Raw genomic sequence first — 57,671 nt, 5'->3', positions numbered from 1 at the left:
TTGACTCGTTGCAGGTGTTTTCTTCGCTTTTTTCTTTTCACGTTTTAAACCTACAACTGTAAAGACATCATCCATACTTACCATTCGCACAAATTTAATTTCGCTTTCCCCTACATATCCATCATCTCCAACGTTTAATGCCGGAAACATCTCATCACGGTGAATAAACGTACTGTAACGAGAATTACCTTTTTTCGGATATGCGAAGAATATATAGCCTTTTTCAATTAGTAATTCTTCATTACTAATAATAAAATTCGTTTGTTTCACCATTTCATCAAGCGTTTCTACAAAAATAAAAATGGCATCGTGTTCTTTTAAAAATGCAGTTTCTTTCCCTGTAAAAATGTCATAATCACTCGGTTCGTTAATTACGACCATATTTGTATACTTATTTAGTTTCAATTTATCAATAACTGACATTATAATCTTCCTTTACATCCAATATTCATTTTATATACTGTTCTAGTGTATTATATCTATTAAGAAAATTAAACTTGAAATCGTATCATTCTGTTTCAATAGACCATAATTTTTTACTATAAGGAGTGGTTTTATGCCGTATGTAATCCGAGATGAAGGGCTAGTTTTGCAAGGAGATAATGGAAAAGAGCCAGTTTTTCATACATATGAAGAAGCTGAGGAAACGTTAAAAACGTTAATTATACCGCAGTTTCCGAAACATATTAGACGAAAACCATTTAAACCAAAAATAATAAAAATAGCCGATTCTGAATAAGAACCGGCTATTTTTATATTCACAACTCAATAGCAAATAAAGTATATAATAATTCTCTATATTGATCCTCTGTAATTTCACGCTTAGTTTTTTCCCAATGAATAATTTCAGTTAAACTAGTATCCGTTAAAGAGACATGACCGGAGTTTGTCAACTTTACTGTAATGGGTCCTTTATTGAAAATAGATTTCTCATCTTCTATCACTCTTCTTTGAACATCGTTTACTACTGTCTCATCAATAATATGTTTATAAAAAGCATGACAAACTTTCCATTCTCCATCAATATCTATTCTTTCTAGAACATAGTTTCCTTTACTCGTATCTTTTTGTCTTACTCGATACGAACCGTTTTTAGAAGAAATAAGTTTGCCAGTAAATGGTACTGGCACAAGAGGTACTAATGAAGCAATACCTACATCAATTAAGTACTTTACGTTTTCGTAATTTAAAATAATTGTTATATGCCCATCTTCAAGTGCCCAAGCGTTTATATCATTTTTATATACGGTACCTAGTGCGAGTTGTACATCATAACCACTATCTTTTAAAAAATAGTAAAAAAGAGTATTTAATTCATAACAAAGTCCGCCGCGGGAACTTTTTAATATTTTCTTCTGTAAGTTCTCTTTTGAAATTTCTTTTGCATTCCCTGCTATTACATCTAAATTCTCAAACAGGATTGTATGGGCAAATGCAAAGAGTATTGTACTTAATTCTTCAAATTTTATTTCAGTACGTTTTTCAAGGTTCAATCTTGTAAACAGTTGATCTTGCAAACTTGTCATAATCAGCACCCCTTAATAGCTATAAGTTAAAATAGTATATGCTGATTGTAAATTTGAAGGGATATTGTAACAATGTACATTTGCAGTTACTGTACCGGTACAAAATTTAAATTTGAAAAACATTTTTATATAAAAATACAAATAAGAGGCACCATCACGGATGCCTCTTTCGAAATACATTTTATATCTTTATTTCAATGAGCTTAACTTTTCAATTGCTTGTTGCTCAGTTGCTAAGAAAAAAATATCCTTACCTTTATTACATTCATAAATGAAATCTTTTAGGCTTTTACTAGTGTACATAGAAAAATCCCCGATGATAGCAATTTTCACGCTGTAATTAATAAACTTTTGAAGAATATCACCCGCAAGACGTGTTTTTAAGTCAAAGAAACTTTCACTTATTAATGATTTTTTGATAACAATCCGCTTTGAATCCGCTTCATATTGAACTGTTGCCATGAGATCTAATGCAGATTGAACGTCGGATATTACTACTGTATCGTTTCTGACGACGGCAATATTTATTCCGCCAATTACTACTTTCTTTATTTCCATAGTCTCACTCCTCTATAATTTATAAAGTATATATTAATCATGCTGTGTAGATCTTCATTAACACACATAAATGATTTGCCCCTGGCTCAATATCCTCTATATCATCGTAAATAAATATTGTTTTAAAACTTCTTATACGGTCAATGAAATTAAGGGTAATCTATCTACTATTTTTGAAAATTTATCTCTCCACAATAACTTAATAAATTATCAAAAGAAGTAATCTCGGCATATGGTTTTATGTCGGTATTATTCTTAATCATATTAGGATTGAACCATATGCCCTTTATATTTGCATTTTGACAACCAGCAATATCTTTTTCTAAGTCATCTCCAACAAATAGTACATCTTCTGATTGTACATTTAGCTTATTTAATACTAATTCAAATATGCGTTTGTCAGGTTTACTAAATCCCGCTTCTTCAGAAATAATGATTGTATCAAAATAACGATTCAAATTCGTGTTAATTATTTTTGCTTTTTGCCTCTGAGTTGAGCCATTTGTTATAATTCCAACTTTAATATGTGACTTTATAGTATTTATGATATTAATAGTATTTTGGTTTATAGAAAAACATTTTGGGAAATTATTATTCCAAAAGTCTTGAATGTAATTGCGTGGTAATCTATATTTCGGTGGGAATTCATCAAATAATGATTCCAAAACCTTTACTTTATCACTATGACCATAGCTTTTTTTATCATATTCCTTGAATTTCTGTAACATTGCGTTTTTTACTGCATGTTGTTCAACATCCCCATAAAACTCCTCTAAAATAATGGAAAACAGTTTATCTACTGCCTTATCCCTATCAAGTAACGTATCATCTAAATCAAATAACATCGCTTTATAACCCCTCAAATAACTTCACAGCCTTTCTCGCATTATATAAATAATCCCTAATTCATACCTTTAAACTTTTGGTTTACCAAGAGAGTTGTTATTTATGTGAGAATAACGATCAAACAGAGTAAAGGATTTATTTTCACCTTCCCGGAGAATTAATTCTAGCCTTAGAATCCAGTTGTTTTTCTCCGGATCAATTAAATGCTCAACTACTTCGAATGTATTTCAAGTTCCTTCCTCTTCACTACAATGTAGCCATTCGCCGGATACACTGGATAAAAAAACTCCAAAGTTTGTGGCACACGCTCTAGTATTTCGGTAGCTTCTTTTATATTGAAATTCATTTCCTTTTCCCCTTCTGGTAAAGAAGCAAAAGTATATTTTCATACAGTTTTAAGAAATTACATGAAATTTACATTATTATACTCTTGAACGTGGAGTTAACACAATAACCGTCCTGTGAAGTATCCTAATTCATCTCCACATAAACTCCAGATAGTAAGGCTATAATGACTACCAGAGGTGATATTATGAAAAACTATCATATTCTCGTGGTAGAGGACGATCAAGAAATTCAAGAATTAATTAAACAATTTTTAATGACACAACAGTATACAGTTGTAGTTGCATCCGATGGATTAGAGGGTATGACACAATTTAATAAGCAATCATTTGATTTAATTCTTCTAGATGTAATGATGCCCAATCTTAATGGATTTGAAGTTTCCAAGATGATTCGAGGCCAGTCAAATGTACCAATTATTATGCTAACTGCGTTAGAAGAGGAAGAAGATCAAATGAAAGGGTTTGACCTTGGAATCGATGATTATATAACAAAACCCTTTTCGTTTCATGTTTTGATTAGACGAGTCGAAGCTGTACTTAGAAGAAGTTATGATAAAAATGTAAATAATCATTTGGTATTTAAAGAAGTGCGTATCGATGTTGATGCATATAGAGTATATGTAAATGACGTTGAAATTTTATTAACGACAAAAGAATTTGAAATTCTACAACTACTATTTCAAAATGAGAGAAAAGTACTCACAAGAGAAAATATCGTAGAAAAAGTTTGGGGGTACGATTATTTTGGAGAAACACGAATAATTGATACACATATTAAAAACCTACGTAAAAAGTTAGCTATCCCTTATATTAAAACAATAAAGGGTATTGGTTATAAAATTGATGAATAGTATTGTGAAAATCATGAAGATGAAGCAAATTACTTATAAACTCTTTATGACTACCTCTCTCATTTTGTTATCCTTTGCAGTATTGATTTATTTAACTTTATACTTCTTTCTCCCTACGTTTTATGAGCAATACAAAACAGATCAACTTCAAACAGGGATAAAAGAAATCATTGATAAGTCTAAAGATCTTACGTTTCAAGATGCGATACCACTTTTTGATGAATATGCAAAAAAAAATAATGCGATGCTTTATCTTCAAAATAATGAGGGAATAATTAAATACTCTCCTTCATTTTCTTTTACTCAAAATGGTTCGCAAACGACAGTAGTTACTAGAGCGACACGGTTCGAGAATGCAGGTACCCTTAGCAATTCATATAACGTTACGCAACCAATTCAATTCCAAGATGGTAGTTTAACGCTTATAGTCTTTGCTACATTTCAACCAATTGATGAAGCTTCACAGGTTTTAGTACGCTTTCTCCCCTATATTAGTATCATTGTACTCGTAATTGGTGTAGGGAGTGCTTATTTCTATTCCAGGTTTATTACAAAACCACTTATTTATATTAATGAGGGTGCACAAAAGATGGCAAATTTAGATTTTTCCGAAAAAATTGAGGTTCGCTCTACAGATGAGTTAGGAGAATTATCTAATAGTTTGAATGACATGTCTATTAACTTACAACAAGCTATGTTTGATTTAAAAAAAGCAAATCAACAATTAAAAAATGATATTGAAAAAGAACGAGAAATAGAAACAAAACGCAGAGAGTTTTTTGCGATTGTAGCACATGAATTAAAGACCCCTCTTACTGTAATGAAAGGATTCTTAGAAGGGATGATATACAATATTGGCCCTTATCAAAATCGTGATCAATATTTAAAGAAAAATCATCAAATTATTGAAAGTATGGAACAATTAGTTCGTGAAATTTTAAGCATGTCGAAATTAGAACAACACACCTTTAAACTAAAAGTAGAAGAAGTTAATCTTTCGAAGTTAATAGATACAATCACAAAAGATCTCGAATTTTTTGCTTCTCAAAAAAGCATCCGAATAATAAAAGAAATTGATTCTGACCTTTCTGTTTATACAGATTGTGCTCTTTTAGAAAAAGCATGTAAAAATATTATCCATAATGCAGTTATGTATTCACCACATAATGAAAAAGTCTATATAAAGTTAAGTGAGGATTCTAAACAAGGTCAAATCAAAATGCAAATTATGAATACAGGTGTCAATATTAAAGAAGAGGATATACAACAAATTTTCAAACCATTTTATCGAATTGAAAAATCAAGGAATCGAAATACTGGAGGAAGTGGTTTGGGGCTATATATTGTTAAACAAATTCTTGAAACGCTAGATATAAAATATTCTATAAAAAATATGGAACATAGTGTACAATTTTGCATGAACATTCCATTATCTAAACAAAAAACAAACAAACTCCCCTCTTAGTAGGACGAGTTTGTTTGTTTTTGTAGTTTTAGTATTGATATTTTTCGAGTTACTTTTTAAGCAATATTGGGATTAGCTTTTTTACCAATCCACATACCTAAGCCCACCATGCCAAACCAACAGCAAATTGCTAACATAAACATCAATCGTTGTACGGATAACCCTTCAATCTGCATTTGACCCTTCCCAACAATTGTTTGGAAAAGTTGCGACCATTCGACATCGTAAAACACCCCTACTCCCACAATCACAATCAATATAAAAAATTGTAAAAATATATTCCCCATATTTCTCCATGTTGTGTAAATGAGTAAAGAAAGCTCTCTATGTGTAGCATTCACCATATATACTTTCATATTATTTTGAGAAGAGATACTATTAATGGCATAGCTCCCAAATGTAACGCTAAGGACTATAAATATTGGAGAATAAAACCCGAATATCATGATTAAAGTACTTACTAAAAACAAATGGATTGGATTAACTTTCTTAGCAGCTTTGATATCTAAAAATATGGACATCAAAATCCCTAATAGGTATGGTCCAACTACAATGAAAATACAGGTTAACATGTTATAGAAAGTAAAACTATAAAAAATACCCATCAAAAATAAATATCCATTTCCTAATCCAAGTAAAAATGATTCTGCCTTTAAGCGAATTGGTAAAGAAGATGAAAGTTTATGAAAGAACTTTCCTTTCAACAAACTCAAAAACATGAAACAAATAAGCGCTATAGAGAGTAGAAAAAAATAGAAAATATATTGTTCATTATTTATGTTACGACTTGTTCGTATCAAAAGAATAAGCATTGAGACAAAAAGAAACTTTCCTACTACCGATACGATGGAGATAGGTAAAAGCCCTTTGGCTAACTCTGTCCTCGGCATTTTTTTTATAGCAAAAAGGATACTGATTAAACAAATCCCATATATGCATGTTATCAGCGGCGGCGATAAAAAACTAATCGCTAACAATACGATTATTAGTAAAAGAAAAACGATACCAATAATAATCGCTTGTTGATTTTTATTATAAACCTTTCCCCCGACTTCCACATGTAGAAACAATAAAGTACTCGTCATAGTAGAAATTGTACTAACTGCAAAACCAGAAAATAACGCACTTATTTCTAGCCATCTTGAACTCCATCCAAAGAAAGTAACACTAAGTAATGATACTATCAGAATAGAAACAGTCCAATATAAGGAGCGATGAATCCCAGCCTTATTCACAATAGGTATCCAGATAAACACACCCGTCATATAAGTTGTATAAAACAAGATTGATGGCCAGTATCCCTCAAAGCCTTTCGAAATCTGTAATCCATAAACAATGTAAATAAGCATGGGTGTAAAGATAGTCGTTATTAGTAGACTAAATGTAGTTATACTTTGCACCACAAGTCTTTTTTGCTTTGTCGTATGTATCGTATAACACCTCACTTAAAATGAAATCAGTAGTTGTTATTACTTATTCTGTCCGAAATGAGGTTGTTATATATGCGCAATCCAATTGAAATTCCCATTACGAGGTAAACTCAATCTAAATCCACATTAAATTAAGTGGCGTGCAAAAAAGGTGGATTTTGTGATTCTTATAAATAAAATTAATGGATATATTCAACACCTTAATCATAAATGGAACAAATGTGTTACTTAGATTGTCTATTACGTATAAAAAAGGTGCTTTTGGTAGTTCTCTCATTTTGTAATGCAAGAAACACATGAGGAGTGCTATCTGGTACATTTGCTAGTTGTATCGGTATGTAAAATACCTAAACAAAATCCATATATTCTTGAAAGAGGTTGAAAATGTATGATAGTTTCAAAGAAGTTTTTTCACATCGCACATTATAAAAAGATGCTCCCTGTAGTATTACTTTCATGTGCAACGCTTATAGGCTGTTCCAATAGTAATATTCAATCTGAATCCCCTAAACAAACCAAACAAGAACATATAAGTAATCAATCTTTTGTTAAGCTTGAAAAAGATTATGATGCTAAGCTTGGTATTTATGCATTGGACACAGGTACGAATCAAACCGTTACTTATCGTTCAGATGAACGGTTTGCATACGCATCTACCCACAAAGCCCTTGCTGTGGGAGCACTGTTACAAAAGAAATCAATAGAAGATTTAGATCAAAGAATTAAGTATACTAGCAAAGATCTTGTGAATTACAATCCAATTACTGAAAAATATGTAGATACAGGTATGACTCTGAAAGAGCTTGCGGATGCTTCCATTCGATATAGCGATAATACTGCACAAAATCTTATTCTTAAAAAATTAGGTGGGCCAAGTGAATTCAAAAAATCACTGAGAGAAATAGGAGATACTGTCACAAATCCTGAACGTTTTGAACCAGAATTAAACGAAGTGCAGCCAGGAGACACTCGTGATACTAGTACCCCAAAGGCATTAGCTACTAGTCTTCAAGCATACGCGCTAGGCGATATACTTTCAATTGAGAAACGGAACTTTTTAATAGATTTGATGAAAAGAAATACAACGGGGGACAACTTAATTCGTGCTGGAGTTCCAGGAGAATGGGAAGTAGCCGATAAGACTGGCTCTGGCTCTTATGGAACAAGGAATGATATCGCAATCATTTGGCCACCAAATAAAAAGCCGATTGTTCTTGCGATACTTTCTAATCATGCTAAAGAGGATGCGAAATACGATGATAAACTTATTGCAGACGCAACTAAAATAGTGTTAGATTCTTTAAAAGTAACGAATAAATCATAGTAATGAATTTAAGCTGCTCCTACTTTACGGCACATATAGTTTTAAAGACTTGTACTTATCTAAACGCTAAGAAATGTAAGCGTGTTTTCAGGCAACGAAGGAGGCAAAAGCCTCCTTCTGCTCCTAATCGAACTCTCAACCCGTTCCTAAAGAAGACGCCACCACATCGTAGTGGTCTTTCACGTTCGAATCTCCTATTTAGAGTTAATATTTTACGTTTCCTTTCATCTTCAACCATTCTAATGCTCAATCATATTACGCATATTTTTAGATTTTCCATTTGTAGCTATATTAATCGAGACATTTAAATCTAATTCTTTATTTTGAAGGGATATTCTCCCCTCTTTTTTATATTGTTTCCACAATTTAGAATTCTGCCGATATAAAGAATGTGATAACTGATACGTGTCAATCCCTCTTTCGATTCCTTTTCGGTACGTTTTTTTTATTTCTTTTTCAACTTGGTCCTCTGCAATTTTTTTAATATCATTTACAGGCATAGAATTTATTAATTGAAAAATATCAGCATCGAAATGGATGTTCATAAGCATACGTAACTTTCCATTTTTAATAAAATGCTTTGTATCTATCTTTGGATTTTTCAATACTATATGTCCAATAATTTTCTCGTTAAATTTTAATAGTAATGGAGCTCGCTTGGTATTTTCATCCGTCCATCGAACCCCAGCAATATCATGGTTGTTTAAATGATTTATATAGGATTTATCACTTATAAAACCATAACCACTAAATTTTAACATTGGAAATGATGTATGCCCTTTTTTCCAATATGTTTTAGTCGTAGCTAAGAAAGGAATGCGAGTTGTCATCCCGGGTTCATAATAATTTCTTTGGAATTTATATAAAGGTAAAGGATCTATTATTGTATATTGCTTGGTTATCTCTTTTGGTAAATTAATGATTGTATATAATTGAGAAATATTTAAAATATTATTGTTCGCTAATATATTTTCTAAAGGTTCCTTAGTTCCAAATATCCACATAGTATCTCGAAATTGAAAAAAACGAGAGAAAAAATCATTAAATTGATTTAAGTCACCATGTTTTAGAAATCTCTCTGTTACAACAATTGTTTTGAGATGCTCCCATGAGATTTCTTGTTGAGCACCCTTATAAAAATCAAATGCTGCCTCATCTAAAATGAGGCCTTTTCCCTTTCCGATATAGGCCTGGCTATAATTACGGGTAGTGCTCCCTTCTTGTTTAGCTATGTTAGAAAAATTAATAAATTGCGGACGGATGATATAATTATTATCTTTAAAATCGATACCTAGACTATTTATATACAAAACGTGATGCAACTCTCTTTGATCCCAACACCCTGTTAGAAACGTACACATCATAAAAAGAAATATAACTATTCTTTTATTTTTCTTCATCGGTACTCTCTCTTTTCCTTGTATTATCTTGCGTATGCAATTCTTTAGGTCTTTTTTTCATATACGTGAAAGGAAGTCTAAATGTGGCTGCTAGCATACTTTTAAACACAGGGGGTGAATATGGTGTAAAGAATGGAACTCCAAAAGAGCGTAAATTTACTACATGTATCACCATCACAAGGACACAAAAGATAAATCCTACTATGCCTAATAAAGAAGATACTAAGAATACTACATACCGCAATATACTTATTATTCCTGTTACTGATTGATTAGTTAAAGCAAATGTCGAAACAACCGAGATTGCTATTATAATGACCATAGATGCTGAAACAATTCCTGCACTAATAGCAGCTTGTCCAATAATTAATCCCCCTACAACAGATAATGTTTGACCAAATACGGCAGGAACACGTAATCCTGCTTGCCTCAAAATTTCAAATAAGGTCATCATAATTAGCCCTTCTAAAGGAGCTGGAAAAGGAATCCCTTCTCTTGATAAGCTTAATGTAGCTAGCAACGTATAGGGAATCTGATCTGGATGATATGTAATTAGTGCTATCCAAATTCCTGGAAGAAATATAGAAATTGCTATCCCCAAAAGACTTACAAGTCGTACAAAGCTACCGAATATATAGAAAAAATCTTGATCTTCCGATGTATTCACAAAAAAAGGAAATGTAACTGGTGCAATTGTCGCTGTTGGCGACCCTTCAACTAGTAAAATAAAACGCCCATATAGCAAACAATTCACAGCATAATCAGGGCGCCCTGTATATTCAACTAAAGGAAATACACTAAATTGATTGTTTGTGATTAACTCTTCAATTTGTGCACTTGAAACAACCCCGTCTATTTTAATTTGTCTTAATTTTAATCGAACTTGATTAATGATATCTTGGGATGCGATATCTTTTAAATACATGAGTGCTACTTTAGTTTGTGTTCTTTCTCCAACAATAAATTCTTCATAACTAAGAGAACTCGTTTTTAGTCTTTTTCTAATTAATCCTATGTTTGTGTTTAACTCTTCAACAAATCCATCACGTCCACCACGAATGGTCATCTCTGTATTTGTTTGTTCAACTGATCTGGTAGGTATTTGGGCAATATCAACTATATATCCATGTTTAGATTCTTCAAAAATAATAAGGAGGTTACCTTCAAATATAATCTGAGAGATAGTTTCATTCGAATTTACTATATCTAATTTCTGTACTGATAACTGGGGAATTAATGTTGAGAGGTTAAACTCTTCTATCGACTTACTTGAAAGCTCTTTGCAAACATGGGATGATGTGGCTTGTTTTAATTTTGTATTGTCAATTAAGTTTCGACAATAAATAAACAATACTGAATTCTTTTTTTCTTTCTCATCCAATTCACGCTTTATTACTTTTACATCGTTGCATCCTTCAAACCACTCTAGTGTTATCTTCTCATTTATTTCTACTCGTTTGTTCATCTACGTTGTCTCCTTCAAACTCAGCAACCTTATATAAAATACACCCTCATACTCTTTTAAGAGCTTTCTTAAATTTAGCAACCCATACAAACCCTATTAGTAAGATAGAAAACAAAAATAGTCCTAATGCTGAAACTGGTAAAATAATTTGAGATACAAACCAATAGAAACTAGAGTCACTGATGGGTAGTATACTTATTAATAAAATACATGAAAGTATTGCAAACATAATCCCATTTCTCATTTTCCGATTTGTAATTGATAACAAATCTGGTATAAGAAAAACAACAAGTGATAGACGAATAAATATCCCTACAAGCCACTGATACACGGAGAGAAAGTCTAAATTTTCAATATACCTTCCTATTGACACAAGTCTCCATTCTTCAAATGCTGGATATCGTTGGTTTGCTGCTACGAAAGGTCCAAATTCTATAATAGCTGCCATAACTGGGCCTATTGTGATACCAATAATAACCATTCCCAAAGCAATTAGTTGATATAATTTGACTTTTGAACAAATGTGATGCTGTAAAAAAAGAATAAAAATTAACTCTAGAAATCCTGCTGCAGGATAAACCATCCCCTTAAATACTGGCTTCATTCCATTTTCCATCATTGGCTGAAGTAAAGAATAATCTTTATGCGGAACATTTGCAAACATTACAAAAAAACCAAGTAGAAATACAATAGGTAACAAAACACCTGTTGTAAGTGCAATAGATTGAATTCCTCTTGTAGCATTATAGAGACAAATCATTGAAAAAAGTATTCCTAATACAAAGTGAGGTGTTTCTGGTAAATAAAAAGAGAAAAAGGTTAATGTTTCTTTTAGTGCAACGACACCAATTGTTATTAAATAAATCACAACTATGAATATGATTGGATATACACTGAGTTTCCCAAAATTATTTTTTAACCACGAAAACAAGTGTTCATTTTTTATGTTTCTATATATGATGAATATTAATGAAATCCAAATCAAGTATATAATGCTTACTAATATGATAGAGATCCACGAATCTCTACCTGAGGTATCTAATAACATAGGAATCATAATGACATGATTAATTATCCCAATACTACCAATGAGTATCATAGAAACTTGAAATAAAGTAATTGTTTGCTTAGTCATACATACCACCATATTTTGTAATGAATAAATATTACATAGTATAACTGATACATTGCATCTTTATTCCAAATGGTTAGTGCGTAGAGCCATGGACAATTAAACGCTCTTATTTATAAAATCTATCACATGAGATGTAAGCTAGTTCCTTTTTACAGATAAATAAGTAAACGGGACAGTATTTAGATCATACATCTAAATACTGTCCCGTTTTTTATATGCAATTCTTCAATGATATAGTAAACCGATCATAACAAAAAAAACCTGTAGAAAATCCTACAAGTTCTTTTTCAAATATTGTTAAAAAGGAAACAACAAACTATCTCAACATTCAATACAGGGAGACCATTTTGATTATGGCTTGGCTTTATTATATATCAAATATAAATATTTGAAGAAACTAATTTTCGAAAATTATGTGAATTAAAAAGCTAGGGTGTTTATATTAGATTTCGTTTACTACCAACTTTTTCTTATTTAAATAAACTGCACGATCTGATTTTTTAGCAACTTCCTGTGAGTGCGTCACAACAATAATACATTTATTTTCTTTGTGTGCAAGTTCTTGAAACAGATCTATTATATCCATTGCCGTTTCTTCATCGAGGTTTCCTGTCGGCTCATCCGCAATCAGTAAATCAACATTGCAAGATAGCGCTCGAGCAATTGCTACACGCTGTTGTTGCCCACCACTTAGTTGCAGGACGTTTCGTTTCGCTTCTACTTCTGTGAGTCCTACCTTCTCTAATAATTCTAATGCCCTTGCCGTTTTATTTTGCACTTTAACACCTGTAATTTCCATTGCTGTTAAGACATTTTGAAGAGCAGTCATATAGGTAATCAAATTATAAGATTGGAAAATTACCGATACATTTTGATTACGGTACCGATCCAAACCAATTTTTCGAATATCCTTTCCATTAAACAGTACATAACCATTTTTAGGTATATCTAGCCCGCAACCTAAGCTAAGAGTAGTGGTTTTACCAGATCCGGATGGTCCTAGAATTGTGTAGAAATGTCCTTTTTGAAAAGAAAAGTTAACATTGTCTAGTATCGCTACTTTTTTTCCGTTACTTTCATAATAATAATCTAAGTTTTTAAATTGTAAAATCGTCTCCATATCGATTCTCCTTATTCATCTTTTAAAAGAATTTGTTTTGGATTCAGGCGTAGAATAGATAATGCTGGAAGAAGCGTTGCTAATATAGCAATAGCTAGTCCAATCCCCCCCATTTTCCCTACATCTTCTCCTGTTACACTTACATTAATTTTATCAATTGGATCCTCTTTTTGATTTTGTACAGTTCCACCAGGTCCAGCTACCATTACAGTTCCATTTTGTGGGGTGTTTGTTTCTTCTCCTGCTGTAGCAATTTCACTCGAAAGTAAATTATCCCCTATGAATTGAGAAATTTTTGCTCCTGTTGTTATGGATAATCCAAATGCTAAAATAGCGATACATACTACTTCTACTACGAACTGCGCCATCAGTTTCCACTTTTTCTCTCCAATGGACAATAGAATCCCCATTTCCTTACGACGTCCTTTAATTGATAGCATAATGATTAACCCTAATATTATCGCACCTGCAATTGATACAATATAAATAATCATTTGAGAAGTAGATGAGATATTTTCGATAGGCCCAATCATTTGTTTGTACAACGAATCATGTGCATCTAATTTATAATAATTAAAATCAATATCAGATTTTTTTGCTTCTTTTTTAAATGCTTCGATGTTTTGTGGATCTTTCAAGAAATACACGACTTGAATGCTACTTATACCTTGATCTACTTCTAATTTTTTCATAGTTGAATGCGGCATATATAGTTTATTAGCTGGATCCATTATAGGAGGGGCCTGTTGACCCATTGCTTGCTCATTCGTTTCGTAAATACCGATAATTTCAACCTCGAGGGTTTCCTTCTTATCCCCTGATTGCACTTTAACTTTGTCTCCTACTTTCAAATTGTTTAATTCCGCTAATCGTTTTTCCATTAAAGCTACATTCTGATCTTTCATCTGTTCTGTAATTGGTTTCCCATCAATGATTTTACTTTTTCCATTCTTAAAGCTTTCTTGTAATGCAGTTTTACGAACTCCCTCAATCATAAAAGAAGCATTCATATCTATTTCTGTACCGGAGCTTGAACCGCCTCGTACAGCCGCCATTCCCGCTTTACCTTTTCCTTCTTCTTCTCCTTCTGAAGCTCCTACTAGTTTAAGTCCATCAGAAATTCCGAAAGTGTTAGTTATGTAATTATAGTCTTTTACATACTTTGACTTCGCTAATTGATCTGCTTCTTTCGTGTTGAGCTGCGGCGGCTTAGGCATCTCTCCAGTTTCCCTAGCTTGTTGACCTAATTTGTCAAAATCAAGACTTAAAGTAACATCTGCACCAAGTTTTTTTCTTGCTGCATCAGCAGCTTTTTTTGATGCATTTTGGATTGTGAATCCTGCCAACACTAAATTTGTAACAATTAGGAAAACTGCCATCAAAATTAATGATGTTCCTACTCTTTTTTTCATACTGAGAATTGCGCGTTTCATAAAATTCATTTTTTCTTACCTCCTTGATAACTTATATTCTATATAGGTTATCTAGAGTCTATATGGAGCTAATCGGTAGTTTATCTAGAGATATAAGGAGTTTATGTGTAGTTCAAAAACGCAATCGTTTTTGAATATTTGCAAGAAGTCAGTCCATTTAAGACACTTATAGAGTTAAGCTTTATTTAATGTATATAACATACAAATTTATGTTTATTATGTAACTTCTATACAACAAATAAAAAGCACCCTATTTGAATGGTTATATGTGTGTTTGTTAAATATGAAAATTCATTAAAGAATACGGAGTTTTATTGAAGTTGGTCGGATTTTCTAATAATAATATTGTGTTAAAAAGCCTAACTTATAATTTTACAAGTTAGACTTTTTTATGCTATCTATAAGAAAAAGTTATAGAGACTCATAATATTTTATAATTTAACCTATTGTATTTAAACAAGTAAAATACAAGTAACAAGTGCATACATTAAGGAGGTTTTTTGATAGTGACAGAAACTATAACATTTAGGATTGCAACGGTAGATGATTTAGATGAAATTGTAAAAATGCTTGCTGATGATGTTTTAGGAAATAAAAGAGAACGCTATGAAACACCACTTCCTGATAGTTATATAAGAGCATTTCATGCTATTGATTGTGATCCAAATAACGAGTTAATTGTAGCATGTGATGGGACAGAGATTATTGGTCTTCAACAAATTACATTTACGCCTTACATTGCACGTCAAGGGGGTTGGAGAGCTACAATTGAGGGTGTACGGACAGCCTCATCAAAACGTGGTAAAGGTATAGGAAGTAAACTTATTAAATGGGCTATTCAACGTGCTAAATTACGGGGGTGTCATTTAGTACAGTTAACAACAGATAAAGAACGACAAGAAGCTTTGCAATTTTATAAGAAATTAGGGTTTAAAGATTCTCATGAAGGATTAAAACTCTTTCTCTAATGAATATAGCTATTTATATACCAGAAAGACGCATATTGTAAGGTTAATTGACTATCGGCTTCGAAAATTATGGTAACTATCACTGTATAAGATATACAAATTGACACATTGTCTTTCATAGAAATCACGTCACTTCAAAAGGTGTACCTTTTGATACGAAAATAAGCAAGTTAATGTTCTCTTATATGAATGAGAATATTAACTTGCTTTTTAGATTTTAGTATAAATTATTTATGGTTTTATTTTATTACTAGCTTTATAATATAATATACAAATTTGTCACCTGTTTTTATAATTTAAGCACCTAATATTAGGCAAAGAGAATATTTTATAATTAATTTACAGCATAAATAAAACATAAATTTTGTCCATGTTTTAAACAATATGTATTTTGGAGGAGGTTAATTTGATTTTTTCAAAACTCATTGATCGATACGCCTTGTATGATTTGCACAAAAAAAGAAGTGTAGAGTTTCAGTATACTTCTCTTTCTAACACCTCACTAGATATAAAGGACATAGAATTTTTTTATAAAGTAAAACCATCTGATATTCATTTTAACATTAAGCATTCAAAACAGGAAAAGGAATACATGGTTGGACAATTCAAATATAAAAGCTCGGTTCAATCTGATGATTCACGCAACGACTCTGTAACTGGAGAATTATTCTTACATAAAAATGAAAATGCGCCTCATGTCATCTTTGTTCATGGTTGGAGAATGGATTCTAACGAACGTGTAAAAAAAATATTCCACGACCATATGACCAACTTGAGGTGGAATATGTATTATTTCACTCTACCATATCATTTTGAAAGAAAACCCAACCAATCCTTATTTAGTGGAGAGTACATGGTAAGTGCCAATATTGAACGAACTGTACAAGCAACCAGACAAGCGGTAGCTGATTTACGAACTTTGATCAAATGGATTAAAGCAAATAAAAATGGTCCCCTGATTCTAATAGGAATCAGTTTAGGTGGGGTTATTACTAACCTAACATCTCTTGTTGAACCAGAAATTGATGTATTAGCATCCATTTTCTACGCAAATCGACTTTCTTATTCAATTTGGAAGACAAATCCAGGTAGATTTATTAGAGAAGACTTGGAACACCATGGTGTAACGTATGATGAATTAATAGATTATTGGAAAATCACTGAACCGAGTCAAGCGTTACCAAAAGTAAAAAAAGAAAATATTTTATTAATTTCAGGTAAGCACGATCTATATGTGCACTCTGAGGATACGGACTATTTGTGGGAATCCTGGGAAAGACCTACAAGATATATTTATACATGTGGACATGCCGGGATTGTTCTTAAACGTAAAAAAATTGCAACTGATACTATCAATTTTATTCAGAATCGATTGAACTCCCCATACTTACCCAATGTCATGCCTTAATGCGAGAGATTACTAAGTACAGAATCTTATACTTGCAATGTTTCATTTTTTACCAAGCTCATTTTTAAATCTTCCTTTCTTCTGTCATCTCCTTTAACCTTACATGTTTGGAAAATGATATAGAATTTAGGAAGTAACTATGAAACTAACTCGCTATATGGAAAAGCGCTACTTATCATTTCACCAGTGGCTCCTTTTTATCAAAAGAAATTATTGTTGTTTACCCTTCTTATGCAATATTACATATAAAATTCTTTATTTGTTCTGTTATAATTTTAAGAGTAAATTATTCATCCATTAATTTACACTATCCATATCTACAGTTATGGATACCCTAATTACACATAAAAAAGAGAAGAACCTTGGTGAGTTCTTCTCTTTTTGTTTATTTCTTTTATTAAATTGTAATATAATTACAGTATGTGAAATTATGCTAATTTAACTTTAAAAACGAAGTGAAAATAGCCGTCACTTCGCTTTTTTCATTTGCAATCCTTATTCAAATTTCTCAATTCAGTATATACTTTCACATTATTTGCTTTTATTTAATTGGCTTTTCTGTTTTTAAAACAAATGAACTTAATGCAGGAACCTTAATTTTATTGTCATGGACAACATAAAGCGTTTTACTTCCCGCCTGCTTACCGTCTACTAGTACTTTCCAAGGACCTTTCGATGGAAGCGTTATGTCAACGTCTTCTCTATTTGCATTGTGAGCCACCATAAAGTATTCGCTTTTATTCCCATTGCCTTTCCCATCTATTGTATAAGCTACAACATTTTTTGGAGCATCAATAAAAGATACCTGTTTTTTAATTTGCTCTGCAGATGTCATTCGAAAAGCTGGGTACTTTTTGCGTAAATCTATTAAGCCCTTCATATAATCTACTTCATTATTAAATGCTGCACGGCGCAACCAGTCCATCTGGTTAATTGAATCAGGAGATTTGTAACTGTTATGATCACCATATTTTGTGCGCATAAACTCTTGTCCTGCATGTAAGAATGGAATACCTTGTGATGTTAATAAAATCGAAGAAGACAATTTGTGCATTTGTTTTCGCACTTCTTCGCTTTCACCCTGATTAGTCAACTCAAGTTTATCCCATAATGTATGATTGTCATGTGCTTCCACATAAGTTAGCACCTGCTCTGGATCTTGATAGGTAGCCGAATTTGTATCGTAGTCAATACCTGCCGTAATGCCTTTTTTAATACGGTCCTCCATGTTTTGCTTTCCATTTACAAAACCATTATCTTTATCCTCAAATACACTGCCTTTCAATCCATCACGTATATTATCGTTAAAATGAGCAATCCCTTTCATTTTCTCCGCATTTTTTTGATTTGCTTTCAATTCAGCTGCAAGAGGTGTATTTAAATCCCAGCCTTCTCCATGCAGAATAATAGAAGGATCAATTTGATTAACAGCTTTACGTATCTCATTCATCGTTTCAAAATCATGAATACCCATTAAATCAAAACGGAATCCATCTAAATTGTATTCTTTTGCCCAATATGTGACGGAATCAACCATAAATTTCCTCATCATTTTTCGTTCTGAAGCAGTATCATTTCCTACTCCAGTTCCATTTGCAAATGTTCCATCTTCATTGTATCGATAATAATAACCTGGAACTAACTTATGAAAATTAGATTCAGCGGCATTATACATATGGTTATATACTACGTCCATCACAACACGAAGGTTATTATCGTGCAGCACTTGAATCATTTGCTTTAATTCAGTTATTCGAACAGTCGGTTCATAAGGATTTGTAGAATAGGAGCCCTCTGGGACGTTGAAATTTTTTGGGTCATATCCCCAGTTATATTGTGGTTCATTTAAAGTTTCTTCATTTACCGAGGCATAATCAAATATCGGTAAAAACTGAACGTGAGTAACACCAAGATCTTTTATATGATCAAGTCCTGTTTTAACACCTTCAGGACCTTTTGTTCCTTTTTCTGTTACCCCTAAATATTTTCCTTTTTGCTTAATACCACTTTCAGGTTGGATGGAAAGATCGCGTACATGCAATTCATAAATAATAGCATCTTCCGGATTTTTAAATTTTGGCTTTTTGTTTGTTTTCCAGTTTTTCGGATTTGTTTCTTTTAAATCAACGACTACACCTTTATCCCCATTTACAGAAGCAGCACGCACATACGGATCAACTGCTTCAGTCCACTTATCACCAATTTTTACCTTATACGTATAAAAGAGACCTTTTTGGTTCCCTTTAAGTTCTGCTTTCCAAGTTCCCTTTTCACCTTGTTGCATGTTTATTTCAGTACCTATTTTATCATTCCATTTTTTATATGTAACTAACTTCGCTTCATTCGCAGTAGGAGCCCATAAACGGAACTTTGTATATTGCGAGGTATATGTATTCCCTAAATCATTACCACCGTAATAAAATAAATTATCAAATTCCTCGCTACGAATGACTTTACCGATTTCCGTATTCGCATCAGCTAAATTTGCTATTTTAACTTTGTATGTTTGTTTTAAATCAATTTTCTGTTCCGTAATTATTTTAACCTTATTAGTAATATCTCCACTGCTTATATCATCCGGACTAATATTCTTAATTTTAATGCCTTCAATTTCAATTTTCTGTTCCTTAATATTAAACGGGACATTAGTTGTTACAGTAATTTCATTGAAACTATCAATAGTTGCTTTTTGAATAGAGAGATCAGAAGAAGGCTTAGTATCATATACCTTTTCATCGCCTGAAAGAACCCAAACTTCAGCACGACCGTCCTTTATATTTTCAATCCAGCGATTCCCACTATCTTTTTCCCACTCATTTGTACGAATGATAAATCCAACGCGATTATAGTCGCCATCTATTTTTATCTTCGCGTATTTTCCAAATTCATCTTCACCAGTAAATTCGTATGATTTACCATTTGCATTTTCTCCCCACATCCAAAGATTCCAGTCTTTTGTATTTCCAGATTTCTCTTTGTAATGAATGATAACTTCAGTTGTTTTCGAATTTGAAACTGCCTTCACATTCTGAAAAGAAAAAACAGATGATAACATAACGATTATGGCAAGTAATAAAAATGATTTGTTAATTAATCTTTTTGTCATTTGCACCACATACACCCTTTCTTTAAATAGTACGAGCGATTTATTATGCTCGTACTAAATTACACTGCTTAAATTAATATAGAAATCTCTTTTACTTCACCCCCATATTGACTATTTTCACGTATGTATTTCAATGATCTTTTAATACGAAAACGTTTGCGTTAATGCTTAAAAAAATAGATTTGTTTTTACCTTCATATATTTGTAAATACTAAAAGATTAGGGAAATCATTTTAAAGCAATCGTTTGTTATCGCTTTCATTCTATAGCACTTACTATTAAGAGGTCAATATATTATTAATTTTCTGTTTTTATATCCTTTAAATTTTATATATTTGTCGTAACTTATTGAAGATAGACAGCCTGATTATTGCTTAGTAAGTTTATTTTCACTAGTGTATTGCTACGTAAAAAAACAGCTAATATCCTTAAAATGATATTAGCTGTTTTTCATAATGTATTAATATATGAATGAAAACTTTATTTCTAACTTACTTAATTTTTGCTGCATCAAATGCCTTTTGCACTGCTTGAACTTCAGCTGTATTCGCTCCATATTTATTAGTTGCCACTCGAATACATGCTGATTTCAATTCTTTGAAATTAGAAGTCATGTTTAACTCATCTGTATTTGCATAATAGAAAATATCAAACATTTTATCTTCACCAATTCCTTTAACAGTTACTCCGTTATGAGTTCCGCCTTTTGCAATGAGATACGCAACTTTATTAATAATGCTTGAATTAAAATGAACGCCACCTTGATCCCATCCATTAAAATCGTTAAATTCACTGTAATCATCTGGATAAGGTACTCCAAGTGAAGATGGCACGGAAGCTGGGTTTTCCATATCACGGAAAACAGATCCAGTTTGTTCTCCCATTGTCCAGTTAAAGCTTCCATTATTTACGTATTTCTCAATAGATGTTCCCATAATATCAGATAGCGCTTCATTAATCGCACCAGATTCACCGTAATATTCAAGATTAGATTCGCTAGAAGTAACCGCATGGGTAAATTCATGTCCAGCAACGTCATATGCTTTAACGATAGGATCGCCATATACAAGCATACTTCCATTATTAGCACTTAATGCATTCTGCCAATTTTTCGGATCGTTCGTATCTTCAGAATCCCAAGCATGTACAACTGAAACTACCTTTTGTCCCTTATTATCAAAACTATTACGCTTGTATTTATCTTTATAAAAATCAAATACTTTTGTTGCTAAGTAATGAGCACTTACTGCTTTTGGATCGTTAAATGCTGTCGAAGTACTAGTTGCTAGTGTACCAGGATAATAGCTTTCTTCTTTAGTAATATCTCTGTAATTCACATCATATGTTTCAATTCCTTGCCCTCTTGTATAATCAGCAAGTGCATATTTGCCATTACTTTGTTTAGAGATACCAAATGTACGAGATATACCTAAATCATCTTTTCCTGTTCCAGTTAATGATGTAAGACTGCTTTTTTTACTTTCCTTTAAGGCTCCAACTAGTTTTTCACTTGCTTTTAAGTTAGATTCTTGTACCACATTTTTTAACATATCCCCATTTTGTGCATTTACTAAATAGGTTCCAGAAACATAGTTTGGTGTTGCAGCTTCAAATGTAACTTGGTATGCATTGCTAGCTTGTCCATTATTTTCATCAACAAAAATAACTTCCTTAACCTCTGGCTCAGAAATAAATTTGATATCGTTCCCGTACTTCGTATAAATATATTGTTTTGCTTCTTCTTTTGATAGATTAATAGGCTTTTTCAAATCTTCTTGTTTTAAATTTTGTGCGCTATCTCCTGAAACACTTTTAATAACACCCTTATTATCTACGTGCGCAGTTAATTGATGGCCATATACTTCTTTTCCTTCATATGTTTGCTGCATACGCACAAGTGTTGTTCCATCATACGAACCACGTTTTTGAAGAACTTTATAATCTACTCCTGTTTCTCCATTGACTTGCTTTGAAGAAAGAGCTTGTTCAACTTTCTCCTTAAGAGCATCTTTTACTACATTCTCTGGTTCCTTTTGTGACGGTTGTGTAAGTTCACCTGTACGGAACGAATCCTCTTGAATTTGAACTTGTAGTTGATCTGGTTCCTCTGCATGACCTACTCGGCACCACAGCTGTTAAAGCTAATCCTGTTGTTAATGCTACTGTAGTTAATGTTTTTTTGTTTTTCATATTATTCACCTCGTATTGTTTTTTTGAATATTAAGCTTGTACAAAGTATACTGTCTATTCGTATCGGAAAAAAGGGAAAATACGAAATTTATGTAATATTATGCAAAATTACATAATTTAAAGTCGGTGATTTTATATAGAACAGCTCATATAATTTCAATAAAAAAAGAGCCCCCTAAGGTGCCCATCCAATACGATTATAAATCATAAATGCATTATGTCAGTTATTAGTATATGCTCGTCTTATCTAATCGTTTACTTGTTTATTATGTGATTTCTCTGCACAATAAACTTTTAAAACTTCTTCATCTAATACATTGAAATTCTCCGTTACTATTTGATTACTAAATAAAAGATATAGTTAAGATAATGTAAGAAACAAACATAATGAAGGTAAGGAAACAGATAAAGATAGCACTCGACATGCATTGTTTTATTCTTTTTTTTATGTTAATTTGTTTTACTTTTTAACTTTTGCAGGATCAATTTGAATTTGACCTTTCCAAGATCCAGCTATTTTCCCAATTTTATTTATGTTTATATCTAAAGTTAGAGGTTGTTTAAAAGAACCTTTTCCTTCAGGACCTTCAACAAATGTAATGACACCTTCTGGTCTGTCTTTATCACGAATGCCTATATGCTCTAATTGTTTTCCTTCTGCCATTAATTCAAACGGTAAATTGTCCTCCCCTTGAATAAATGCTAACTGGGAGACCATACCATTCTTCGTATTATATACAGGATTTTTTTCTTGTTGTCCGTTTACTTTCCCGTCACTTTTTATATCTAATCCAGTTGTATCAAATTCATATGGTACCAATGTCCCATCAGCCTTCTCGATTCTATAATGAACGGATATACGTGCATCTGCAACATACAATTCTTTAAAATGTAAAGTAATTCCTTGCTCTGTAATTTTTTCATCAATAGGTATAAACTGACCATTTAGCATACCTTCTTGCTTTTTGCCATTTTCATCTCTTATTCCCTCATTTATGACCTTATCATTGGAAACTTCATTAGCAAAGTAAGAAGCAATATTAGTTGCTGCAACTTGAACTTGTGGAATCATGGCTGTTGTAAAAAGTGCTGCCGCAGCTACTGCTGTATACATTAAACGTTTTGATTTTTTATTCATATTTGTAAATACTCCCTGATTTTTTTCTATTTTTTGATCTATGTTAGGTAAATTATTCAACTGGTTATGATTCTCAAATGTTTGCCATGCTTTTTCGACATCAATATTTATTTCTTGTGTCTCATGAAACGTCTCCTGAGCAAGTGTTGCATTTTCCCATTGATTTAATTCCGTTATTTCAATTAATAACCTCTGACACTCCTTACATGTGTCTAAATGCTTTATAAATTGTTTTCTTTCATCACGGGACAGTTCGCCATCTATATATAATTGAATGAACCCCATATCATAACAAGTCATTTAGTATTCCTCCATCTGCTCATAAATTTTGCGGAATTTTAGCTTAGCTCGTACCAATAATGTTCCAATAGAAGAAATGTCTATTTGAAGTACTTGTGCGATTTCTTTATATTGAAATCCTGAAAATTTCATTAATAAAATCGTTCGATCTTGTTCCTTCATTTTTCTTAATACCATTTGTACGTTTGTGATCTCCTCTTTTCTTATCCAGTCATCATCCAATGATGACTCATATTGAATTTCTTGATACTGGATTTCTTTATCAACCCTTGCATGATGTCTCTTTTCAGTGCGTATATGGTTATAGGCTACATAAGTAGCAGACTTTATAAGCCATCCGCGTAAGTTATCTACTTCTTTCCATTCTGTACGATACAATTGCAAAAACACTTCTTGTGCTAATTCCTCTGCAATTGTTTGTTCTTTAATAATCCACACTATTTGCTTCACAACTTAAACATAGTTCCGTTTAAACAACTCTTCAAATGTTATATCTGAAACATTCCTCTCTTCATTTGTTATCGTTAACATGTAAGTAAAACCTCTCTCTCATTTGATGCCTGCACTATAAAGAAACCGGAAAATCAATTTTTGTGACAAAAACTTTTATTTTTTTATTATGTACTAAAACACACATCCAGTTTCTAAACCGATATTCATACTAATCAAAGGGAACATCCTTCTAAATAACAAAATAAAAAACCCACTCTTTACCACTTTAAGAGCGGGTTTGATACTATTTAAAGAACAGTTTATATAGGACAGCTCATAATGTATACAAATTATTTAAGCTTATATTTCGTCTATGAAGTTATTTATTGTTTGGTATATTTTTAATCGGTATAAATAAATCAACCTTTAAGTTTCCTTCTAGATCTTCCGCTATATTATCCATACAAAACTCCAGAACTTCGAATTGTGGTAAATTTTTTATAACAACTTTCATTTACATAAGCTCCACTATAAATATCTACTCCGTTTATTTAGCCTTCATTGACATATATTCCTTCATAAATAAAACGAATTCTCTAATTGCCAAAAAATCAATTGAAATATAAGTCGTTATTTTCGAATTGATATTACACTACTACTAAAGTTGTATGTACTTTCATACTTTCACCTGATTCCATATTTTTTAAAATCGATATATTAATAATCAGAAAATGAAAAAATCAAGGGGGATTTCAATTGATTAAAGGATTATATGAAGCACACTTACCGGTTAGTAATTTACAAAACTCTATTAAATTTTATCAAAAATTAGGATTGAAATTAGCTTGGAGCGATGAATCAACAGCATTCATTTGGATTGAGGAAGGGAAAAGTTGGCTAGGGTTATGGGAGGGCTCTGAATATAAAACGAAATATCATCCTTCTTTACGACATATTGCATTTCGAGTATCATATGAGGATTTAAAAGACTCATTAAATTGGTTACATTCACTTCATATTAAAGCGGTTCCCTTTGGAATTAATGAATCTATCGAACCATTTGTTCGTCCACATCAAGGAAATGCATCTGTTTATTTTATTGATCCTGATGGTAATAGCTTAGAATTAATGTGCCATATCGTTGTACCTAATGAATTAAAACATATAACCGATAAATTATCCTTTATAGATTGGGAGAAACTAATTGGCGACACATTTTAATATGTATTTTAGTTTTATACTTATAAAAAAGTCACTTTGCTTCATTTTACTGTTAATTAACTACTGAGGGTTATAACTTGTTGCTTAATTTCCTTCTAACATTAAATAAATGTAAAAAATAACCCTATTTATTCATTTTTCATGCTTATGTATGTACATTTGTTAATTTATTAGTTATATTATGGGTATTGAATGATTACGAAAAGTTAATAAATCGCTTGTATAACACCTTATATTTTTATATCCGTGAAAACTACAAAATGTATAAAATTTCATTTGTCAAATGAATTTAATGCGGAAGGAGGTTTGTGGTTACTTCATCAGGATATAATAATCAGTTTTGAACTGATAAAAATATAGGAGGCGACATAATGTTTCGTACGATTTCAAATTTCATGAGAGTAGCTGAGATAAGAAACAAAATTCTTTTTACACTAGCGATGCTAATTGTTTTTCGAATTGGCACGTTTATTCCAGTTCCTCATACTAACGCAGAGGTATTAAAAGTACAAGATCAAGCCAACGTTTTAGGTATGCTAAACGTATTTGGCGGAGGAGCACTGCAACACTTCTCAATCTTTGCTGTAGGTATCACACCATATATTACAGCTTCTATCATTGTACAATTACTACAAATGGACGTTGTACCTAAATTTACAGAATGGGCAAAGCAAGGAGAAATGGGCCGTAAGAAATCAGCTCAATTTACTCGATACTTTACAATCATTCTCGCATTCATACAATCCATTGGGATGTCTTATGGTTTTAATAATATAGCAGGTGGACAATTAATTACAGATCAAAGCTGGACTACATACTTATTTATTGCGACAGTTTTAACTGCTGGTACTGCATTTTTACTTTGGTTAGGTGAACAAATTACCGCTAATGGCGTTGGTAATGGAATCTCAATGATTATCTTCGCAGGACTTGTTGCGGCGATTCCAAATGTCGCTAATCAAATTTATTTGCAACAATTCCAAAACGCAGGCGATCAGTTATTTATGCACATAATAAAAATGGTTTTAATTGGACTCGTAATTTTAGCGATAGTTGTTGGTGTTATTTACATCCAACAAGCAGTTCGAAAAATACCGATTCAATATGCAAAAGCTGTTTCAGGAAACAATCAATATCAAGGAGCAAAAAACACTCATTTACCTCTTAAAGTAAATAGTGCTGGTGTAATTCCAGTTATCTTTGCTTCCGCATTTTTAATGACGCCGCGTACAATTGCGCAGCTCTTCCCTGATTCAAGCGTATCAAAATGGTTAATTACGAATCTTGATTTTGCACATCCAATCGGAATGGCGCTTTATGTTGGCCTTATCGTTGCTTTCACATACTTCTACGCATTTATTCAAGTAAATCCTGAACAAATGGCTGAGAATTTGAAAAAGCAAAACGGATATGTCCCGGGTATTCGCCCAGGTAAATCTACAGAACAGTATGTAACAAAAATTTTATACCGTTTAACATTTATCGGTGCGATTTTCTTAGGAGCAATTTCAATATTACCACTTGTATTTACAAAAATCGCTACATTACCACCATCTGCTCAAATCGGTGGTACAAGTTTACTAATCATCGTAGGTGTTGCATTAGAAACAATGAAGACGCTTGAAAGCCAGCTTGTGAAGCGTCATTATAAAGGCTTTATAAAGAAAGTGAACTAATAAAAAAACACTAGATCTTAAAGATCTAGTGTTTTTTATTCTAAAATATTCTATTTTTATCTTTACTACCAAAAAAGGAGCTCCTTTTTCTCACCTTCAATATATCTCTTAGCTGTTATAAAGAGTCTCATCATGAATTTATCAATAGTTAGATAATCTGGTACAAAATCTTTTAATGTAATTACTTTGTGACTAACAACTCTATTACCACCTTTTATCCCCAAGATTTTCACTTCTAAGTATTCTATTAAACATTGATGCTTATCTGAATAAGAAGCTAGATAACCTGATCGAGAGGGCTTGCGAGTTGAATTATTATATATTTTAAAGTGCCTACTAAATCGATTTTAATTGATTCTGTATCATGTTTTTCTTTCAGAATAAAAAAACAGAGAGCTACTTATTTAGCTCTCTGTTTTAAAATGCCCCGATAATTTCTATTTAAATCTCTTTCTTCAATAACTTCCCCTGCTTAAAATAAACTCCAAGTGTAGAACGATTTGCTAAAAATACACCAATCAAGATTAAACAAGCACCAATACCCATTGCAGGATTTAATGGTTCTCCTAATACAAAATAACCTACAATAACAGCAATTAATGGTGACACATACAACCAAGTCGATGGAAATACTGGATTTGTTTTTGATAAAAGCCAGTAATATAAACCATGCCCACCGATAGATCCTACAAATATGAGATATAAAATTGGCCATTGTACATTCCAAGATGTTAATACAACTAAATTTGGCTGTTCCATTACAACAGATACAATTAATAGCAAAACTCCTCCATAAAACATTTGAATACCGTTAATGAGAAATGGTGATACGTCAGGTAAATCTGTAAGTATTTCTTTTGAACGAATAGAACCTATTCCATAAAACAACTCTCCTACTAATATGACAAGGCAAGCGATACTCCATATTAATGTAAGTTCTTGATGCATTCCAGGTAAAGAAATACAAAAAACGCCAATGAGCGCTATAACTAAAGCAAAAAGTTGTTCTTTTTGTAATTTCTTTTTATTTTTCTTTGACTGCAACAGTAAAATCATCATGGGGGCTGTTGCGGATAGTACTGCAGCTAATCCAGAAGAAATATATTGTTCAGCCCAGTAAAGTGTTGCGAATGTCATGAAGGTTAAACAAAAACCAGCATATATAATACGTTTCGATAATAAGTAAGGCATAATCTCCTTTCTCTTTAATTTAAAAATAGTAATGAGAATAAGACCGGCCAAAAAGAAGCGAATTCCAGCTGAAAATAATGGTGGTGCGCCCGCTTCTATTCCAATTTTTATTGTTAAAAATGTTGTTCCAAAGATGATACATACTAAAACATAATTAAAAATGACCATTTTATTTCCTCCTTTTTACTCTTGAAATGAGTATAGAGGATATGGTGTATAACAGTGTAGCTACTTGTATAACAGTTATATAAATATGTAGTTGATTACTTGCTTATTTTTCGCTTTAATTGAATTAAAAAGAAAAAAAGGTGAATCTATGAAGATAGTACTGCGTAAAGAATCCAACATACCATATTACCAACAAATATATATGCAAATTGTTGAACGCATTCAAAGCGGGCTGCTTGCACATGGCGATTACCTCCCTTCTTTACGTTCTATGGCCAATGATTTGCAAATTAGTTTATTAACTGTTCGTAAAGCTTATAAACAGTTAGAAACAAAAGGTTATATACGGATCGAGCAAGGAAAAGGTGCCTATATACATAAACGTGTGAATAAAGAGTTCAAACCAATTCCGTATCAATGGCAACAAACGAAATCCATTAATGTTATGCGTTCTCAATATGTAATGAACCAACACCGTAAATATTTCGATTTTTCACAGGCGGTCCTTTATCCACGTTTATTGCCAAATCCGTTTCTTTCAGATGAAATGCACAAATTACTTAATAAAGATCAAATGATATTAGCAACTTACGGACCTGTTCAAGGTGATAAAGAACTTAGAGTGGAAATAACAACCTACTTAAAAGAACACCAACAATTAGTTACAGATCCATCTCAATTATTAATTACAAGTGGTGCCCAGCAAGGAATTGATTTAATTGCTCAAACATTATTAAAGCCCGGCGACTTAGTGTTAGTAGAAAGTCCATGTTATGGAGCTGCACTTGATGTGTTTGTCAATAAAGGAGTTCAAATTATCCCTGTTAGTCTTGATAACAACGGCATTCGCTCAGATTTAATCGATGATATTTGTCAAAGAAAGAACCCTGTTTTGTTATATGTGAATCCCACTTTTCAGAACCCGACAGGTACTGTGATGAGTAAAGAAAGAAGAATGGAACTTGTAGAACTAGCAGAGCTATATCAATTTTTCATTTTAGAGGATGATTCTTTCGGAGAGATATATTTTGAGGATTTTAAAATTCCCCCTCCATTAAAAAGCTTTGATACAAATGGTCACGTTATATATTTAAAAGGATTTAGTAAAACGTTAGCACCAGGTCTTCGCATCGCGGCGCTTGCAGCTGAAGGTCCTATTTTTGAATGGTTATATGCAGTGAAAGCTTCGATAGATATAGGTAGTCCCTTATTAACACAAAAAGCACTACTTCCTTTTTTACGGGCGGAACGAATGAAAAATCATTTAGAAAAATTACGTACTGCTTTACAAATTAGACGCGATTTAACAATTGATATATTATCTCCATTAAAAGAATTAGAATTTGAAATACCTAATGGAGGATTTAACTTATGGGTTACACTCCCTCAGTCAATCGATCCTTTTACATTATTACAAAAAGCGAATGAAGTAGATGTTTCTTTTTTACCCGGAACAGCTTGTCTATTAAACCATGAAACTCAATATAATCACTTGCGAATTAGTTATTCAATGTTAAATGAAAAAGATATGTTGATTGGATTAGAAAGATTACATGATACAATTGCCAAGTTTAAATCAATGATTTAAACTCCAAAACAACAAATAACCTCTTATTCACACAATAAAAAACCAACACTTTAAAATTTTATTAAAAGTCAAGATATAAGCTGAACCTATTATTAATAGTAAATTCTTATCTAATGTCATACATTATATGTATAAAAATTAAAAGGATAGAAGAGCTTGAATAAATTCGCCCTTTCTATCCTCTTTTTAACCACAAATGACTAATCATAGCGGACTTCGCTGTCAACAGAACCCGTATTGCTCTATTGCTATACTCAAACCTCTTTTTATTACTACTTGTTCAATAAGAGGTGTTTTCTTCCTGTATAAAATTTATTTTATAGGGAATTCATTATACTTATTAAACCAACAACATGATATAGACAAAGCCAAAAAATAAACATAATGGACTATAGAACCAAGTGTCGTATCTAGCAAACTGAGAATGTTTAATTTTTTTGAAAAATCCAACAAATTTAAAATCACCAATTGCCCTAATAATGAAAACTAAAGCACAGACAATACTTCCGATTTTAGATAAACTATTTGCTTGGAACCCCTGCAAATAACCTACTTGAACAACAATAATGACACTAGCTAGTAGAATAAGAATAGCTATGAATAATGTCCCCCATATTCTCGGAGTAAAAGCGGGCTTATGTTCTCCCTCTTTTACTGGGATAACAGCGGCAGAACCCCATCGACCTCCAAAAGCCCAATAAATATGCAAAAAACTGATAAAACACAGAAGCACTACAGCTACTAATGTTAATAGTAATTTCATTTATTCGCCCCCAATGTCGTAACTCCCAAAATAACATACACTACCGTATGTTACAGTAAAAATTTTGTCCCTTCAGGTTTTATTACCATGTTAGGGACATTTATCGAATAATCAATTATGCCTCAGCATAATTGCGTCCGGAGGCTTTACTTTTTTCAGTGGATGTTTGGACACCCGCTGAAAGAAGTTAAAAGCTCAACCATTTTATCAATATCAAAATTAGGATTTGCTTCAAACCTTGTCATCCATCCTACATACGTTAAATAGGCAAGTCTTGCTCGATCAATTGATTCAGTTTCGTCTACGCCCATTTTTTGATACAATTTTGCAACACAAGAAATTCTTTGTTCTTCTATATCTACTAAACGTGTTGCCACAACCGGATCATATTTAGCCCAAGCATAAATACCATTCTCAATTTTTTTATCTCGCTTAAAACTAATCTGTAATAGCTGTTCTAAAGAGGCATCCTGTTGCTCCATACTTTGAACAATCAGCTTTGTTGCATGTACTTCCCAAAAGTCAAGCATAGAATCTAAAAGCTCTTGATGGTCACGAAAATAGTGATAGAAGCTTCCTTTGCTTATTTTTAGCAATCGAGCAAGTGCTTCAATGCGAACTTTATGTATTCCTTCATTAGCTAATTGTTGTAATCCTACTTTTATCCAGTCTTCTCTCGTTAATTGCATATCATCTCTCCAATAAAATACGGTAGCGTATGTTTTACGTTAGATTACTACTATTCTCATTTTTTGTCAATTATTCATTCTGTTTATTTTTATGAACTTTAATGTTGTTAATCGTAATATTGATCGTTATCACCCTTGGTAAAATACAAGCACATACTAAATCAAATAGATTTCCTGTTATGTCCAGTAAAATATCTTCCTCTGTAAATTTCAAGAAAATTCGGATGGTCCACAGCCTAAAACCCCTGAATAAGCAAAATCTTTTAATCCGGACGGTTCGCTATTTTATCCTGCTCAACCTGAAGATCCATCACCAGGTTTACCATACCCTTCTATTGTTTCTCTATTTTTAGGAAATACAATTGCAGTCAACGGGAAAGTATGGCCATTTTTAAAAGTGGAGCCCCGCAAATATAGATTTCGTTTATTAAACGCTTCTAATACTCGCACATACAAGTTCCAATTAAGTGACCTTAGCTCATTCTTTTTAATAGGAACTGATGGAGACCTTCTTAAACGGCCGATTAAAGTACAAAGTTTAGATGTTTCACCAGCAGAGCGTATTGACATTATTATTGATTTTTCAAGGTTTGAAGGAAAAAAAGTAGTTTTACAAAATGGAATTGATTTAGATAATCCAACTGGTGAGATAATGGAGTTCCAAGTAACGAAACCATTATCCTGCCCAGATAAAAGTAAAATCCCGTGCATATTAAGTAACATTGACTTTATTCCATTAGAAAAAGTAAACGTAAAAAAAGTAAGACGATTAACATTAAATGACTCAGAGGATGAATTTGGGCGTCTCATGCTTTTATTAGATAATAAAGAATGGGCCGATCCAGTGACAGAAACACCTTTATTTAATTTTGTTGAAATATGGGAGTTAGTAAATTTGACTGTTGGGATTCATCCCATTCATATACATCTAGTAAATTTTCGAGTTCTTGATCGTCATGATTTGAATGGAAACTTATTAAATCCTCTCCCAGCTGATTTCGGTTTAAAAGATACCGTGCTTGTAGCAGGTGAACAAACCGTCCGAATCATAATGAAGTTTGAGCCCTATTCTGGAGATTATGCATGGCATTGTCATCGCTTAGAGCATGAAGACCATGATATGATGAGACCGTTAAAAATAATACCTTCCAATCTTAATAGACACAAATTAAATTAATAGATACAGTAGATAACACGAAAGTCCCTTCAGAATTACTGAAGGAACTTTTACATATTTGCGAAAAATACCTTTATGTACAGGAGGTGTTTTTCAGTCTACAACTATTTTTTAAGATTGTATTGCTCTAATAGCTTTTCTAACATTTCCAAAGTAATCGGTTGAGCGGTGGTAGTTAGTTGGTATCCAATACGTCCGTTCGTTTCTACAGTTGCTTGTTGTAAATTCTTGATTTCATGTATACCTTTTTCTCTCAGATGCATAAATAATTGTTGCTCTGACATTTTTGCGCGTAATAAATTCTTTTTTAAAATCTCTCCGTTTTCTATAACAATAATGCTAGTTCCATTTAGAAACTTTTCTACTTTTCGTGATTTCAATTCAAAAAAATGAATGATAAGTAAAACACTCGCAAAAATAAACGCAGTAAAAATAGATGGGACTACTTTCCTACTTAATATAGGTTCTACAATAATACGACCTATAGAAACAACGATAATAATTTCAGCTCTAGTCATTTGGCTAACAGATTTACTACCTGTCAATTTTAAAACAATAATTCCAGTGAGGATTAAAATAATGCTTTCAAAAAGTATATTCATTACAGCCCAACCCTTTAATAGCGAATGTTACTAGTATTCCCATTAAAGGATTTTTATGAGATTTCACACATCCATCAAATTTTTAACTCCTTTAGACCATGAAGGATGTAAAGGTATCCATCCATACTCTTTACGTGCTTTATTATTTGGAGCACCTCTCTCCCAGCTATTACTGGTATAGCACCAACTTTCTTTATTGCTTTTACTTGCGAATCATCGTATACACCGTATAACCTTCTTTTATTAACATTGGCAATAAAAAACGTCCTATTACACCCGTTGCACCTGCTACAAAAATCTTCATATGTGTTCCTCCTCATTTTGAACATCATAATTGAGACGAAACATATGTAAGGGATGTGACAAATATTTGGTTAGTTTTTTCATTATTCATATGAAACGTATACTTTTAAAGGATTAATAATACCTTGACTCAATTCCTCAAAACATTGTATGAGTCTAGCATATTGTATTTTATGTTGAAAAACTTCTTCTACAAATGGTGTTTGTTCTACTTGTTTAAAAAACCAATCTGCATGTTTTTGATAATCGTATCCATCACTTGACCCAATGATTTGCAATTCTTTCCCATAAAAGTCGGCGGTTAATGTTAGTTCTTCTTTATTACCATCAGAAAGTATACATATTTCACCATTATTATTAAGAGCTTTTTGCAATGTACGAAATCCGCTATTTGTAGCTGAACATTCGAAACCGTAACTATATGTTTCTAATATTTGCTCTTCTGAATCAAATATGTTTTCTGCTCCAAATTTCTTTGCAATTTCTCTTCTATTTCTCTTAGGTTCAACAACATCCACATATTCAACACCTGCATAGTATTTTAAGAAATAACAAGCGAGTAAACCCATAACTCCCATTCCAGTTATAAGTACTTTTTTATTCTGTCGTGGGTTTAGTTTTAATACTCCTTTAGCAGCATCACATGAAAGAATGGATAATAAGGCAACTTTAGGCTTTATATAACTAGGTACTCGAATTACTTTATGTCCCTTAACTATTCCTAACGTTTGATGTCCATAAAAGGAAACTACTTTGTCTCCTACATTTAAATTAGTTATTTTATTACCAACTTGAATAACTTCACCATAACTTTCATATCCAGTTTCTCTCGGATATAAAGGAGTAGCATCTGAAACATCCGATTCTTTATACTGCGGTAACTCTGCTCCAATACTTATTGCACCTGCGATTGTTTTAACGATAATTTCATCATCCTGTATGGGCCTAATTTCACACGTTTTCCACTTTAGTTGTTTAGGTCCTTCTAAAACTAGCTTATATTTGTCCATTGATATCCTCTCACTTTATAAAAATATATTCACACTAAACTTTAAGCTATAATAATCAATATCAAAGGTTCATCCAAAATTAAAGCTATAATGTTGGCTAGCACTCAACAGTGATCACATGATAATTGAATTTGATGGATATGGAATTAATGAGTATGTTATTGCCCATAACTGTTCTATCAGTGAGTTTAAAACAATGTATTTTAACGTAAAAAATGAAGAGTTATCTAATAAGGATCATGTAAGTTTATTTTGTATACGATATCATTATGAAAACATTCCAAAGTCATTACAAGAAGACATTACGAGCGATGTCGTCACTGATTTAGACACGGACTATATTTATATCCCTACTAGATAACAATAAGCTAGTAAACTAAAATACTTTAATGTAACTTACGATTCAGACAAGTGTTTAATAAAATAAGTAATTGCCCAAATTAAAGTCGCAAATTGAGTGACAAAATACATTGTCACTTCGAAAAAAGTCAGTTTTCTCTCTCGTTTAATCTTCTTTAAGTATCTGTAAAATATTAATGTACTCAAAAACATAAGTAACAACGATAATTGCTGTAAATCATCGACTATACGTACTGCCATAGACTTCATCACCCTCCTATACAATATATAAACTATACTTTAAGGATACCATTAATTTGGTAATCATTTTCCATTTTTTTAATAAAATCAAAAAATGTTTTAAGCAGTGTATATGTAAAGATAATAAAGTTGTTTAATTTTTAAAACCGAATAGTTTCACATAGCCCCCTTTTTTAAAATTATTTATTTTAGCCAATATAAATTTAACAAAGTTTGTTATATTATCTGCATAATTATGTTTATTATTGGGATTGTGGGATTTTTTCCATTTCTTTTTAAATAACTATTTTATTTTTAAGGGGACTTTATTATTTATGTACAGTATTAAAAAAGAGCACTCCAGCTCTTGAGTGCTCTACAAATCTTAATTTTGATTCAAAACATTCTCCTCAAAATATTTCCCCCAATCTGGTCGTCTTCCATCCATATCTGTAAATCCATACTCTCTTCCTAATTCCCATGAACTTAATGCTCGTCCCGTTTTTTCATGAACATTTGGATCACTTGCTATAGCTGTAATTGCTCTTCCGACGAAGAAAGGAGTTTCTGATGCGATAAAATGAGGGTCTTGCTTAGCTCCTTCTTGCCAATTCTCCTCGGTTACGCCAAATATATCTAACATCGCTTCTGAACGAAGGAAACCTGGGCTAACAGCTACTGCTGTAATATTATGTTGCTCTAAATCTTTCGCCATTGCTTCTGCTAAATGAATAGTTGAGATTTTTGCTAAACTATAGTACAAGTTACCTCGATATTGATAATCGACACCGTCTGTAATTTCAATTACAAGTCCCTTTTTATTTTTCACCATTAATGGTACGCCGTAATGACTTGTCATTATATGAGAATGAACAGCTCTTTGTTGCATGAGTAGTCCGTTATGTAGGTTGTGTTCCCAGAAAGGTTTCTCCCATTCCGTTAAAGGATCTCCGCCCCAAACATCATTTACTAAAATATCAAGCTGACCATTTTGTTCCTCTTGAATCTTTTTAAATAAAGCTATAATATCTTCTTCTACTGTATGGTCAACACGAACTGCTATTCCGATTCCACCTTGCTTTGTAACAAGCTCTGCAGTTTCTTCAATCGTTTCCGTTCTTCCCATACACGATAAATTCCCTTTTGTACTTCTTCCTGTTACATATACAGTTGCTCCAGCTTCTCCAAGCATCATTGCAATACCTCTTCCAGCACCTCTTGTTGCCCCTGCTACAACTGCTACTTTACCTTGTAATGGTTTCATATAATTCTCCTTAATTTTCCTTATCAAGCTTTATTATTTTTGGTACACTCTTACTATCATATTTTTTCATATAGATTTCTCCATGTGGAGTAATAAATTTAAACGTAATTACACTAAAAACACCATTATAAAACTGAAATTCACCTTACATATTTGATATAGAGACTTCCTTATTTTTAAATGAGTCTTCGTAGATCTTCTTGTTATGATCGACAATAACAGCCTCCGTGTGAATAGCAACTGTTATACATTCGTTACTTTTCTTATTATATATAGTAATGTAATCACTCCAATTACTATAGCAACACATACAAATAAATCCATTATTTTGCTCTGCACAACAAGACCCTTCATAAGCACTATTCTATTTTGAACTGAAAATCTACACGGTTCACTCGTTTTATTTCCTCAATTACTTTGCGAATCCCTTCTTCAATCTTGTCTTCTTTTACATTAGATACATTTAACTTTAACAATCTCTCTTTATGAAAGTTACTCAAATAATTTTTATCCATAGAATCTATGTTTATTTGACTCTTGCTTAAATTTTGAATAAATGTTTCCGTAACTATGTTTCTTTTCAACTGTAAACACGTGTGTATCCCAATTGGATCTACTGCTCTATAAGTAAACAGATGTGGATTTTCATTTTGAACACCTTCTACTACTTCCGCTAGTTTTTTTGATCTATTGTAGTAAGATGCTTTAATTTTATGTTTATGCCGTTCAAACATCCCACTCTTTATGTAAATTTCTAAAGCAGCTTGTGAAATCATAGGACTATCGATATCTAATATCTTCTTATACTTATAAAAGGCATTTGCAATAGATTGTGGAATGACTGCAACACCGACTCGCAAACCTGGAAAGATGATCTTCGAATAACTTTTTAAATATATAACATGATTACAATTATCTTGGCTGTAAAACGGATCTACTTTTGAATTAGTTTCTAAGTCAGCTAAATAGTCGTCTTCCACTATAAATACATTATATTTCTTCGCAAGTTGAATAATCTTCTCTCTATCTTTTTTAGAATACGAAGTACCAAGTGGATGATGAAATCTCGGTATTGTATAAAAGAATTTAATTTTTTCTGTTCGGAATATCCTCTCTAGTTCATTTAAATCTATTCCTTCATGTGTACGCTTTATTCCGATTACAGGAATGTTATTTGTTTCTACATATTCAATATATAAATGGTAACTTGGTTGTTCAATTAGTATCGTGCTATGTCCATTCGGAAATGGTATAGAAGTTAATATAGCAAGTGCTTGTTGTACACCTGATGTAATAAAGATATCTTCTTCTTTTGTGAAGACTTGATAGTTTGCCAGTTGTTTTTGAATGACTGGAATTAATGATGGTAAACCCTTCGGTGTTCCGTATACAAACAAATCATTTTTATATGTATCAATTGCCTTATTAATACAATGTTGAAAATCTAAATATGGAAAAACATCTGGATCTGGTGCTGAGGAAGCAAAATCAATCATCTCGTTATTTTCTATGTAACTCCTAGATTTTTTAACTACGTAGTATCCACTTTGAGGTACAGAATAAATAATATGACGCTTTTCTAATTCATGCAGTGCACGAATAACTGTCGCCTTATTACATTCATATTGCGTAACAAGCGACCGTATAGACGGTAATTTCTTTCCTTCTTTTATCTCTCCATTTTGAATCATGCTTTCTAAGTCGTTTAAAACATGTAAATACTTATACATCATTACCACCCCAACATCTAATTTGTACCGGTACAATTTGTATTTGTTCACATTGTAGCACTAGATCAGAAAGATTACTATGTACGTATACTGGCCAGTAAGAAATCAACTACTATGAGGTGGAATTATGACAAATACAACAAAAGCATATTTATCAGCGTTACTCTATTCTTTAATTATTGGATTTTCATTTATGTTTGTGAAACTAGCATTAATCATTACGAGCCCTCTTGATACTCTGGCTCATCGTTTTACAGTTGCTTTCATCGCAGCAAGCATTCCGGTTATTTTCGGTTTTGTAAAGTTAAATATATCATTCAAAAACATACTTGCCCTTTTACCACTTGCAATATTTTATCCAGCACTGTTCTTTGCTTTCCAAGCATTTGGTCTAGTATATACAAGTTCATCTGAAGCTGGAATTATACAAGCGGCGATTCCTATATTTACAATGATACTAGCTTCCTATTTTTTAAAAGAATATACGAATACATGGCAAAAAATATCTGTACTCATTTCTGTCATCGGTGTCATTTATATATTTATTATGAATGGTATCGGAGCTCACGAAACTAGCTTCATCGGTGTTATTCTCATTTTGTTATCGGCATTATCATCAGCTTGCTACAATGTATTAGCTCGAAAAATGACGAAGAAATTCAAACTAATGGATTTAACCTACACAATGACAGCAATCGGTTTTATTAGTTTTAATTTCATCGCGATCATTGACCATATGAACAAAGGTACAATAACTGTATACTTTAAGCCATTTACGAATGGAACATTCCTTATCTCTATTTTATATTTAGGATTACTATCATCCTTACTGACAGCATTATTATTAAACTATTCATTATCTTATATTGAGGCAGCTAAAATAAGTGTTTTTAGTAACTTATCTACACTTATTACCATTATTGCGGGCGTTGTATTCTTACACGAGCAAATCGCATACTATCATATCATCGGTACAATTTTGATTGTTCTTGGAGTAGTAGGTACAAACTTTTTGGGTAAAAAAGGAATTGAGATAAAAAAGAAGAATACCTCCTTGAGCAAATAAAAAGTGAGGGATAAATAATGCAGAACTCTAATACGATTGATATTCATAATATACATGAGCTTGAAAAAGAATTGGCTACTTTATTAAGTAAATCCATTTCTTCAGGCGAAGATTTGGAGAATTGGCTAAAAACACAGTCGAAATTAATATGGGAAATCGAAGAACAATTAAGATTACACTATATTGCTTTTCAATGTAATACAGATAGTAAAGAAATAAAAGATACATTTGAATATGATCAACAATATGTAAGACCTCTTTTGAAACGTTATCAAAATTCATTTGATAATAAATATTTAGAGTCACCATTTCGAATGCTACTTGATCCAAAAACTTATAGCATACTAGATAAAAAAATAAAAAATGCAAAAACATTATTTTGTGAAAAGAACATTGATTTAGAAGTAAAAGAAGACAAATTAGTAACCGAGTACTTCGAAATTACAGGCAGTTTGACTGCGCCATGGAATGGCGAAGAAAAAACAATTACTGAACTACAATCTTACTTACAAGATCCGAATCGTGATATACGAAAAAAAGCAAAAACACTTATCTCTGAACAGTACTTATCTGTTGAAAAGGAACTACAAACCATTTTAAATGAATTAATCACAATCCGTCACCAAAAGGCAAAAAACATTCAATTAGATAATTATCGTGATTATATGTTCAAAAAATATGAACGTTTTGATTATACGGCTGATGATTGCTATGAACTTGCAGAATCTGTTCGTAAATACGTTGTACCACTTATTGATAATATATTTAATGAGAAAAAAGCTGAACTTCAAGTAGATACACTTCGTCTGTGGGATCTAAAAGCTGCCGCACCAAATCAAAAAGCCTTAAAACCTATTGAAGACGAGAGTGATTTAATCGAAAAAAGTTCTCATATTTTACACAAACTAGACCCTGAATTTTCTGCATTATTGAGCTGTATGCAGAAAAAGGATTGCTTAGATTTAGAAAGTCGTAAAGGAAAAGCAGCTGGTGGTTTTTGTGAGTACTTACCTGCTTCTCAATTATCTTTTATTTTTATGAATCTCAATCATACACATTATGATGTTACTACTTTCCTCCATGAAATGGGCCATAGTATTCATAATGAATGTATGAAGCAGCTAGAGCTACAAAAATATTTAGAAATCCCTTCAGAATCAGCTGAGCTAGCTAGCATGACAATGGAATTGTTTTCGATGGAGTATTGGGATACATTTTATGAGAATACAGAAGAATTTATAAAAGCAAAATTAGATTTCTTTAAAGATATTGTTAAGTATTTACCACAAATGCTTATCGTTGATCAATTCCAACATTGGATGTATGAAAATCCAAATCATACTGCTAAAGAAAGAAATGAAAAATATTTAGAATTACATAACACTTACCAATCGAATGTGATAAATATTGAAGGTTATGAAAATTGGATAGCAACTGGCTGGTTACCTGTACTACATATTTTTGAAGTGCCATTCTATTATATTGAATATGCAATCGCACAACTTGGTGCGTTACAAATGTATAAACAATATAAAGAGAATCCTAAACAAGCACTACAAAATTACAAAAAAGCATTATCTCTAGGTAGCTCTAAATCCTTAAAAGAAGTATATGAAGCAGCTGGAATTCGTTTTGATTTCTCTAGTGAGACAATAAAAGAATTAATGGCATTTGTAGAAGAGGAATTGGAATTACTTGAACAAATATAAATAAAAAAATGCATCTATCCTTATAGGTGCATTTTTTATTGTTTTTTTATTCACATCAAATTGAATCTTTATCTCGCTTTATTAATAAGCTCTATATATTGCAGGTCCCCATATCCTATTGTTGGAAAAAGATTAAACAACCTTTTTAATAGTTCTTGTGTTGATAAATCTTTATTTTTGGAGATATACTTTACTACTACATTATTTTCTTTTAGCATCTCTAAATATAAATCTATCGCCTGATACATTACAGGTAGTACCTCATGAGATGGCTTTTTATGATTTACTAGAACTTCATTATAAACAGAAAAATAGTTTCCTAATTCTAGTTCAATTTGACTTACTTTAAATTCATCCTCTCTGAAGCTATTTAAGTATACTTTGCCCTTATAACCAGACTGTTCAAGGTAAGAAAGTACTGTAAGTAGATTCATTTGGCAAAACATATCTTCACCGAACCATAAAACAATACATTTATACTCTTTCTTAAAAAGATTCTCTAAAGGATGAATAACCTTTTTCATATAATTTTCTACAGTACCTTGGTGTCCTTCTGCTCTTGTTTTAATAAACTCATCATCAAAAACCTGTGTAGTAGTCGCATTTACACACATCGCTTCATTAAATGGAGCGTAATCAGACTCCCTCATTAGTTTTTCACTTTTAAATTCTTCATACATAACTTGACCATTTAATATGTTAAGTACATCTTTATCGAACAGCTCACTTCTCGCATTTCGTAACTGCTCAACCTCTATTTTTCTAGAAATATTCATTTTAAACTCTCCTTCATTATTTATATTGAGTTTAACAAATGATTGAATAGGCATTTTGTTAAGTTGAAATTCTCTCGGATTTATTCCAAAAAGATTTTTGAAAGCTCGGCTATATGCTTCTTGTGAGGAATACTCGTAATCAAAGACGATATCAATTATCTTTCTACCCTTCTTTAAATCCTCAGTAGATAAATACAATCTTCTAAGAAGAATATAACGCCTAATACTTATACCTGTTACTTGATGAAACTTAAAAGAACAATAATAAGGAGAATAGCCCATATAATAAGACAATTCGTCTAACGAAAATTCACTTTTTAACTTCCCCTCAATCCAATCGATCATAAGTTGTATATGCTCATTCATTTATTTCACTCCTCAACGAAAATTATAAGGGGTATCAATTTCTTTCTTTTGATATTTCTTGTGGTTTATTATATAAAACTACTAAATAACAGCATTATTTTTTGATTTCATATTTTCTCATCTACCTAAGTTTGTCACATGTTCACTATACTTTCCAATATACAATTCCTACGTAAATATGAATAGTTTCATTCAAAAAACAAACTCTCTGTATTGAATCAAAATGTATTTAATATTTGTCTGCTAATTAATTACTTTGTATTAAAGTAGACCGCTTCGTACATTAAGGAAGGTTTTTTATTACCGATTCTCGAATCTGCTTAAGATACTAGATTAGATATACATTTTAGAATAAAAAGTATACTTAAAGTGAGAGGAAAGGATTTTAAAATGACTAATTCGGAAAAAGAGATACTCCAACTAATTAATGAACTATATCCATTAGATTTTATTGGCATTCATTCAGTAACAAATGAAATGTATCAATGTCTCACCGCACAAGGTACTTACTTCGTTAGAATTACAAACTATAAAACATATGAAGAGCAGTTAGAAGAAGTTACATATACGAACTTTTTATATCAAAAGGGCTTAGGAGTCCCTCCCATAATACCTTCTTTAAAGGAGAATTTAGTAGAGAAAATAACATTAGACAAAGAGCTTTTTACTGTATTATATAAAGCTGCTCCTGGTATACATTTACCAAGAAACGAATGGAATTCTAATGTATTTAAAAAGCTTGGTCAACAAATTGGTAAATTACATCGTGTATCTAAAAACTTTGAAAGTATTGAACCAGTAAAACATATAAACGACTGGTATGAAAATGAAGAGTATAATTTTCTTAACTATATCCCAAAAGAAGAAACTACTATAAGAGAAATTGCATCTGACGTTTTAACTTCTATAAAGGAACTGCCAAAGTCCACTTCAAATTACGGCTTAATTCATGGAGATTTATGGTTAGAAAACATATTAGTGGACAATGATTTAAATTTAACAATGATTGATTTTCAAGACTGTGAAAAACATTTTTACATATTCGATTTAGCTGTTCCAGTCTATAGCGCGCTAGAATATTCTTTTGCTGGAAATGGGAATATTGTTGAGTATGAGAATTCTATTACAAAAGCAATCATTGAGGGATACAAAGAGGAAAAAGATTTACCTAAAGAAATGATAGACCAGATTCCATTGTTTATTAAATTAAAGGAGATTTTTGAATATAGTTTAATGCATATGTATTGGGATAAAGAAGAATTAACTGAGGAACAAGTACGGATAATGAATCTTTATAGAATAAAGATTGAAAAAAGTCATTCTTTAAACACAGTTGGTTTCCTATGAAGTACGCCCCAATTGTTACATACAGTCTAACAATTGGGGCGTACTTTTCTATAGTTAAATTTTCTTCAAAAGACAAAATACAAGTAGCGAAACGATATTGAACCGTACAGTAACCCCTATTTTTCAAACCATTCAACAGATTTATCTAGCCTAATACCATCCTCAATATTGCTTTCTTCCAAAGTATTTGCTTTAGCTTGAATACAGATAAAATAGAGCGGTTCACTTGAATTATTACGCCAAATTCTTTCCCCTTCTTGTGCTACTCTAATGACAGTGCCCTCTTTGATTTCAAGGATTTCATCATCAATCTTGAATTCCCCTTGTCCCTTGACAAAAATGTACAGCTCTTCATTTTCTCTATGCTTATGATAAAAAGGCATTGAAATACCTGGAGGAAAAACATTAAGTGAAACTTCCATCCCTGTACATTGTAAGTCATCTTTAAGAAATACCTTTCCAGGAGCTTTAAATGGATTTCCATCTTTATATTGAAGCAGATCCTCCCACTTTCCTACTTGAACAGCACTAAAGTTTTTACCTTCCATTGTTGAATTAACAAATTGACTCATTTGTATTCCCCTCTCATATTTGTTTTTCATGATTTCACTTTGTAATCTCTAATAAATGAATAAATTCTCTCACCAAAAGAAACCAAACAGTCTCTTTTTTTCGGTAAAAAAACGGCTCAATTAGCCATTGTTATTAAGAAGCTTATTATTAAAGATTGTTTTTTTACATCTTCATCTGTCTCTATATTTTATTTAGAATTTCTAAAAAGCGAAGCAATAAAATTTTTATTAATTAGTATCTATTTTAATTTGTAAATTAAGGACTCAGCAGCTTCCATCACAAGCTCACTTAAAGTTGCGTGAGCATGAGGTGTTAATGCAATGTCTTCAACTGTCATACCTGATTCGATCGCTAAACCTATTTCAGCAATCATTTCTGATGCACCATTTCCCACGATTTGAGCACCTACTAATACACCATCTTCTTTGCGCACCAATAGCCTCAAGAAGCCTTTTCCTTCATTTGATACAAGTGCACGACCGTTTGCTGAAAATGACGATTGAACCACTTTTACTTCCATGCCTTCTGCCTTTGCTCGCTCTTCAGTATAACCGACCGTTGCTAATTCAGGATTAGTGAAGCAAACTGCTGGAATTGCCAAGTAATCAACAAATGATAGTCTACCTGAGATAGCTTCAGCCGCTACCTTCCCTTCATAAAATGCTTTATGTGCAAGCTGCGGACCAGCAATGATATCACCGATAGCAAAAATGTTCGGAAGGTTAGTACGGCATTGTTGATCAACTTTTAATAAACCGCGGTCAGAAAATTCAATGCCGATTTTTTCAAAACCCATATTTTCAGTATTAGGGCGACGACCAACTGTTATTAATACATAATCAGCGTCAACTTTCTTTTCTTCACCGCCAATTTCATAGGTAACAATTACACCGTTTTCAGCTTCTTCAACACCTTTAGCGGATGCATCTACTATTACTGTAACACCTTTTTCTATAAGGTCTTCTTTCACAATTTGAGTCATTTGTTTATCGAAGCCAGTTAAAATGTCTTTACCTCCTTCAATAATTGTTACTACAGAACCAAGGGAAGCGTAAGCAGAGCCTAATTCAGTACCAATGTAACCGCCACCGATTACAACCAATTTACTTGGAACTTCAGTTAAATTAAGTGCACCTGTAGAGTTAATTACACGATTTGTAAATTTAAATGTTGGAATTTCAACTGGGCGCGATCCAGTAGCTATAATTGCATTTTTAAATGTATATGTTTGAGCTACATCTTTATTGGTTACTCGTATAGTGTTAGCATCTATGAAATAAGCTTCACCTTTTATCACTTCTACTTTATTACTTTTTAATAACCCTTCTACACCACCTACTAATCTTTTTACAACGCTGTTTTTAAATTCTTGTACTTTTGCGAAGTCCACATTTACACTGGAAGAAAAAATACCCATATTTTCTGAATGCTTTGTTTCCTCAAAACGATGACCTACAGAAATAAGTGCCTTAGATGGGATACAGCCGACGTTAGCACATACGCCGCCAATATTTTCTCTTTCTATAATTGCCACTTGTTGTCCTAATTGTGAAGCTCTAATCGCAGCAACATATCCTCCAGGGCCAGATCCAATTACGATTGTTTCAAATTCTCTCATATCCCTTTTCACACTCCTCCAAAAATTAGAAACAGGTAGGCCGAAATCGTTCATACTCTACACATTTTTCAATTTACTATTTTGTAATAGTACCAATATTCACGATGACCTAAAAATAGATGATTAAATGTTGTTTCCAGATTGGTAAATCCCCTCAAATTTCAGATAACCTCCTTAAAACCAATGCATCTTCAATTGCACTAAAATTTTTACATTCCATAGTAAATTGGCTCATTTGTATTCTTCTCTCATCTGTTTTTTTATAGAATTTCTATAAAGTGATCACCCCCTTAAAAAGAAACCAAACGGTCTCTTTTTTACGATGAAAATTACGGCTCATTTAGCCGTAATTTGTTTTTTAAATTCAGCCAGTAGCTGAGAAGATACTGTGTCAAGGTAGACTATATCTTGGTATAAGCGTGATAAGGCAAGTGCCCCTTCAAGAGAAGAAATCCAGACAATAGCAATCTGCTTTGCTTGCGTATCTGGTTTTAACTCACCTTTCTCAATTCCATTTGTAATAATCTTTTCAATCATTCCAAGTAATTGATTCATTGCTATCTGTGCTTGTTCTGCCATGGGAGGATGAGAATCATCTGCCTCTAACGTTACGTTCATGATTGGACAACCTCCAGGAAGAGGATCATTATGAACGAGAGATGTAAAAACAGAAATAAAAGTTTTTAACTTATCAAACGTATTTGATGCTTTTTTTATTTCTTCAACATAACGCACCTCCATTTGTGAGGTTGCGTGCTGGAAGGCTTGAATAGCTAATTCATCTTTATTTTTAAAGTGACGATAGATGCCACCCTTCTCTAATCCAGTCTCTCGCATAATATCAGAAATTGAAGAACCACTATACCCTTTTACATTAAACAGGGCAGAGGAACGATCAAGAATCATTTTTTTTGTTAATTCACCTTTACGCATAGTGTCCCCCTAAAAGAAAACGTTTGGTCTCTTTTAAGTATATGACAAATCGAAAAGAATTAGCAAGAAAATAATGGAGAGAATCAATGAGTAAAAAATAAATGAGTCACTATCCTAATAGGGGCCAAAATAAAGAAATGCATACAGCTTATATTTACAGGGGTTTATTCTCTGCCAATCTAGCCGCACTAATAATAGGAGCCCATTGGAAAATTTCATCCCTTGATAAACCTGTATTTTTGCAATATATATGTAAATACATTTCAGCCAATTCCACCGAATGCTGTGAATATAATAAATATGTCCGAAACACATCTGCACGAATATCACCTGAACTAGCATCAATCCAATCTATAATTTTCACATCATCATCGCTCATAATTAAATTAAACGGATGTAAATCACCATGACATAATCTAGGTTCAAATACGATTGAATCTAATTGTTTTAATACATTTTTCTTTTGGTTTTCATCCAATTTATGTACAGATTTAATTTGACGCTCTAACCTTTGTCTCATTGGTTCTATTTCATCTGTATTCACACATATAGCATGAATCTTTTTCTGCTCATTAACACAAATACTTATGTAATGCTCTGCCTCATTTAAATTATTAAGCAGGAGATTACCAATACTGTCCCCTTTTACATATTCCATAATAATAGCCTGTCTATCTTGTACCTTTGTCACTTCAAATACGTTTGGAACTGGTAGTCCGCATGAATAAGCGTATTTTTGTTTTTTCGCCTCATTAATAGATTCTGTATCTGGAAGATATTCCTCAAACAATTTAATAATTTTATTTTCATAAAGATATATCTTCGCAGTATTCCCCTTAGCTATCGGCTCACCTAAATTCAAGTTTTCCCCTCCTTAAAACATATAGTATTACTCCTGACATCCATGTTTGAAATTCACTACATATGGTAGGAAACCCTGCTGCTCATATAAATGCTGTTATTGCAACAATCTTTGAAATTACAAAGGTTATATACATATTGGAAATAACATTTATATTATTTTTTTACACAGTTATAAAGATTCTTTAATGAGGTTAATAATCTTTTGTTTCGTTTCACTTAAATAATTGTTATTTTTAGTAGAAATTAATATACCAATCGGAATTTTAGAATTAAAGCTTTTAATCTTAAAGGATAGAACTTCTTCATTTAAAATTGTACCTTTCGGAATAATTCCAATGGCATTCCCAAAGAGCATTTGTGGAATAAGGTTCAACGCACTACAATTGTATACTCTTTTTAAAGATAGATTATTTTCCGCTAATAAAAAACTTATAGATTGATATGAATAACAACTACTTTCACCTACAATTATGGGGTAATCTATAATATCAAATACTTCGACAAATTCTTTTTGTAGTAAAGGATGATTCGGATGATTTACTATAAATTCAATCTGTTCATCACATATTCGAGTGAATTTTATATTTGAACTATTATTATCTCCGCATACCGCAAAATCAATCTTATTTTGTTCTATCATTTCTGATAAAAGTGCAGTATTTCCCACTACAAATTCACAATGTATATATGGTTTTTCATCGTTTAAAAACTTTAATATTATTGGAATTAACCTTTCAGCGAAAGATTCTAATAGACCAATTCTCAAACTCCCCCGCTCCTCATTACTAATACGTTGTGCTTGAGATTTGGAATATTCCCAGTGTGTTAATAAGTTTTCTACTTCCTCTGCAAAAAGTTTGCCCTCTTCTGTTAATCTCGCATCCCATCCTCTTTCAAATAACAGAAAACCTATTTCATTCTCCAGCTTTTTTATATGTGTTGTTACAGTTGATTGGGCATAGTTTAATTGTTTAGCAGCTTGTGAAAACGTTCCTTCTTCAATAATTTTTTTAAATGTAATTAATTCTTTTATTTCCATTTGATACACCATCTTTATCGATTTTATTGATAATAAGTTAATATATTTTCAATTATACAAATGAAATTATTGGAAGTAAAATAAAATCAAAAGAAAGGAAGTGCTCTAATATGCCATTTGTTACTGTCTATCATCCTGAAGAATTATCCGATAATAAGTTATTAAAAAATGTAAGTATCAAAATTCATCATTCGTTAATTGAACATTTTAATATCCCCGAAAACGATTATTTCCAAATGTTTTTACCTTATCCATCTCATCAGCTATTTTATGATTCTTCTTATCTATTAGAGGGTTCAACAAAACGATCCGATAATATGATTTATGTTTCTATTACATGTGGACCAGGAAGAACAATTAATCAAAAAAAAAGATTTGTATAATGCTATAGCAACTAATACGTCTAATATATTACATATCTCTAGCGCTGATGTTTTCATTACATTACATGAGACATCTATTGAAAATTGGTCATTTGGTCAAGGAATAGCTCAAATGTTAAATCAGCATAATAACTAGGCTTTATATTCCTTAAAACAATACAAACTTACCGCTCTCTATAACTATATAGAAAGTGGTAAGTTTAATTTTCTAGGAATATCGGAATGAAACTCCTGTGTATGCAAAATAGAAAATGAATACCCTTGCTGAATAAATGATATTTCATTTTGTTTACTTTCAAATGGAACACTATTTTTCTTAAAATTATTTTGGATTCGTTGGAAAAATGCATGATCCGGTGTTCCGAATGAAACATGTACTTTCGGTGGTAAAGCTTTCATCGCAATGGGGATCCACGGTCGCTGCCACCAGGTTGCAACGATATATGCAGTGCCACCTATAACAAAGTTGAAAATATCCCCATCTTCCTTCGTTTTCATGTCTAGATTTGACTTCAACCATTCTGTAAATACAGGTACACTTTTAACCGGAAGACCAATTTCACTTACGTATAATATGTTTAACGGTGAATGCGGAACTAATATATTTTCCTCAACATAGCTATGTGCGATAATTTCAAGAAGATTTCCATCGCCATCTCTAAAGTATAAATTGAAAAGACCGCTCTCCTCATCAATTGTATGACCATCTTTCCATTTCGTAATGAGTAATCCAGACCCTTCAAGCCATCTTGCTGTTTCATGAAATTTTGAATATGGAATCTCAAAGGCGAAATGCGCAGGTGCAATTGGTTCATATACTTCCTGGAAACTAATTGTTGTGTATGGTGTTACTTCAAATTGAATAAATGATGCTGTTTCTTTTTTTATTGGAAAAGATAATATATCTCCGTATACTTGTTTTACTCCTTCTATGGAAACAGTTTGTAGTTTTATATCTGAAATGTGTGTAATCATTATAATAAACCTCCAAATTCATTATGTCTATTAGTATTGTATTTCAAAAACTAACAGAAAAAATCCATCTGGAGATTGAAAATTTAATTAACAAACTACTACTTTTGTATTAGAACAGTTAAGTTGATATAATTGTCTAATCCTATAAAATCTTAACTTCAGCCAGTGTGCGTATAGTACAAATAATTAGTACGAACGACCACATCAAGCTATAATAAGTAATATCTTAAGCTAAAAGGAGTGTTGTATTGTGAATCAAAGAATTGCTTACTATGATGCTGCACCTGATGCTATGAAAATTATGATGGACATGGAAAAGTACACGAAGCAATCAACGATTAATCGAACGACTAGAGAACTTATTAAAATTAGAGTTTCTCAGATCAATGGCTGTGCTTACTGCTTAGATTTACATACATCTGATGCGCGAAAAATGGGAGAGACTGAACAAAGAATTTATTGTTTAAGTACTTGGGATGAATGTACTTTTTATACACCAGAAGAAAAAGTCGCTATTGAACTAGCTGAGCATATTACACTTATTCCTACTAAAAGAGTTCCTGATTCCTTATATAAACGAGTATGTGAACATTATGATGAAAAACAATATATTGACCTTGTCTTGATTATTAATCAAATTAATAGTTGGAATAGAATTTCTATCGCGATGGGAAATACACCGGCTAAAAAATAACACTCTAAGCAAACATCTTACTTACTCTATACGTTATTTCTTTATTACATACACTTCAAAAAGGTTGATTCTTATACATTACAAGAATCAACCTTTTTAAGTTATATTGTATAAAGACTTTACCAATGTTTTCTTATTTCTTCTACTATAACTTCCGGATAATCCCAATGTAACAGATGGGTAGAATCTGGGATTAGTTTTACTGTCGATCTTGTTCTCTCACTAAAAATACTTGCTGTCTTCCCTCTATATTCATCCCAGCTTTTTGGTACTGTCGCACGGAGTAATATTATATTAGCTGGTAACTCCTCATATATATCTATTGTTTCATCTTTATGCATACCCTTTATAATATTACTAGCCGTTGTACCTCTCGCATGCCAATATACTTTGTCATCTATTTCTATTCCAAGATCCTTTACTGCAAGTTCTAATAATGGAGACCACCTTGTATAAGCTTCTTTTTCACTTCTAAAGAAATCATCCCAATTGTTAAATGTATATTCTTCAAAGTCCTTTTCATAGTAAGCGATTTCATCTTCCATCGTTTCTTCTTTAAGCCTTTTCGTTTGATATCCTCCATCAATAAGAATACTTCCTAATACTTTTTCTGGATTATTTAACAAATAAAATAACGCGACGAAACTCCCCCAAGAATGAGAAAGAAAATAAAAATGTTCAATTTCAAGTGCATTTACAATTTCATTTAGCCAATGCGCTAAATGTTGCATCTCATAATCTTCCATTCGTTCAAATGGAGCTGTTTTACCGTGTCCTGGTGCATCAATAGAAATAAATCTATAATCTTCTTTTAATTTCTCTGCAATTTCTATAAAACTTAAACTCGTACTACCTAATCCATGTAGACAAAAAATAACGGGCTTGTCATTATTCCCCCATTCAGTAATATGTACATTTATCCGGTCATTGTTAATAAAGTAACGTTTCATAATAATCATCCTCTATATTTTGATTTTCGGATTTATTACTGTACTTATTTCTGTTATTATCAAACGTTTCCTGCCTTACATGAACTAAATTATTTTTTTCTACGAAAAAAGCTGATTCTCTTGAAAGAAAATCAGCTTTAAATATAAATGTAATTTGTAATTAAGATTTAACAGCAATAATCATAAACCTTTTTGAATTCGTACGAATCCCTTTTTCGGAACTATTAGCGTCAATGAACTTTTGTAAAATATTAAAGTCCTCTTCTTTTTCTCCAAATCTAGGAATAATAGGCGTATGTTTTAATAAGAAAATGAGATCCTCAGGAGTACTGTAATAATCGATTACATCATATTCACGTACTTGCACGAGTTCAAATCCTGCACTAATAAGTTCACCCATATACTTATCTTTTAACGTACCATCTCTTTCACCTAAACATTGCCCTCTTCCAAATGCTTCTTTTAAATTTAATTTATCATGCTCACTAACTTGTTGTGTTAAGAAAAAAGCACCTTTTTTCATTACTTTTGCTAATTCAGATGCTACAAACGGCGCATGACAACTTGAAGTAATATCAAAATGAGCATGCGGAAACGTTAAAAATTCAGAATCCATTTGAAGAAATTCAACATTTTGTACACCTGCTTTATTCAAATTGGAATGTGCTGTTTTGATCATTCCATTAGAATTATCTATTCCAATCAGTAATGCAGCTGAAGATGCTATTTTTAATATATTCTCTCCTCCACCTGTGCCAACATCAAGTAGAATATCTGATGGTTTGCATCTTTCTTTCACTTCGCCATAAAAGTCCCAAGTGTCACATTTTAATTTACTAAAGTCCCAGCCATTTGATCGTCCCACTTTATCATAAAAGTTTTTATACTCTAATTCATTCATTTTATTATTTCCCCTTTGCAAAAAAGCATTAAATGTCTAATTATGATGATCCCCGAAATAGACTCAAAGTTGATATTTTGGTAAAAAGGCATACATCCCCCTTTATAGCTGGTACGCATTTTTTTCAGTCCCGGGCAACTAGTTACTTCGAACAATACGGCACTTCATCGATTTCACCTCATTTGGAAGATTATATGTATAGTAACCTGTATGTTTAATTATATATTATAAAATACAAATTATTTAAATAACATATTCCCGCACACTATATATAGTTTACATAATAATATTATATTTTATTTTTATCGATATATTCTAAATGTCCTCTTCCCCAACCACACATACTATCCAAAACTGCACTTACTGTTTTTCCATGCTCAGTTAAGCTATATTCCACTTTAGGTGGTATTTCTTGATAAATTTCGCGTTTTATTAGTTGATCTTTCTCTAATTCACGAAGCTGTTTCGCTAATGTCCCTTGAGATATGTCTGGTATTAATCGTTTTAATTCACCAAACCGTTTCGTTCCATCTGTTAATAATATAAATAAAATGAGTGGTTTCCATTTCCCGCCGATTATTTGTAATGTTGCTATTACCCCTTTTAATTTCGGTTCTTGTAAATCCATTTTTCTCACCTCTCCCCTCACATCATAAATCATAATGAGAAACTTTTCATATTATTTATCCGTACGAGAAGCGATTAGTACGAAATTTGCGACTAAGTACATATAAAATGCGTACTTTTCACTTACTATCTTTTAACGAATAATAAAAGCATAGCAGTTTTATTTTAAAGTTTATATCAAGGGAGAGGTCAAAATATGTCTATTACTACATTAAAAGATAATCGTATCGTTATTATTGGTGGGAGTTCTGGTATTGGATTAACTACAGCAAAACAAGCAATTGAGCAAGGAGCTCACGTTGTTATTGCAGGAAGATCGGAAGAAAGATTAAAGGCTGCTCAAGAATATATAAATAACAATCGTCTTCAAACCTATGTATTGGATAATCAAAATAAGAGACAATTACAAGATTTTTTCAAGAAAGTTGGTAATTCTGATCATTTATTCACACCAGGAGCCTCTTACACACTTGGACCAATAACCGCTACGGATGAAATTGTGGAAAGTAGCTTTATCGGAAAGTTTTGGCCTCAATATTATGCCGTAAAATATGCAATTCCTTTTCTTTCAAACTCTGGATCTATTGTGTTAATGTCTGGTGCATTTAGTCAAAGACCGCTTAAAGGTGCACCTGCTTATGGAGCTTGTAATGGCGCTATTGAAAGCCTAGGAAAAGCTTTAGCAGTTGAATTAGCCCCAATTAGAGTTAATGTTGTTTCTCCTGGAACGATACAAAGAGAGAATGAAGAAAACGAAAAAAGACTAGCTGCTTATGAAGGTTATAAATCTCTTTCTCTTGTACAGAGACCTGGGCATAATGATGAAATTGCACACACTGTCATGTATTTAATGCAAAATAATTTCACTACAGGTAACGTATTGTTTCCTGATGGAGGATACACATATCATTAATTTAATTTGATTCAAACGTATATTATCTTGAGAGTTTTTATTTAAAACACAATTTTCATTAGGTGTAAAATCATTATAACTCCCCCCATTTATTTTCATAATTTAACTTATAGTTGATGAATCAAACCGACAAATCATTTAGCTATACATTTTTGAGCGCAATAAAATAAAAAAAGGCATAAAACATGCCTTTTTTTATTACTTATTTGTTTATCGGATAACACACCTCTGTAACCCATTTATTAGGATCTGATTCCATCGCTGGACTAACGTGATAAATATTAAACATCGGTCCGGCTAATTCATAACCTTCCGTTTCAATCCATTTTGCTGCCGCCTCATTTACAGCTGTCATTTGTTCGTAACTTCCGTTAACTGTTATTGAAGCTACATAGGATGGATCTATCTTTTTGAAATTAACATCTTTTGTATTTTCATGCTCCCCTAAAATATTTATCTGTATTTCTACATCCACATCATTTTCCTTATATTCTTGATCATGGAATGTAGCAATACTATAACTCGGATTAGCTATACTAATATTTTTAACATTAATTTCTTGCATTAATATACTCCATAAATCCCCTTCGCAATTATACGATGGAATAACCTTTCTAACACTTGCTATATTTCTTTCTGGCATTTCTTTTAATGAAACATGATAGTTCATTTCAATAACATCCTCTCTCATCATTTTCATTGAGTCTTCGAGGAGACGTAATTGTTTTTTGAGATCGTCCATTTCTTCCTTTATTTGAGCACTACGATTTTCAAATTGTGACTTTATTACTTCAATATTTTCACTCTCTACTAATTCTTTAATAGTGGCAATATTAAATCCCATATCTTTTAACACTTGAATTTGATTTACTTTCTTTAATTGGGCTGCTGAATAAAATCGATAACCACTTTGCTCATCGACTTTTACTGGTTGTAATAATTCCACTTTATCGTAGTGTCTCAACATACGTATACTAATGGAAGATAGTTTTGAAAAATCCCCTATTTTAAACATCATTTCCTCCTATAAATTACATCTGCTTCGAAGCTCAATTCCATCTTAAACAATGACATTACATTGTGTGAGAGTCAACTATTTATAACAGTTTAAACAATTATTTAATGTATTATATTTATATAATTAAAAGCCCTTACGACTTATTTACCAACTCACTTTTCAACGCAATATACATTGATATTAATCCATTTACATTCAATAAAGTAACTATAATACTAATGAGCAACGCTACATCTGCAGAAAACATTTTAATCGTCTGCCACGGTGAATTTGTACTATAAATAAGAAGTGGAATTAAAGTAATAGATAATATTAGAAATAAACTCCCTAGAAAAAGCCAGGTCATTTTTTTACAAATTTTCTTACGTTTATACTTTATTATTAACATAATTGCTGTAATGAAAAGTGCGAATATTAATATTGACATAACAATTTGAACTATTGGTATATTTTTTGGTATATCAACCGGTTCTTCACCATTCAAAATATTAATAATCCCTTTTTTAAATTCTGGTAGTGATGCTTCTTCTAAAACATGATTTTTATTCGTTAAAATCACAACACCCCAGCCAGTGTCATTTAAAATAAATATTTCTGCATGTGAATCAGGAGTTGAGCCTGAATGCCAAACCATCTTTTCGTTTCCATTCATATTTGTTGTCCTCAGTCCAAAACCATAATATTTCGCTGAATCTATTTTATATAATGGAGATAAATAAAGATCCATACTATCTTTATTTAAAAATTGTGTATGCTCTTGGTGATTCAAAAACTTAATGAATTGAATCATATCTTCTAGATTTGCTGTAATATATCCATATGGTGTCCCACCATTATCATACGACACCGTACTTTTTCTTGGTATTCCAAACCATGATTGATAACCTGTTAAATAACCCTTTTTATAAGAATCTTCACTATTTGCTGCTGCACCATTCATTCTTAATGGCTGAAAAATTTGCTTTTCCATATAAGTAGAGTATGTCTCTTTTGAAACTTCCTCAATAAGTGCACCAAGAACGAGATAATTTGCATTACTATATTGATATTTTTGTCCTGGGGGAGCAGTTAATGTTACATTCGACAGTTTCATTACATTTTCTTTTATAGCCGTAGTAGTCTTTGATTGCTTATCTGATAATGCTAAACCTTCATAGGTACTCATTCCACTTGAATGTGTTAGTAGATGTTGGATTGTTATATTTGAGGCCGATTGATTATCTTTTACTTTAAACCAAGGAAGATGTTGTTGCACTGAATCCTCTAAATTTATTTTTTTATCTTCTATTAACTTTACTATAGCTAGACCAGTTAAAGATTTACTTATTGATCCAATTGCAAATGGTGTTTTGCTAGTAACGTTTTTTTCAGACTCTCCAGTAATTCCCCATGATTTTGTGTAAAATACATCTTTATTATGTACAATAGCTACGGAAGCTCCTGGAATTTTATGTTCCTTTAAAAACTTTTCAATATAATTATCTAAAGTAACTCTAATATTTTGCTGAGCGTAAACTTTTGAATGTACAATACATAACACTAATACATTACAAACTATACAAATTAGAAACAATTTATATTTCGATATCTTCATCTTAATGTACTTCGGATAACTTTCTTTTTTTATAAATTACTAAGATTATAGATATTAATAAAGAAACGGTTAAACTAATCATTATTAATATAGAGTTCCACCATTGATTTTCTGTTATTCGAAATAAAATATTATAATTAAATGTATTTTTACTATTGTTTGGATTAAATGATTCAGTTAAGAATATTGAAAGTGTAGTTTGTGAGATGAGGTAAGTAATAATAGAGGTGAATATTCCACTTATGATTAATGTACTAGATTTTTCATTTACGTTTCGAAGTTCTTTCATTTTTACTCGCAGATCAATTTCATTTATTTCCAAAAAATCTTGAACAAATAATTGAGGCGTACCTAGATCATTTATACTATCCTCCCCATTTTCACGACATTCTTGAATATGCTCTAATATTTGTTGCTTAATATTTTCCCTTTCTTCTAAGCTGATATCGTATTGCTTTAATTCCTTAAGTACGTCAGTTAAAAATTGCTTTTCTTTACCGTTTAATTCATTCCTCATTTCAGAAGGTCTCCTTTCAAACCGCTTTTTAATAATGTTTGAATATCAGATTGCAATTCTAACCATTCATTAATTTTCTTCTCAAGACGTATTCTCCCGTTTTCATTAATTTCATAATAGATTCTAACTTTACCACTGTCTGTTACTTCTTGATAAGTATTAACCCACTCTTGATTTTTTAACTTAGTTAAAATGGGGTAAATACTTCCTACTCCTTTCAATTTTAAATTGTGTACTTCAAGTTCTTTCATAATTTCATAACCATAACTTTTCTTTTTCGACAAAATAGATAACACACACATTTCTAAATGACCTTTAATTAAACTTGTTTTGTCCATAGAATAAATTTAACAGAAATATATACTTCATTCAAGTATATATTTCTGTTAAATTTAAAAATTCCAA

Annotated in this window: 51 protein-coding genes and 6 pseudogenes (1 of these 57 running past the window's edge); 17 read left to right on the top strand and 40 right to left on the bottom strand. The window is 31.9% G+C overall.

Annotated elements, in window-relative coordinates; genetic code table 11:
- Positions 1-423 carry the 5' portion of a YdeI/OmpD-associated family protein gene (locus FT637_RS10870; protein ID WP_193646306.1) on the bottom strand. The gene continues 231 nt to the left of window position 1, outside the view, so 423 of the gene's 654 nt are visible here — the first part of the coding sequence; its start codon is at positions 421-423; its stop codon lies off the left edge, out of view.
- 133 nt (positions 424-556) lie between these two features.
- Between FT637_RS10870 and FT637_RS10865 the strand changes: the two genes are divergently transcribed.
- A complete protein-coding gene (locus FT637_RS10865) occupies positions 557-739 on the top strand; it encodes a hypothetical protein (protein ID WP_193646305.1) in 183 nt (60 codons plus the stop codon).
- Between the two features lie 19 nt (positions 740-758).
- Here FT637_RS10865 and FT637_RS10860 read toward each other — a convergent pair whose 3' ends face one another.
- The 4 genes from FT637_RS10860 to FT637_RS30590 form a co-directional block, all read right to left on the bottom strand.
- Positions 759-1,526 carry an arylamine N-acetyltransferase family protein gene (locus FT637_RS10860; protein ID WP_193646304.1) on the bottom strand — a complete coding sequence of 256 codons (768 nt, stop codon included), beginning with the start codon at positions 1,524-1,526 and terminating at the stop codon, positions 759-761.
- 189 nt (positions 1,527-1,715) lie between these two features.
- Positions 1,716-2,084: a DUF4180 domain-containing protein gene (locus FT637_RS10855; protein ID WP_193646303.1), complete on the bottom strand. Its 369-nt coding sequence runs from the start codon at positions 2,082-2,084 to the stop codon at positions 1,716-1,718.
- 167 nt (positions 2,085-2,251) lie between these two features.
- Positions 2,252-2,929 (bottom strand): HAD-IA family hydrolase, encoded by a 678-nt coding sequence (locus tag FT637_RS10850; protein WP_193646302.1) that lies wholly within the window; start codon positions 2,927-2,929, stop codon positions 2,252-2,254.
- 212 nt (positions 2,930-3,141) lie between these two features.
- Positions 3,142-3,276 (bottom strand): hypothetical protein, encoded by a 135-nt coding sequence (locus FT637_RS30590; protein WP_413773226.1) that lies wholly within the window; start codon positions 3,274-3,276, stop codon positions 3,142-3,144.
- Positions 3,277-3,462: 186 nt separating this feature from the next.
- On the opposite strand from FT637_RS30590, the gene FT637_RS10845 reads away from it, so the two are divergent.
- Positions 3,463-4,128: a response regulator transcription factor gene (locus FT637_RS10845; protein ID WP_193646301.1), complete on the top strand. Its 666-nt coding sequence runs from the start codon at positions 3,463-3,465 to the stop codon at positions 4,126-4,128.
- The gene (locus tag FT637_RS10840) at positions 4,121-5,593 is read left to right on the top strand and encodes an ATP-binding protein (RefSeq protein WP_193646300.1); all 1,473 of its coding nucleotides are present in this window, start codon (positions 4,121-4,123) and stop codon (positions 5,591-5,593) included. Before FT637_RS10845 ends, FT637_RS10840 begins: the two co-directional genes overlap by 8 nt.
- A 56-nt stretch (positions 5,594-5,649) precedes the next feature.
- Here the strand turns inward: FT637_RS10840 and FT637_RS10835 are convergent, their stop codons facing one another.
- Positions 5,650-6,942 (bottom strand): hypothetical protein, encoded by a 1,293-nt coding sequence (locus FT637_RS10835; RefSeq protein WP_193646699.1) that lies wholly within the window; start codon positions 6,940-6,942, stop codon positions 5,650-5,652.
- A 469-nt stretch (positions 6,943-7,411) separates the two neighbouring features.
- Between FT637_RS10835 and bla the strand changes: the two genes are divergently transcribed.
- Complete coding sequence (gene bla, locus FT637_RS10830; protein ID WP_193646299.1) at positions 7,412-8,347, top strand: class A beta-lactamase; 936 nt, start codon at positions 7,412-7,414, stop codon at positions 8,345-8,347.
- 239 nt (positions 8,348-8,586) lie between these two features.
- On the opposite strand, the gene FT637_RS10825 is transcribed toward bla, so the two are convergent.
- The 5 genes from FT637_RS10825 to FT637_RS10805 form a co-directional block, all read right to left on the bottom strand.
- The gene (locus FT637_RS10825) at positions 8,587-9,747 is read right to left on the bottom strand and encodes a Ger(x)C family spore germination protein (RefSeq protein ID WP_193646298.1); all 1,161 of its coding nucleotides are present in this window, start codon (positions 9,745-9,747) and stop codon (positions 8,587-8,589) included.
- Positions 9,734-11,212 (bottom strand): spore germination protein, encoded by a 1,479-nt coding sequence (locus tag FT637_RS10820; RefSeq protein WP_193646297.1) that lies wholly within the window; start codon positions 11,210-11,212, stop codon positions 9,734-9,736. Before FT637_RS10820 ends, FT637_RS10825 begins: the two co-directional genes overlap by 14 nt.
- Before the next feature lie 46 nt (positions 11,213-11,258).
- Entirely contained in the window at positions 11,259-12,347 is a 1,089-nt protein-coding gene (locus FT637_RS10815) for an endospore germination permease (protein ID WP_193646296.1), read from the bottom strand.
- A gap of 442 nt (positions 12,348-12,789) precedes the next feature.
- Positions 12,790-13,467: an ABC transporter ATP-binding protein gene (locus tag FT637_RS10810; protein ID WP_193646295.1), complete on the bottom strand. Its 678-nt coding sequence runs from the start codon at positions 13,465-13,467 to the stop codon at positions 12,790-12,792.
- Between the two features lie 11 nt (positions 13,468-13,478).
- Positions 13,479-14,909: an ABC transporter permease gene (locus FT637_RS10805; RefSeq protein WP_193646294.1), complete on the bottom strand. Its 1,431-nt coding sequence runs from the start codon at positions 14,907-14,909 to the stop codon at positions 13,479-13,481.
- Between the two features lie 497 nt (positions 14,910-15,406).
- Between FT637_RS10805 and FT637_RS10800 the strand changes: the two genes are divergently transcribed.
- Both FT637_RS10800 and FT637_RS10795 read left to right on the top strand, forming a co-directional pair.
- Positions 15,407-15,868: a GNAT family N-acetyltransferase gene (locus FT637_RS10800; protein WP_002200389.1), complete on the top strand. Its 462-nt coding sequence runs from the start codon at positions 15,407-15,409 to the stop codon at positions 15,866-15,868.
- A gap of 406 nt (positions 15,869-16,274) precedes the next feature.
- Positions 16,275-17,276 (top strand): alpha/beta hydrolase, encoded by a 1,002-nt coding sequence (locus tag FT637_RS10795; protein WP_193646293.1) that lies wholly within the window; start codon positions 16,275-16,277, stop codon positions 17,274-17,276.
- Positions 17,277-17,817: 541 nt separating this feature from the next.
- On the opposite strand, the gene pulA is transcribed toward FT637_RS10795, so the two are convergent.
- From pulA to FT637_RS30300, 5 genes and pseudogenes are all read right to left on the bottom strand, one after another.
- Positions 17,818-20,388, bottom strand: a complete 2,571-nt coding sequence (gene pulA / locus FT637_RS10790; protein WP_193646292.1) for a type I pullulanase — start codon at positions 20,386-20,388, stop codon at positions 17,818-17,820.
- A 485-nt stretch (positions 20,389-20,873) separates the two neighbouring features.
- Positions 20,874-22,572 (bottom strand): annotated as a pseudogene (locus FT637_RS10785) (M4 family metallopeptidase).
- A gap of 460 nt (positions 22,573-23,032) precedes the next feature.
- Positions 23,033-24,010 carry a DUF4179 domain-containing protein gene (locus FT637_RS10780; protein WP_193646291.1) on the bottom strand — a complete coding sequence of 326 codons (978 nt, stop codon included), beginning with the start codon at positions 24,008-24,010 and terminating at the stop codon, positions 23,033-23,035.
- Positions 24,011-24,541: pseudogene (locus tag FT637_RS10775) on the bottom strand (RNA polymerase sigma factor SigX).
- 280 nt (positions 24,542-24,821) lie between these two features.
- On the bottom strand, positions 24,822-24,956 hold the full coding sequence (locus FT637_RS30300) for a hypothetical protein (RefSeq protein ID WP_264675736.1): 135 nt from the start codon (positions 24,954-24,956) through the stop codon (positions 24,822-24,824).
- A gap of 242 nt (positions 24,957-25,198) precedes the next feature.
- On the opposite strand from FT637_RS30300, the gene FT637_RS10770 reads away from it, so the two are divergent.
- Together FT637_RS10770 and secY are read left to right on the top strand one after the other, a co-directional pair.
- On the top strand, positions 25,199-25,663 hold the full coding sequence (locus FT637_RS10770; RefSeq protein ID WP_193646290.1) for a VOC family protein: 465 nt from the start codon (positions 25,199-25,201) through the stop codon (positions 25,661-25,663).
- Between the two features lie 371 nt (positions 25,664-26,034).
- A complete protein-coding gene (secY, locus tag FT637_RS10765) occupies positions 26,035-27,339 on the top strand; it encodes a preprotein translocase subunit SecY (protein WP_193646289.1) in 1,305 nt (434 codons plus the stop codon).
- Positions 27,340-27,780: 441 nt separating this feature from the next.
- On the opposite strand, the gene FT637_RS10760 is transcribed toward secY, so the two are convergent.
- Positions 27,781-28,698 carry a DMT family transporter gene (locus FT637_RS10760; RefSeq protein WP_193646288.1) on the bottom strand — a complete coding sequence of 306 codons (918 nt, stop codon included), beginning with the start codon at positions 28,696-28,698 and terminating at the stop codon, positions 27,781-27,783.
- 148 nt (positions 28,699-28,846) lie between these two features.
- On the opposite strand from FT637_RS10760, the gene FT637_RS10755 reads away from it, so the two are divergent.
- On the top strand, positions 28,847-30,286 hold the full coding sequence (locus FT637_RS10755) for a PLP-dependent aminotransferase family protein (protein WP_193646287.1): 1,440 nt from the start codon (positions 28,847-28,849) through the stop codon (positions 30,284-30,286).
- Between the two features lie 340 nt (positions 30,287-30,626).
- Here the strand turns inward: FT637_RS10755 and FT637_RS10750 are convergent, their stop codons facing one another.
- Both FT637_RS10750 and FT637_RS10745 read right to left on the bottom strand, forming a co-directional pair.
- Positions 30,627-31,049, bottom strand: a complete 423-nt coding sequence (locus tag FT637_RS10750; protein ID WP_193646286.1) for a DUF3995 domain-containing protein — start codon at positions 31,047-31,049, stop codon at positions 30,627-30,629.
- A 155-nt stretch (positions 31,050-31,204) separates the two neighbouring features.
- Positions 31,205-31,738, bottom strand: coding sequence for a TetR/AcrR family transcriptional regulator (locus FT637_RS10745; protein WP_193646285.1), 534 nt, complete (start codon positions 31,736-31,738; stop codon positions 31,205-31,207).
- Positions 31,739-31,994: 256 nt separating this feature from the next.
- Between FT637_RS10745 and FT637_RS10740 the strand changes: the two are divergent.
- Positions 31,995-32,915, top strand: a pseudogene (locus tag FT637_RS10740) (multicopper oxidase family protein); the annotation flags it as partial.
- Between the two features lie 104 nt (positions 32,916-33,019).
- Here the strand turns inward: FT637_RS10740 and FT637_RS10735 are convergent.
- The 4 genes and pseudogenes from FT637_RS10735 to FT637_RS10725 all read right to left on the bottom strand — a co-directional run bounded on the left by FT637_RS10735 (position 33,020) and on the right by FT637_RS10725 (position 34,830).
- Positions 33,020-33,517 carry a DUF421 domain-containing protein gene (locus tag FT637_RS10735; RefSeq protein WP_193646284.1) on the bottom strand — a complete coding sequence of 166 codons (498 nt, stop codon included), beginning with the start codon at positions 33,515-33,517 and terminating at the stop codon, positions 33,020-33,022.
- A 63-nt stretch (positions 33,518-33,580) separates the two neighbouring features.
- Positions 33,581-33,688, bottom strand: a pseudogene (locus FT637_RS30585) (NAD(P)-dependent oxidoreductase); the annotation flags it as partial.
- A pseudogene (locus FT637_RS29850) lies at positions 33,682-33,821 on the bottom strand (NAD-dependent epimerase/dehydratase family protein); the annotation flags it as partial. The pseudogenes FT637_RS29850 and FT637_RS30585, both read right to left, overlap by 7 nt.
- 82 nt (positions 33,822-33,903) lie before the next feature.
- Complete coding sequence (locus tag FT637_RS10725) at positions 33,904-34,830, bottom strand: zinc-binding dehydrogenase (RefSeq protein ID WP_193646283.1); 927 nt, start codon at positions 34,828-34,830, stop codon at positions 33,904-33,906.
- A gap of 118 nt (positions 34,831-34,948) precedes the next feature.
- Between FT637_RS10725 and FT637_RS10720 the strand changes: the two genes are divergently transcribed.
- Positions 34,949-35,191, top strand: coding sequence for a hypothetical protein (locus FT637_RS10720; RefSeq protein ID WP_193646282.1), 243 nt, complete (start codon positions 34,949-34,951; stop codon positions 35,189-35,191).
- 35 nt (positions 35,192-35,226) lie between these two features.
- On the opposite strand, the gene FT637_RS10715 is transcribed toward FT637_RS10720, so the two are convergent.
- The 3 genes from FT637_RS10715 to FT637_RS10705 form a co-directional block, all read right to left on the bottom strand.
- Positions 35,227-35,430 (bottom strand): hypothetical protein, encoded by a 204-nt coding sequence (locus FT637_RS10715; RefSeq protein WP_193646281.1) that lies wholly within the window; start codon positions 35,428-35,430, stop codon positions 35,227-35,229.
- A gap of 364 nt (positions 35,431-35,794) precedes the next feature.
- The gene (locus tag FT637_RS10710; protein ID WP_193646280.1) at positions 35,795-36,673 is read right to left on the bottom strand and encodes an SDR family oxidoreductase; all 879 of its coding nucleotides are present in this window, start codon (positions 36,671-36,673) and stop codon (positions 35,795-35,797) included.
- 359 nt (positions 36,674-37,032) lie between these two features.
- Positions 37,033-38,403, bottom strand: coding sequence for a PLP-dependent aminotransferase family protein (locus FT637_RS10705; RefSeq protein ID WP_193646279.1), 1,371 nt, complete (start codon positions 38,401-38,403; stop codon positions 37,033-37,035).
- 127 nt (positions 38,404-38,530) lie between these two features.
- Between FT637_RS10705 and FT637_RS10700 the strand changes: the two genes are divergently transcribed.
- Positions 38,531-39,469, top strand: coding sequence for a DMT family transporter (locus FT637_RS10700; protein WP_193646278.1), 939 nt, complete (start codon positions 38,531-38,533; stop codon positions 39,467-39,469).
- 17 nt (positions 39,470-39,486) lie between these two features.
- On the top strand, positions 39,487-41,178 hold the full coding sequence (locus tag FT637_RS10695; RefSeq protein ID WP_193646277.1) for a M3 family oligoendopeptidase: 1,692 nt from the start codon (positions 39,487-39,489) through the stop codon (positions 41,176-41,178).
- Between the two features lie 68 nt (positions 41,179-41,246).
- On the opposite strand, the gene FT637_RS10690 is transcribed toward FT637_RS10695, so the two are convergent.
- Positions 41,247-42,320, bottom strand: coding sequence for a helix-turn-helix domain-containing protein (locus tag FT637_RS10690; RefSeq protein WP_193646276.1), 1,074 nt, complete (start codon positions 42,318-42,320; stop codon positions 41,247-41,249).
- A 369-nt stretch (positions 42,321-42,689) separates the two neighbouring features.
- Between FT637_RS10690 and FT637_RS10685 the strand changes: the two genes are divergently transcribed.
- Positions 42,690-43,667 (top strand): phosphotransferase enzyme family protein, encoded by a 978-nt coding sequence (locus tag FT637_RS10685; protein ID WP_193646275.1) that lies wholly within the window; start codon positions 42,690-42,692, stop codon positions 43,665-43,667.
- A 116-nt stretch (positions 43,668-43,783) separates the two neighbouring features.
- On the opposite strand, the gene FT637_RS10680 is transcribed toward FT637_RS10685, so the two are convergent.
- From FT637_RS10680 to FT637_RS10660, 5 genes are all read right to left on the bottom strand, one after another.
- On the bottom strand, positions 43,784-44,239 hold the full coding sequence (locus FT637_RS10680; RefSeq protein ID WP_193646274.1) for a cupin domain-containing protein: 456 nt from the start codon (positions 44,237-44,239) through the stop codon (positions 43,784-43,786).
- A 239-nt stretch (positions 44,240-44,478) separates the two neighbouring features.
- Complete coding sequence (lpdA, locus tag FT637_RS10675; protein ID WP_193646273.1) at positions 44,479-45,858, bottom strand: dihydrolipoyl dehydrogenase; 1,380 nt, start codon at positions 45,856-45,858, stop codon at positions 44,479-44,481.
- A gap of 336 nt (positions 45,859-46,194) precedes the next feature.
- Entirely contained in the window at positions 46,195-46,791 is a 597-nt protein-coding gene (locus tag FT637_RS10670) for a TetR/AcrR family transcriptional regulator (protein WP_193646272.1), read from the bottom strand.
- Between the two features lie 154 nt (positions 46,792-46,945).
- Positions 46,946-47,653, bottom strand: coding sequence for a phosphotransferase family protein (locus FT637_RS10665; protein ID WP_193646271.1), 708 nt, complete (start codon positions 47,651-47,653; stop codon positions 46,946-46,948).
- A gap of 171 nt (positions 47,654-47,824) precedes the next feature.
- Entirely contained in the window at positions 47,825-48,694 is an 870-nt protein-coding gene (locus FT637_RS10660) for a LysR substrate-binding domain-containing protein (RefSeq protein ID WP_193646270.1), read from the bottom strand.
- A gap of 110 nt (positions 48,695-48,804) precedes the next feature.
- On the opposite strand from FT637_RS10660, the pseudogene FT637_RS10655 reads away from it, so the two are divergent.
- Positions 48,805-49,213, top strand: a pseudogene (locus FT637_RS10655) (tautomerase family protein).
- 44 nt (positions 49,214-49,257) lie between these two features.
- Here FT637_RS10655 and FT637_RS10650 read toward each other — a convergent pair.
- Entirely contained in the window at positions 49,258-50,052 is a 795-nt protein-coding gene (locus FT637_RS10650; protein ID WP_193646269.1) for a VOC family protein, read from the bottom strand.
- A 250-nt stretch (positions 50,053-50,302) separates the two neighbouring features.
- On the opposite strand from FT637_RS10650, the gene FT637_RS10645 reads away from it, so the two are divergent.
- Positions 50,303-50,746: a carboxymuconolactone decarboxylase family protein gene (locus tag FT637_RS10645; RefSeq protein WP_193646268.1), complete on the top strand. Its 444-nt coding sequence runs from the start codon at positions 50,303-50,305 to the stop codon at positions 50,744-50,746.
- 119 nt (positions 50,747-50,865) lie between these two features.
- Here the strand turns inward: FT637_RS10645 and FT637_RS10640 are convergent, their stop codons facing one another.
- From FT637_RS10640 to FT637_RS10630, 3 genes are all read right to left on the bottom strand, one after another.
- The gene (locus FT637_RS10640) at positions 50,866-51,696 is read right to left on the bottom strand and encodes an alpha/beta fold hydrolase (RefSeq protein ID WP_193646267.1); all 831 of its coding nucleotides are present in this window, start codon (positions 51,694-51,696) and stop codon (positions 50,866-50,868) included.
- Between the two features lie 160 nt (positions 51,697-51,856).
- A complete protein-coding gene (locus tag FT637_RS10635) occupies positions 51,857-52,597 on the bottom strand; it encodes a class I SAM-dependent methyltransferase (RefSeq protein WP_193646266.1) in 741 nt (246 codons plus the stop codon).
- A gap of 289 nt (positions 52,598-52,886) precedes the next feature.
- Positions 52,887-53,225, bottom strand: coding sequence for a winged helix-turn-helix transcriptional regulator (locus FT637_RS10630; protein ID WP_193646265.1), 339 nt, complete (start codon positions 53,223-53,225; stop codon positions 52,887-52,889).
- Between the two features lie 195 nt (positions 53,226-53,420).
- Between FT637_RS10630 and FT637_RS10625 the strand changes: the two genes are divergently transcribed.
- Positions 53,421-54,137 (top strand): SDR family oxidoreductase, encoded by a 717-nt coding sequence (locus FT637_RS10625; RefSeq protein WP_193646264.1) that lies wholly within the window; start codon positions 53,421-53,423, stop codon positions 54,135-54,137.
- 202 nt (positions 54,138-54,339) lie between these two features.
- Here the strand turns inward: FT637_RS10625 and FT637_RS10620 are convergent, their stop codons facing one another.
- From FT637_RS10620 to FT637_RS10605, 4 genes are all read right to left on the bottom strand, one after another.
- Complete coding sequence (locus tag FT637_RS10620) at positions 54,340-55,152, bottom strand: MerR family transcriptional regulator (RefSeq protein WP_193646263.1); 813 nt, start codon at positions 55,150-55,152, stop codon at positions 54,340-54,342.
- A 136-nt stretch (positions 55,153-55,288) separates the two neighbouring features.
- The gene (locus tag FT637_RS10615) at positions 55,289-56,749 is read right to left on the bottom strand and encodes a serine hydrolase domain-containing protein (protein ID WP_193646262.1); all 1,461 of its coding nucleotides are present in this window, start codon (positions 56,747-56,749) and stop codon (positions 55,289-55,291) included.
- Position 56,750: 1 nt separating this feature from the next.
- The gene (locus FT637_RS10610) at positions 56,751-57,266 is read right to left on the bottom strand and encodes a hypothetical protein (protein ID WP_193646261.1); all 516 of its coding nucleotides are present in this window, start codon (positions 57,264-57,266) and stop codon (positions 56,751-56,753) included.
- Complete coding sequence (locus tag FT637_RS10605) at positions 57,263-57,604, bottom strand: PadR family transcriptional regulator (protein WP_193646260.1); 342 nt, start codon at positions 57,602-57,604, stop codon at positions 57,263-57,265. Before FT637_RS10605 ends, FT637_RS10610 begins: the two co-directional genes overlap by 4 nt.
- Positions 57,605-57,671: the final 67 nt, after the last annotated feature.

This window comes from Bacillus cereus (assembly GCF_015071065.1).
Taxonomy (GTDB): domain Bacteria; phylum Bacillota; class Bacilli; order Bacillales; family Bacillaceae_G; genus Bacillus_A; species Bacillus_A cereus_BA.
The sequence above is the reverse complement of the archived record's forward strand: the minus strand, read 5'-3'. Positions and strand labels throughout refer to the sequence as shown.

Bases quoted from the DNA above. Each gene is read 5' to 3' on its own strand.
- FT637_RS10860 (WP_193646304.1), bottom strand. From the start codon at position 1,526: ATGACAAGTTTGCAAGATCAACTGTTTACAAGATTGAACCTTGAAAAA.
- FT637_RS30300 (WP_264675736.1), bottom strand. From the start codon at position 24,956: ATGAAAGTTGTTATAAAAAATTTACCACAATTCGAAGTTCTGGAGTTT.
- FT637_RS10755 (WP_193646287.1), top strand. From the start codon at position 28,847: ATGAAGATAGTACTGCGTAAAGAATCCAACATACCATATTACCAACAA.
- FT637_RS10640 (WP_193646267.1), bottom strand. From the start codon at position 51,696: ATGAAACGTTACTTTATTAACAATGACCGGATAAATGTACATATTACT.
- FT637_RS10605 (WP_193646260.1), bottom strand. From the start codon at position 57,604: ATGGACAAAACAAGTTTAATTAAAGGTCATTTAGAAATGTGTGTGTTA.
- FT637_RS30590 (WP_413773226.1), bottom strand. From the start codon at position 3,276: ATGAATTTCAATATAAAAGAAGCTACCGAAATACTAGAGCGTGTGCCA.
- FT637_RS10720 (WP_193646282.1), top strand. From the start codon at position 34,949: ATGATAATTGAATTTGATGGATATGGAATTAATGAGTATGTTATTGCC.
- FT637_RS10820 (WP_193646297.1), bottom strand. From the start codon at position 11,212: ATGAACAAACGAGTAGAAATAAATGAGAAGATAACACTAGAGTGGTTT.
- FT637_RS10750 (WP_193646286.1), bottom strand. From the start codon at position 31,049: ATGAAATTACTATTAACATTAGTAGCTGTAGTGCTTCTGTGTTTTATC.
- FT637_RS10625 (WP_193646264.1), top strand. From the start codon at position 53,421: ATGTCTATTACTACATTAAAAGATAATCGTATCGTTATTATTGGTGGG.
- FT637_RS10610 (WP_193646261.1), bottom strand. From the start codon at position 57,266: ATGAGGAATGAATTAAACGGTAAAGAAAAGCAATTTTTAACTGACGTA.
- FT637_RS10690 (WP_193646276.1), bottom strand. From the start codon at position 42,320: ATGAATGAGCATATACAACTTATGATCGATTGGATTGAGGGGAAGTTA.
- FT637_RS10670 (WP_193646272.1), bottom strand. From the start codon at position 46,791: ATGCGTAAAGGTGAATTAACAAAAAAAATGATTCTTGATCGTTCCTCT.
- FT637_RS10635 (WP_193646266.1), bottom strand. From the start codon at position 52,597: ATGAATGAATTAGAGTATAAAAACTTTTATGATAAAGTGGGACGATCA.
- FT637_RS10695 (WP_193646277.1), top strand. From the start codon at position 39,487: ATGCAGAACTCTAATACGATTGATATTCATAATATACATGAGCTTGAA.
- FT637_RS10840 (WP_193646300.1), top strand. From the start codon at position 4,121: ATGAATAGTATTGTGAAAATCATGAAGATGAAGCAAATTACTTATAAA.
- FT637_RS10865 (WP_193646305.1), top strand. From the start codon at position 557: ATGCCGTATGTAATCCGAGATGAAGGGCTAGTTTTGCAAGGAGATAAT.
- FT637_RS10855 (WP_193646303.1), bottom strand. From the start codon at position 2,084: ATGGAAATAAAGAAAGTAGTAATTGGCGGAATAAATATTGCCGTCGTC.
- FT637_RS10650 (WP_193646269.1), bottom strand. From the start codon at position 50,052: ATGATTACACACATTTCAGATATAAAACTACAAACTGTTTCCATAGAA.
- FT637_RS10825 (WP_193646298.1), bottom strand. From the start codon at position 9,747: ATGAAGAAAAATAAAAGAATAGTTATATTTCTTTTTATGATGTGTACG.
- bla (WP_193646299.1), top strand. From the start codon at position 7,412: ATGATAGTTTCAAAGAAGTTTTTTCACATCGCACATTATAAAAAGATG.
- FT637_RS10745 (WP_193646285.1), bottom strand. From the start codon at position 31,738: ATGCAATTAACGAGAGAAGACTGGATAAAAGTAGGATTACAACAATTA.
- FT637_RS10630 (WP_193646265.1), bottom strand. From the start codon at position 53,225: ATGGATTTACAAGAACCGAAATTAAAAGGGGTAATAGCAACATTACAA.
- lpdA (WP_193646273.1), bottom strand. From the start codon at position 45,858: ATGAGAGAATTTGAAACAATCGTAATTGGATCTGGCCCTGGAGGATAT.
- FT637_RS10845 (WP_193646301.1), top strand. From the start codon at position 3,463: ATGAAAAACTATCATATTCTCGTGGTAGAGGACGATCAAGAAATTCAA.
- secY (WP_193646289.1), top strand. From the start codon at position 26,035: ATGTTTCGTACGATTTCAAATTTCATGAGAGTAGCTGAGATAAGAAAC.
- FT637_RS10680 (WP_193646274.1), bottom strand. From the start codon at position 44,239: ATGAGTCAATTTGTTAATTCAACAATGGAAGGTAAAAACTTTAGTGCT.
- FT637_RS10805 (WP_193646294.1), bottom strand. From the start codon at position 14,909: ATGAATTTTATGAAACGCGCAATTCTCAGTATGAAAAAAAGAGTAGGA.
- FT637_RS10615 (WP_193646262.1), bottom strand. From the start codon at position 56,749: ATGAAGATATCGAAATATAAATTGTTTCTAATTTGTATAGTTTGTAAT.
- FT637_RS10815 (WP_193646296.1), bottom strand. From the start codon at position 12,347: ATGACTAAGCAAACAATTACTTTATTTCAAGTTTCTATGATACTCATT.
- FT637_RS10810 (WP_193646295.1), bottom strand. From the start codon at position 13,467: ATGGAGACGATTTTACAATTTAAAAACTTAGATTATTATTATGAAAGT.
- FT637_RS10660 (WP_193646270.1), bottom strand. From the start codon at position 48,694: ATGGAAATAAAAGAATTAATTACATTTAAAAAAATTATTGAAGAAGGA.
- FT637_RS10620 (WP_193646263.1), bottom strand. From the start codon at position 55,152: ATGTTTAAAATAGGGGATTTTTCAAAACTATCTTCCATTAGTATACGT.
- FT637_RS10715 (WP_193646281.1), bottom strand. From the start codon at position 35,430: ATGGCAGTACGTATAGTCGATGATTTACAGCAATTATCGTTGTTACTT.
- FT637_RS10705 (WP_193646279.1), bottom strand. From the start codon at position 38,403: ATGTATAAGTATTTACATGTTTTAAACGACTTAGAAAGCATGATTCAA.
- FT637_RS10760 (WP_193646288.1), bottom strand. From the start codon at position 28,698: ATGGTCATTTTTAATTATGTTTTAGTATGTATCATCTTTGGAACAACA.
- FT637_RS10725 (WP_193646283.1), bottom strand. From the start codon at position 34,830: ATGGACAAATATAAGCTAGTTTTAGAAGGACCTAAACAACTAAAGTGG.
- FT637_RS10835 (WP_193646699.1), bottom strand. From the start codon at position 6,942: ATGCTTATTTACATTGTTTATGGATTACAGATTTCGAAAGGCTTTGAG.
- FT637_RS10735 (WP_193646284.1), bottom strand. From the start codon at position 33,517: ATGAATATACTTTTTGAAAGCATTATTTTAATCCTCACTGGAATTATT.
- FT637_RS10710 (WP_193646280.1), bottom strand. From the start codon at position 36,673: ATGAAACCATTACAAGGTAAAGTAGCAGTTGTAGCAGGGGCAACAAGA.
- FT637_RS10700 (WP_193646278.1), top strand. From the start codon at position 38,531: ATGACAAATACAACAAAAGCATATTTATCAGCGTTACTCTATTCTTTA.
- FT637_RS10850 (WP_193646302.1), bottom strand. From the start codon at position 2,929: ATGTTATTTGATTTAGATGATACGTTACTTGATAGGGATAAGGCAGTA.
- FT637_RS10780 (WP_193646291.1), bottom strand. From the start codon at position 24,010: ATGACTTGTTATGATATGGGGTTCATTCAATTATATATAGATGGCGAA.